The 56,641-nt window shown below is 65.2% G+C and carries 51 protein-coding genes, 1 tRNA gene and 1 other RNA gene (2 of these 53 running past the window's edge); 23 read left to right on the plus strand and 30 right to left on the minus strand.

Annotation, left to right across the window (positions count from 1 at the left end; genetic code table 11):
* Together DM450_RS11205 and DM450_RS11210 are read left to right on the plus strand one after the other, a co-directional pair.
* Positions 1 to 120, plus strand: partial view of a hypothetical protein gene (locus DM450_RS11205; RefSeq protein WP_142634846.1) — the 3' portion only. The gene continues 96 nt to the left of window position 1, outside the view; 120 of the gene's 216 nt are visible here — the last part of the coding sequence; its start codon lies beyond the left edge, outside the window; its stop codon occupies positions 118 to 120.
* Between the two features lie 13 nt (positions 121 to 133).
* The gene (locus tag DM450_RS11210) at positions 134 to 826 is read left to right on the plus strand and encodes an ATP12 family chaperone protein (RefSeq protein ID WP_142634848.1); all 693 of its coding nucleotides are present in this window, start codon (positions 134 to 136) and stop codon (positions 824 to 826) included.
* Between the two features lie 123 nt (positions 827 to 949).
* Here DM450_RS11210 and DM450_RS11215 read toward each other — a convergent pair whose 3' ends face one another.
* The 5 genes from DM450_RS11215 to DM450_RS11235 form a co-directional block, all read right to left on the minus strand.
* Positions 950 to 1,504 (minus strand): outer membrane protein, encoded by a 555-nt coding sequence (locus DM450_RS11215; RefSeq protein ID WP_142634850.1) that lies wholly within the window; start codon positions 1,502 to 1,504, stop codon positions 950 to 952.
* Positions 1,505 to 1,826: 322 nt separating this feature from the next.
* On the minus strand, positions 1,827 to 2,441 hold the full coding sequence (locus DM450_RS11220; RefSeq protein WP_142637784.1) for an ABC-type transport auxiliary lipoprotein family protein: 615 nt from the start codon (positions 2,439 to 2,441) through the stop codon (positions 1,827 to 1,829).
* 41 nt (positions 2,442 to 2,482) lie between these two features.
* Complete coding sequence (locus DM450_RS11225) at positions 2,483 to 3,421, minus strand: MlaD family protein (protein ID WP_142634853.1); 939 nt, start codon at positions 3,419 to 3,421, stop codon at positions 2,483 to 2,485.
* Between the two features lie 9 nt (positions 3,422 to 3,430).
* Complete coding sequence (locus tag DM450_RS11230) at positions 3,431 to 4,309, minus strand: ABC transporter ATP-binding protein (RefSeq protein ID WP_142634855.1); 879 nt, start codon at positions 4,307 to 4,309, stop codon at positions 3,431 to 3,433.
* Positions 4,306 to 5,421 (minus strand): ABC transporter permease, encoded by a 1,116-nt coding sequence (locus DM450_RS11235; protein WP_142634857.1) that lies wholly within the window; start codon positions 5,419 to 5,421, stop codon positions 4,306 to 4,308. Before DM450_RS11235 ends, DM450_RS11230 begins: the two co-directional genes overlap by 4 nt.
* Positions 5,422 to 5,596: 175 nt before the next feature.
* Between DM450_RS11235 and DM450_RS11240 the strand changes: the two genes are divergently transcribed.
* The 3 genes from DM450_RS11240 (at position 5,597) to DM450_RS11250 (ending at position 10,875) form a co-directional block, all read left to right on the plus strand.
* Entirely contained in the window at positions 5,597 to 8,266 is a 2,670-nt protein-coding gene (locus tag DM450_RS11240) for a valine--tRNA ligase (RefSeq protein WP_142634859.1), read from the plus strand.
* Between the two features lie 423 nt (positions 8,267 to 8,689).
* The gene (locus DM450_RS11245) at positions 8,690 to 9,436 is read left to right on the plus strand and encodes a 7-carboxy-7-deazaguanine synthase QueE (RefSeq protein ID WP_142634861.1); all 747 of its coding nucleotides are present in this window, start codon (positions 8,690 to 8,692) and stop codon (positions 9,434 to 9,436) included.
* 8 nt (positions 9,437 to 9,444) lie between these two features.
* Positions 9,445 to 10,875, plus strand: coding sequence for an MATE family efflux transporter (locus tag DM450_RS11250; RefSeq protein ID WP_142634863.1), 1,431 nt, complete (start codon positions 9,445 to 9,447; stop codon positions 10,873 to 10,875).
* Between the two features lie 15 nt (positions 10,876 to 10,890).
* On the opposite strand, the gene DM450_RS11255 is transcribed toward DM450_RS11250, so the two are convergent.
* From DM450_RS11255 to DM450_RS11275, 5 genes are all read right to left on the minus strand, one after another.
* Positions 10,891 to 12,534 (minus strand): ATP-binding protein, encoded by a 1,644-nt coding sequence (locus DM450_RS11255; RefSeq protein WP_142637786.1) that lies wholly within the window; start codon positions 12,532 to 12,534, stop codon positions 10,891 to 10,893.
* A gap of 219 nt (positions 12,535 to 12,753) precedes the next feature.
* Positions 12,754 to 13,518, minus strand: coding sequence for a TIGR02186 family protein (locus tag DM450_RS11260; protein ID WP_142634865.1), 765 nt, complete (start codon positions 13,516 to 13,518; stop codon positions 12,754 to 12,756).
* Positions 13,515 to 14,429: a sulfite exporter TauE/SafE family protein gene (locus DM450_RS11265; protein WP_142634867.1), complete on the minus strand. Its 915-nt coding sequence runs from the start codon at positions 14,427 to 14,429 to the stop codon at positions 13,515 to 13,517. The genes DM450_RS11260 and DM450_RS11265 overlap by 4 nt, the downstream gene beginning before the upstream one ends.
* A gap of 47 nt (positions 14,430 to 14,476) precedes the next feature.
* The gene (locus DM450_RS11270) at positions 14,477 to 15,733 is read right to left on the minus strand and encodes a hypothetical protein (protein ID WP_142634869.1); all 1,257 of its coding nucleotides are present in this window, start codon (positions 15,731 to 15,733) and stop codon (positions 14,477 to 14,479) included.
* A complete protein-coding gene (locus DM450_RS11275; protein WP_312846142.1) occupies positions 15,733 to 17,226 on the minus strand; it encodes a glycosyl transferase family protein in 1,494 nt (497 codons plus the stop codon). The genes DM450_RS11270 and DM450_RS11275 overlap by 1 nt, the downstream gene beginning before the upstream one ends.
* 114 nt (positions 17,227 to 17,340) lie before the next feature.
* On the opposite strand from DM450_RS11275, the gene nhaA reads away from it, so the two are divergent.
* Positions 17,341 to 18,552: a Na+/H+ antiporter NhaA gene (gene nhaA / locus DM450_RS11280; RefSeq protein ID WP_142637790.1), complete on the plus strand. Its 1,212-nt coding sequence runs from the start codon at positions 17,341 to 17,343 to the stop codon at positions 18,550 to 18,552.
* Between the two features lie 25 nt (positions 18,553 to 18,577).
* On the opposite strand, the gene DM450_RS11285 is transcribed toward nhaA, so the two are convergent.
* Together DM450_RS11285 and DM450_RS11290 are read right to left on the minus strand one after the other, a co-directional pair.
* Entirely contained in the window at positions 18,578 to 19,006 is a 429-nt protein-coding gene (locus tag DM450_RS11285) for a VOC family protein (protein ID WP_142634871.1), read from the minus strand.
* A 199-nt stretch (positions 19,007 to 19,205) separates the two neighbouring features.
* Positions 19,206 to 19,970 carry a TorF family putative porin gene (locus DM450_RS11290; RefSeq protein ID WP_142634873.1) on the minus strand — a complete coding sequence of 255 codons (765 nt, stop codon included), beginning with the start codon at positions 19,968 to 19,970 and terminating at the stop codon, positions 19,206 to 19,208.
* A gap of 235 nt (positions 19,971 to 20,205) precedes the next feature.
* Here DM450_RS11290 and DM450_RS11295 point away from each other — a divergent pair, with 235 nt between their 5' ends.
* Entirely contained in the window at positions 20,206 to 21,006 is an 801-nt protein-coding gene (locus DM450_RS11295) for a metallophosphoesterase (RefSeq protein ID WP_142634875.1), read from the plus strand.
* Between the two features lie 33 nt (positions 21,007 to 21,039).
* Here DM450_RS11295 and rnpB read toward each other — a convergent pair.
* From rnpB to DM450_RS11315, 4 genes are all read right to left on the minus strand, one after another.
* An RNA gene (rnpB, locus tag DM450_RS11300) (RNase P RNA component class A) lies at positions 21,040 to 21,481 on the minus strand.
* Positions 21,482 to 21,490: 9 nt separating this feature from the next.
* On the minus strand, positions 21,491 to 22,195 hold the full coding sequence (locus DM450_RS11305) for an N-acetylmuramoyl-L-alanine amidase (RefSeq protein WP_142634877.1): 705 nt from the start codon (positions 22,193 to 22,195) through the stop codon (positions 21,491 to 21,493).
* Positions 22,196 to 22,210: 15 nt separating this feature from the next.
* Positions 22,211 to 22,867, minus strand: coding sequence for a histidine phosphotransferase family protein (locus DM450_RS11310; RefSeq protein ID WP_142634880.1), 657 nt, complete (start codon positions 22,865 to 22,867; stop codon positions 22,211 to 22,213).
* Between the two features lie 49 nt (positions 22,868 to 22,916).
* Positions 22,917 to 23,378 carry a M67 family metallopeptidase gene (locus tag DM450_RS11315; RefSeq protein WP_142634882.1) on the minus strand — a complete coding sequence of 154 codons (462 nt, stop codon included), beginning with the start codon at positions 23,376 to 23,378 and terminating at the stop codon, positions 22,917 to 22,919.
* An 18-nt stretch (positions 23,379 to 23,396) separates the two neighbouring features.
* Here DM450_RS11315 and DM450_RS11320 point away from each other — a divergent pair, with 18 nt between their 5' ends.
* Together DM450_RS11320 and rpoH are read left to right on the plus strand one after the other, a co-directional pair.
* Positions 23,397 to 24,341 carry an RluA family pseudouridine synthase gene (locus tag DM450_RS11320; RefSeq protein WP_142634884.1) on the plus strand — a complete coding sequence of 315 codons (945 nt, stop codon included), beginning with the start codon at positions 23,397 to 23,399 and terminating at the stop codon, positions 24,339 to 24,341.
* Between the two features lie 89 nt (positions 24,342 to 24,430).
* Complete coding sequence (gene rpoH, locus DM450_RS11325; protein ID WP_142634886.1) at positions 24,431 to 25,342, plus strand: RNA polymerase sigma factor RpoH; 912 nt, start codon at positions 24,431 to 24,433, stop codon at positions 25,340 to 25,342.
* A gap of 65 nt (positions 25,343 to 25,407) precedes the next feature.
* On the opposite strand, the gene DM450_RS11330 is transcribed toward rpoH, so the two are convergent.
* Together DM450_RS11330 and DM450_RS11335 are read right to left on the minus strand one after the other, a co-directional pair.
* Positions 25,408 to 26,442 carry a patatin-like phospholipase family protein gene (locus DM450_RS11330; RefSeq protein WP_185928591.1) on the minus strand — a complete coding sequence of 345 codons (1,035 nt, stop codon included), beginning with the start codon at positions 26,440 to 26,442 and terminating at the stop codon, positions 25,408 to 25,410.
* A gap of 97 nt (positions 26,443 to 26,539) precedes the next feature.
* Positions 26,540 to 27,289 (minus strand): SDR family oxidoreductase, encoded by a 750-nt coding sequence (locus tag DM450_RS11335; RefSeq protein WP_142634890.1) that lies wholly within the window; start codon positions 27,287 to 27,289, stop codon positions 26,540 to 26,542.
* 100 nt (positions 27,290 to 27,389) lie between these two features.
* Between DM450_RS11335 and DM450_RS11340 the strand changes: the two genes are divergently transcribed.
* A complete protein-coding gene (locus DM450_RS11340; protein ID WP_142634893.1) occupies positions 27,390 to 27,770 on the plus strand; it encodes a winged helix-turn-helix transcriptional regulator in 381 nt (126 codons plus the stop codon).
* A gap of 80 nt (positions 27,771 to 27,850) precedes the next feature.
* On the plus strand, positions 27,851 to 28,516 hold the full coding sequence (mtgA, locus tag DM450_RS11345) for a monofunctional biosynthetic peptidoglycan transglycosylase (protein ID WP_142637792.1): 666 nt from the start codon (positions 27,851 to 27,853) through the stop codon (positions 28,514 to 28,516).
* 7 nt (positions 28,517 to 28,523) lie between these two features.
* Here mtgA and DM450_RS11350 read toward each other — a convergent pair whose 3' ends face one another.
* Both DM450_RS11350 and DM450_RS11355 read right to left on the minus strand, forming a co-directional pair.
* Positions 28,524 to 29,171, minus strand: a complete 648-nt coding sequence (locus DM450_RS11350) for a YitT family protein (RefSeq protein ID WP_142634894.1) — start codon at positions 29,169 to 29,171, stop codon at positions 28,524 to 28,526.
* A 102-nt stretch (positions 29,172 to 29,273) separates the two neighbouring features.
* Positions 29,274 to 31,913: a TonB-dependent receptor gene (locus DM450_RS11355; RefSeq protein ID WP_142634896.1), complete on the minus strand. Its 2,640-nt coding sequence runs from the start codon at positions 31,911 to 31,913 to the stop codon at positions 29,274 to 29,276.
* 374 nt (positions 31,914 to 32,287) lie between these two features.
* Here DM450_RS11355 and DM450_RS11360 point away from each other — a divergent pair, with 374 nt between their 5' ends.
* Positions 32,288 to 33,277: a cation diffusion facilitator family transporter gene (locus tag DM450_RS11360; RefSeq protein WP_142634898.1), complete on the plus strand. Its 990-nt coding sequence runs from the start codon at positions 32,288 to 32,290 to the stop codon at positions 33,275 to 33,277.
* Positions 33,278 to 33,376: 99 nt separating this feature from the next.
* The gene (locus DM450_RS11365) at positions 33,377 to 33,961 is read left to right on the plus strand and encodes a nuclear transport factor 2 family protein (protein ID WP_185928592.1); all 585 of its coding nucleotides are present in this window, start codon (positions 33,377 to 33,379) and stop codon (positions 33,959 to 33,961) included.
* 165 nt (positions 33,962 to 34,126) lie between these two features.
* On the opposite strand, the gene clpX is transcribed toward DM450_RS11365, so the two are convergent.
* A complete protein-coding gene (gene clpX, locus DM450_RS11370; protein WP_142634902.1) occupies positions 34,127 to 35,389 on the minus strand; it encodes an ATP-dependent Clp protease ATP-binding subunit ClpX in 1,263 nt (420 codons plus the stop codon).
* A gap of 160 nt (positions 35,390 to 35,549) precedes the next feature.
* Positions 35,550 to 36,218: an ATP-dependent Clp endopeptidase proteolytic subunit ClpP gene (gene clpP, locus DM450_RS11375; RefSeq protein WP_142634904.1), complete on the minus strand. Its 669-nt coding sequence runs from the start codon at positions 36,216 to 36,218 to the stop codon at positions 35,550 to 35,552.
* A gap of 267 nt (positions 36,219 to 36,485) precedes the next feature.
* Between clpP and DM450_RS11380 the strand changes: the two genes are divergently transcribed.
* Positions 36,486 to 37,985, plus strand: a complete 1,500-nt coding sequence (locus DM450_RS11380; RefSeq protein WP_142634906.1) for a hypothetical protein — start codon at positions 36,486 to 36,488, stop codon at positions 37,983 to 37,985.
* 63 nt (positions 37,986 to 38,048) lie between these two features.
* Here the strand turns inward: DM450_RS11380 and tig are convergent, their stop codons facing one another.
* Positions 38,049 to 39,602, minus strand: coding sequence for a trigger factor (gene tig / locus DM450_RS11385; RefSeq protein WP_142634908.1), 1,554 nt, complete (start codon positions 39,600 to 39,602; stop codon positions 38,049 to 38,051).
* A gap of 78 nt (positions 39,603 to 39,680) precedes the next feature.
* Positions 39,681 to 39,765: transfer RNA gene (locus tag DM450_RS11390), tRNA-Leu, on the minus strand.
* Between the two features lie 210 nt (positions 39,766 to 39,975).
* Here DM450_RS11390 and DM450_RS25830 point away from each other — a divergent pair.
* A complete protein-coding gene (locus DM450_RS25830) occupies positions 39,976 to 40,137 on the plus strand; it encodes a hypothetical protein (RefSeq protein WP_185928593.1) in 162 nt (53 codons plus the stop codon).
* A 154-nt stretch (positions 40,138 to 40,291) separates the two neighbouring features.
* On the opposite strand, the gene sppA is transcribed toward DM450_RS25830, so the two are convergent.
* Entirely contained in the window at positions 40,292 to 42,187 is a 1,896-nt protein-coding gene (gene sppA, locus DM450_RS11395; RefSeq protein WP_142634910.1) for a signal peptide peptidase SppA, read from the minus strand.
* A 154-nt stretch (positions 42,188 to 42,341) separates the two neighbouring features.
* On the opposite strand from sppA, the gene DM450_RS11400 reads away from it, so the two are divergent.
* Together DM450_RS11400 and DM450_RS11405 are read left to right on the plus strand one after the other, a co-directional pair.
* Entirely contained in the window at positions 42,342 to 43,322 is a 981-nt protein-coding gene (locus DM450_RS11400; protein WP_142634911.1) for an aspartate carbamoyltransferase catalytic subunit, read from the plus strand.
* Positions 43,319 to 44,560 carry a dihydroorotase family protein gene (locus DM450_RS11405; RefSeq protein WP_142634913.1) on the plus strand — a complete coding sequence of 414 codons (1,242 nt, stop codon included), beginning with the start codon at positions 43,319 to 43,321 and terminating at the stop codon, positions 44,558 to 44,560. Before DM450_RS11400 ends, DM450_RS11405 begins: the two co-directional genes overlap by 4 nt.
* A 169-nt stretch (positions 44,561 to 44,729) precedes the next feature.
* On the opposite strand, the gene DM450_RS11410 is transcribed toward DM450_RS11405, so the two are convergent.
* The 4 genes from DM450_RS11410 to DM450_RS11425 form a co-directional block, all read right to left on the minus strand.
* Complete coding sequence (locus tag DM450_RS11410) at positions 44,730 to 45,989, minus strand: SPOR domain-containing protein (protein ID WP_142634915.1); 1,260 nt, start codon at positions 45,987 to 45,989, stop codon at positions 44,730 to 44,732.
* A 25-nt stretch (positions 45,990 to 46,014) separates the two neighbouring features.
* Positions 46,015 to 46,815, minus strand: coding sequence for a hypothetical protein (locus DM450_RS26215; RefSeq protein ID WP_260609802.1), 801 nt, complete (start codon positions 46,813 to 46,815; stop codon positions 46,015 to 46,017).
* Positions 46,812 to 47,537 carry a ParA family protein gene (locus tag DM450_RS11420; RefSeq protein ID WP_142634918.1) on the minus strand — a complete coding sequence of 242 codons (726 nt, stop codon included), beginning with the start codon at positions 47,535 to 47,537 and terminating at the stop codon, positions 46,812 to 46,814. The genes DM450_RS26215 and DM450_RS11420 overlap by 4 nt, the downstream gene beginning before the upstream one ends.
* Positions 47,538 to 47,776: 239 nt before the next feature.
* Entirely contained in the window at positions 47,777 to 48,709 is a 933-nt protein-coding gene (locus DM450_RS11425) for an IS5 family transposase (protein ID WP_142637381.1), read from the minus strand.
* Positions 48,710 to 48,875: 166 nt separating this feature from the next.
* Between DM450_RS11425 and DM450_RS11430 the strand changes: the two genes are divergently transcribed.
* The 5 genes from DM450_RS11430 to DM450_RS11450 all read left to right on the plus strand — a co-directional run bounded on the left by DM450_RS11430 (position 48,876) and on the right by DM450_RS11450 (position 53,404).
* The gene (locus DM450_RS11430; protein WP_142634921.1) at positions 48,876 to 50,012 is read left to right on the plus strand and encodes an SPOR domain-containing protein; all 1,137 of its coding nucleotides are present in this window, start codon (positions 48,876 to 48,878) and stop codon (positions 50,010 to 50,012) included.
* Positions 50,013 to 50,134: 122 nt separating this feature from the next.
* The gene (locus tag DM450_RS11435; protein WP_260609803.1) at positions 50,135 to 51,463 is read left to right on the plus strand and encodes a DUF418 domain-containing protein; all 1,329 of its coding nucleotides are present in this window, start codon (positions 50,135 to 50,137) and stop codon (positions 51,461 to 51,463) included.
* An 85-nt stretch (positions 51,464 to 51,548) separates the two neighbouring features.
* Entirely contained in the window at positions 51,549 to 51,743 is a 195-nt protein-coding gene (locus DM450_RS11440) for a bacterioferritin-associated ferredoxin (protein WP_142634923.1), read from the plus strand.
* A 103-nt stretch (positions 51,744 to 51,846) separates the two neighbouring features.
* A complete protein-coding gene (bfr, locus tag DM450_RS11445) occupies positions 51,847 to 52,326 on the plus strand; it encodes a bacterioferritin (protein WP_142634925.1) in 480 nt (159 codons plus the stop codon).
* Between the two features lie 25 nt (positions 52,327 to 52,351).
* Positions 52,352 to 53,404 carry an NAD(P)H-dependent flavin oxidoreductase gene (locus DM450_RS11450; RefSeq protein WP_142634927.1) on the plus strand — a complete coding sequence of 351 codons (1,053 nt, stop codon included), beginning with the start codon at positions 52,352 to 52,354 and terminating at the stop codon, positions 53,402 to 53,404.
* Here DM450_RS11450 and DM450_RS11455 read toward each other — a convergent pair.
* A complete protein-coding gene (locus DM450_RS11455; RefSeq protein ID WP_260609805.1) occupies positions 53,397 to 55,499 on the minus strand; it encodes a S9 family peptidase in 2,103 nt (700 codons plus the stop codon). The genes DM450_RS11450 and DM450_RS11455 overlap by 8 nt on opposite strands.
* Positions 55,500 to 55,647: 148 nt before the next feature.
* Here DM450_RS11455 and DM450_RS11460 point away from each other — a divergent pair, with 148 nt between their 5' ends.
* Positions 55,648 to 56,641: the 5' portion of an AI-2E family transporter gene (locus DM450_RS11460; protein WP_142634929.1), read on the plus strand. It continues 164 nt past the right edge of the window; the window shows 994 of its 1,158 coding nt (coding positions 1-994); the start codon lies at positions 55,648 to 55,650; the stop codon falls past the right edge of the window.

Consider the following 56,641-nt stretch of genomic DNA (forward strand, 5'->3'; position numbering starts at 1 on the left):
ATCGGCGCGAACACGCTGCACGCGCCGCTCTGGCTCGGCTACGTGCTCATCCTCAATGGCATGATCGACGTCTTTGTCATCCCCCGCCTCTTGGCGCGCAAGTGGCGCAGCCCCAGGTAACCGGAACTCCCCCGTGAAGCGTTTCTACAAGGAAGTCACCCAGGCCCCGCAGGACGGCGGCTGGCGCGTTCTGCTCGACGGACGCGGCATCAAGACCGCCGGCGGCCGCCCGCAAGTCCTGCCCACCATGGCCATGGCGGAGGCGCTCGGCGCCGAATGGGCGGCCCAGGGCGAGGAGATCGACACCGCGACCTTCCCGCTGCGCGACCTTGCCGACTTCGCGCTCGACGCGATGGCCGGCGACCCCGCGCTCGCCCTGCGCGAGATCCTGCCTTACGCCGAAACCGACACGCTGTGCTACCGCGCCGATCCCGAGGATGCGCTCTACCAGCGCCAGCTGGCCGTATGGGAACCGCTGCTGGCCGGGATCGAGGCGCGCCATGGCCTCGCGTTTCCGCGCGTCTCGGGCATTCTCCACAAGCCGGTCCCGCCCGAGACCCTCGCCCGTCTCGAAGCCATTCTTGCCAGGCAGGATGCCTTCGCGCTGGCGGCGCTGCGCATGCTGTCGAGCCTGGCCGCCTCGCTGACGATCGCCCTCGCCGCGGTCGAGCCCGGCGCCGATGCCGAGGCACTGTGGAAGGCCGCGAACCTGGAGGAAGACTGGCAGGTCGAGCTCTGGGGCGAGGACTGGGAGGCCGCCGAACGCCGCGCGGCGCGGTTCGAGGCCTTCAAGCTGGCCATCCGCTTCGCCAACCTGGCGCGCTGACGGAAACGCGGGAGCAGGGGAAAAGTCCCTGCTGCTACGGAAAAAGCCCGCCCCGGCAAATGCCGGGACGGGCCTCCCTGCAACGCACGCGGCCGGGTCGCGAGGCCGCCTGCGCGCGAAAGATCAGAACTTCACGCCGAACCCGGCCAGAGCGTAGTGGCGGCTGAAACCATGCTCGTAGTTCGAGTAGTTGTACTCGACCTTGCCGAACAGGTTGCCGCCGAAGTCGTGCTCGAAGCCCGCGCCGATGCGGTAACCGTCGAGGTTGGTGCCGGCGCTGTCCTTGTTGGTGCCGTCATTGTAGGTCACGCGGATCCGCGCATTGGTGTAGCCGCCCAGCAGGTAGAGCTTGGTGGTCTCGCCGACGTTGGTGCCGATGCGGGCAACCGCTGCAAGGTCACGGCCCGAACGCACGCAGAGCTTGTCGTCCGCGACGGCGACATCGCGCAGGCAGTCCTTGGTGGTGCTGTCCGAAACGCTGGCCTGGATACCGAAGAACAGCGCGTCACGGGCCTGGATGTCGTAGCCTGCGGCCACGCCATAAGTGAGGCCTTCCGACGAACCGCCATCGACCGACACGCTGTCGAGGCCGGTCTGGGCCTGCACGTATGCCTGTGCGTTGGCGGCAGCCGGAACGGCGAACAGCACGGCGGTGGCCGCGATGGCGATCTTCTTCATGGAAACTCCTGCAATCTTGTTCTTGCCCCCGCACCCCTGTGCGAAGAGGTACGGCGGATACAGGCGCAGAAATTTCAGGCAATGTCAGATAGTTGACTTATGAGGCCGCAAGGCGCCAGCGTTGCAGAACCGCCACAGGCGCCATTGGCGGCGCCTGAAAAAAGCCTGCAAACATGGGCCATCCCGCTCGCCGTCACAAACCGGGCAATTGCCTGTCAAGAATATTCGAATTGAATAAATAGAATATCGAAGAGGCTTTCGGAAAATCAAAGTATCATAACAAACACTGTCATTAATTACTTAATTTCCCGCAGGCGCACATTCATTGCGTCTTGACCCAGTCGGCAACCTGCCTCGCCACGTCGTTGGCCGCCTGATTCAGCGCCGGCCCGACCTTGGACGCCTGGGGCTTCACATCCGCCACCCGCGCCTCGAAACGGCGCGTGGTGATCGGTCCGCCGCGCTCCGTGCGGATCGCATCGAACCGCACGACGACCGAACGGGTCGGCGCATCATACCCCATTTCGAGCAGGCGGCCGCCGATCAGCGTCTTGCCGGAGACCTCGTAGCCGATGCCTTCCACCACCAGCTTGCCGGTGCGCGCCCGCAGCGTCTCGGCCAGCAGGGTCCGCATCTGCCGCGTCGGCTTTTCGGTCCAGACCGCGTCCTTGAGATAGGCCAGGCCCGAGGCATCGACCTTGACCGGCACCCGCAGGACATCGAGGCTGCGATCGGCCTCGGGATCGGCGACGACGATGGCATCGGCCAGCTGGCCGCTCACCTGCGCCCCTGCCGGTGCGGTTTCCTCGCTCGTGAGGCGGATCAGCTGCTCGGGCGGCTTGGCCGCCAGGCTGATGCAGCCGGGCAGCGCCAGGCAGGCCGTCAGCAGCAACGCCCCCGTGGCCGCTTTCATCCCCGGCACCGTGTTTCCGATCATCTTGGCGGTTCGCATCTCGAGCCTCTTCATGGCTTGCCCGTTCAAGGCTTGTAGGTGGGCAGCTTCTGCCCCTTGAGCAGCGCGCCGGCGCCCTGTTCGTCGATCTTCTCGGTGACGGCCCGCAGCGCCCGGCTGGTGGCCTGGAGATCGCGGATCGCCGCTTCGGCAGCTGGCAGCGTCTCACCCGAGACCTTGTCGAAGGCGGGCTGCGCGTGCTGCAGGGTCTGGTCGAGCGTGTCCATCGACTTCTGCGCCGAGGCGAGCGTCTTGCGCAGCTGGTCGGCCAGGGAATTGCCCTGATCGCCCAGCAGGTTGTCCGCCTTGCCGGCAACGCCCTCGAATGCGGCCAGCGTCTTGGTCGCCTGGTCGAGCGTTCCCTGAAGCTGGACCAGGGTCTTGCGCACTTCCGGCGAAGCGGCGGAGAGATCCCGGGTCATCTTGTCGGTGTTCTTGAGGATCCCGGTGAGCGACTTGCGGTTCTCGTCCGAGAGCAGCAGGTTGAGGTTCTCGGTCAGCGTGGCCAGACGCTCCAGCAGCAGCGGCGCGTTGGAGAGGATTTCGCCCAGACCGCCCCGCTTGGTCGGAATCACCGGCACGCCTTCCGGCCCCGGCTCGGTCAGCAGCGGCGCGCCCTTGACCGCGCCTTCGAGCTGGATGTCGGACACGCCCGTGAAGCTGCCCTGGATCGTCGCGGTGGTACCCACCGTCACCGGCACTTTCTGATCGACCCGGATGCGCACGCGCACGAAGCTCGGGTCCTGCGGCCAGAGTTCGATTTCCTTGATCTGACCCACGGGAACACCCGCGTAATCGACACCCGACCCCCTCGCCAGACCGTCGACGGACTGCTTGAAGAAGATGTCGTATTCGTTGCGCGCGGTCTCGTTGATGCGGGCAATCCAGATGATGAACGCCGCCAGCGCCGCCAGCAGTATCAGCGTGACCGCCCCGACCCAGACGTGATTGGCCCGTGTTTCCATGCTGCTGCCCTATGCCTCCGGCTCACCCGACGAGGCGCCGGAATTATCGTGTAGCGCGGGGACTCTCGCCTCCGCGGTGCTGTCGTTCGAAATCTGGTCCTTGGCGCCCAGCGCCGCACGGCCGCGCGGGCCGTTGAAATATTCCTGGATCCACGGATGGTCGAGCGCGAGAAGCTCGGGGATGGTGCCCACCGCGATCACCTGCTTGTCCGCCAGCACCGCCACCCGGTCGCAGATGGCGTGCAGGGTATCGAGGTCGTGGGTGATGAGGAACACCGTGAGGCCCAGCGTATCCGCGAGCCCGCGCGTCAGCCGGTCGAAAGCATCGGCACCGATCGGGTCCAGCCCGGCGGTCGGCTCGTCGAGGAACAGCAGTTCGGGATCGAGCGCCAGCGCCCGGGCGAGCCCGGCGCGTTTTTTCATGCCGCCCGAAAGCTCGCTGGGATACTTCGCCGCCGCCTCTTCGGGCAGGCCGGCGAGGCGCACCTTGAAGCGCGCGATGTCCGCGCGCAGCGCATCGGCGATCTCGGGGAAGAACTGCTTGAGCGGCACTTCCACGTTCTCGCCCACGGTCAGCGTCGAGAACAGGGCGCCGCCCTGGAACAGCACCCCCCAGCGCGAGCGCAGGTCGATGCCTTCCTCGTCGGTGGATTCGCCCATACGGTGGCCCAGCACGGTGATCTCGCCCGCTTCCGGCTGCTGCAGCCCGATGATCGAGCGCATGAGCACCGACTTGCCCGTGCCCGAGCCGCCGACGACGCCGAGAATCTCGCCCTTGCGGACCTTCAGCGACAAGTCCTGATGCACCACGAAGCCGTCGAAGGCATTGACCAGCCCTTCGACGACGATCGGATACTCGCCTTCATAATCGCTTGAAAGGTCGGTCATTTCCAGCCGATCTTGGTGAAGAAGATCGCGAAGAAGGCATCGAGCACGATGACGGTGAAGATCGCCGTCACCACCGCCTGGGTGGTGCGCCCGCCCACTTCCTCGGCGTTGGAGGTCACCTGCATGCCCTGATAGCACCCCGCCAGCGCCACGATCAGCGCAAAGACCGGCGCCTTGAGCAGACCGACCCAGATGTCGGTCGTCGGCACCACTTCCTGCGTGCGCTGAAGGAAGGTGAGGAAGGGAATGTCGAGCGCGAAATTGGCGATGAAGGCGCCGCCGATGATCGCCAGGACCGTGGCGTAGAAGCCGAGCAGCGGCATCATCAGCATTGCCGCCAGCACCCGCGGCACCACCAGCGCCTGCATCGGCGAGACGCCGATCGTGCGCATGGCATCCACTTCCTCGGTCAGCTTCATCGTGCCGATCTGCGCCGCGAAGGCCGATCCCGACCGGCCCGCGACCATGATCGCGGTCATCAGGATGCCCAGTTCGCGCATGGCGAGGCGGCCGGTGAGGTTGATCGTGTAGATCTCCGCCCCGAACTGCGCGAGCTGCACCGCGCCCTGCTGGGCGATGACGATGCCGATCAGGAAGCTCATCAGGCCGATGATCCACAGCGAGTTGATGCCCACGTGCTGCATGTGGAACACCAGCGCGGTGCCGCGCAACCGCGAGGGATGGCGGATCACGCCGCCCATGGCGAGGATCAGTTCACCGAGGAATCCGATCGACTTGGTGAAGCCCTTGCCCCAATTGACCACGACGTCGCCGAATTCGGCCACCGTGCGCAGCAGCAGCCCCGGCCCCTTGGGCACCTCGGCCGCTTCCTCCGGCACGCGGCCGACGGCGGCGAACAGCCGGTCCGCCGCCTCGCTCTGGCCGACGATTTCAAGGTGATGCTCGTCCGCGAAGCGCTTGACCAGCCAGGCGCCGGTCGTGTCGATGTCGGTGACGCCGGACATGTCGATCCGCTCGACCGGACCGCCGCAGGCCGCCAGCTTGCCGTCGAGGTTGCCCAGCGAATGGACGCACAGCGGCCCCTTCAGCGCCACCGTGTGGACACCGCCTTGGTCGCTTCCCGACAGAGTGAATTCAGCCCATTCCCGCATGTGCGCTCGTATTGGGGGAAAATGCCTGTACCGGCAAGGGGTTCCCCGGGCGCGGCGGATTGTTGATTTTGCAAGGGACTGCCTGCGAATACTCCGTGGCAATTTGATGGCGGCGGCGCCGGCAATCCCTACGCGCACTTGCGCGCGAGACGCCGCGCTGGCAAAGCCCCGCGCCATGACCGAAACGCCAGCAGCCGGGCCAGAAGCCGCCCTCGACAAGACCTTCGACCCCGCCCAGATCGAGGCGAAGTGGTACCAGCATTGGGAAAGCGAAGGGCTGTTCCGCCCCGAGCGTGCCGACGCGCAGCCGTTCACCATCGTCAACCCGCCGCCGAACGTCACCGGATCGCTGCACATCGGCCACGCGCTGGACAACACGCTGCAGGACATCGTGATCCGTCACGAACGCCTGAAGGGCAAGGACGCGCTCTGGGTGGTCGGCACCGACCATGCCGGCATCGCCACCCAGATGGTGGTCGAACGCCAGATGGAAGCCAGGGGCGACAAGCGCGCCAACTATACGCGCGAGGCGTTCATCGACAAGGTCTGGGAATGGAAGGCCGAATCCGGCGGCACCATCACCGGCCAGCTGCGCCGCCTCGGCTGCTCGATGGACTGGAGCCGCGAGCAGTTCACGATGGATCCGCACTTCACCAAGGCCGTGGTCAAGGTCTTCGTGGACCTGCACAGGCAGGGCCTGATCTACCGCGACAAGCGCCTGGTGAACTGGGACCCCAAGTTCCGCACCGCCATTTCCGACCTCGAGGTCGAGACGCGCGAGACCAACGGCCACTTCTGGCACATCAAGTATCCGCTTTCGGACGGTTCCGGCCACATCCACGTCGCCACCACCCGCCCGGAAACGATGCTGGCCGACATGGCCGTCGCGGTTAATCCCGAGGACGAGCGCTACAAGGGCCTGCTGGCCCGCGGCGCCACCGTCACCCTGCCGCTGACCGGCCGCGAGATTCCCATCGTCGCGGACGAGCACGCCGATCCCGAACTGGGCTCCGGCGCGGTGAAGATCACCCCGGGCCATGACTTCAACGACTTCGAGGTCGGCAAGCGTGCGGGCTTCAAGCCCGCCGACATGCTCAACATGCTCGATGCCGATGCCCATGTCTGCCAGACCCAGGACGGCCTCGTGCCCGCTCAGTTCATCGGCATGGACCGGTTCGAGGCGCGCAAGGCGATCGTCCAGTTCCTCGAAGAGGACGGGCTCCTCGAAAAGGTCGAGGACCGCGTGATCCAGACCCCGTTCGGCGACCGCTCGGGCGTGGTGATCGAACCCTGGCTGACCGACCAGTGGTACGTCGATGCGCAGACGCTGGCCGGCCCGCCGCTGGAAGCCGTCCGTTCGGGCGCGATCGAGATCGTCCCGAAGAGCTGGGAAAAGACCTTTTTCAACTGGATGGAAAACATCCAGCCCTGGTGCGTCTCGCGCCAGCTCTGGTGGGGCCACCGCATCCCGGCGTGGTTCAGCGAGGACGGCGAGATCTTCGTCGCCGAAACCGAGGAAGAAGCACAGGCGCAGGCCGGCAACAAGCAGCTGACCCGCGACGAGGACGTGCTGGACACCTGGTTCTCCTCCGCGCTCTGGCCTTTCGCCACGCTCGGCTGGCCCGATGAAGATGCCCCGCTGCTGAAGAAGCACTATCCGAACGACCTGCTGGTTTCCGGCTTCGACATCCTGTTCTTCTGGGATGCGCGCATGGCGATGCAGGGCATTCACTTCATGAAGGAAGTGCCGTGGAAGCGGCTCTACCTCCATGGTCTGGTGCGTGCTGCCGACGGCCAGAAGATGTCGAAGTCCAAGGGCAACGTGGTCGATCCGCTGGGCCTGATCGACAAGTACGGCGCCGACGCGCTGCGCTTCTTCATGGCCGCCATGGAGAGCCAGGGCCGCGACGTGAAGATGGATGAAAAGCGCGTCGAGGGTTACCGCAACTTCGCCACGAAGCTGTGGAACGCCGCGCGTTTCTGCCAGTCCAACGGCATCGTCGCCAGCACCTCCGTCGCGGCCCCCAAGGCGACCACGGCAGTCAACAAGTGGATCATCGGCGAAGTCGTCGAAACCGTCGCCGCGCTCGACAAGGCCATGGCCGACCTGCGCTTCGACGCGGCTGCCAACGCGATCTACCACTTCGTGTGGAACCAGTTCTGCGACTGGTACATCGAACTCATCAAGCCTGTCCCTGGGGGCAACTTCGACGAGGAATCCAAGGTCGTCGCCGGCTGGGTGCTCGACCAGATCCTCGTCATGCTCCACCCCTTCATGCCCTTCGTCACCGAAGAGCTGTGGAGCAAGATGGGCACGCGCGATCAGGACCTGATCGTTGCCGCATGGCCCGCGCCGGAAGCCTCGGTGGACGCCGAGGCGAAGGCCGAAGTCGAATGGCTGATCGCGCTCATCGGCAACCTGCGCGGCGCCAAGTCCGAACTCGGCATCGCGCCGGGCGCGCGCCTCACCGCCTATGTCGCCGATCCCTCGGACGCGACCCGCGCGGTGATCGGCCGTAGCGCCACCGTGATCGACCGTCTGGCGCGCCTTGACGCAATCCGCTTCGAGGCCGCTCCGGCCGGTGCCGCCATGCAGGTGGGCGCGGGCGACGCGACGCTGGCGATCCCGCTGGAAGGCGTGATCGACATCGCCGCCGAAAAGGCCCGTCTGGAAAAGGCCATGGCCGCCTCGGTCAAGGAACGGGACTCGCTCGACAAGCGTCTGGGCAACCCGGCCTTTGTCGAAAAGGCCAAGCCCGAGGCCATCGACAAGGCCCGCGCCGACCACGCCCACCACTCGGCCGAAGCCGAGCGTCTGGCGGCGGCGCTGGCGCGGCTGGGTTAAGATAGAGCCGAGGGGAGTGGGGCCAAGCCGGAACTTAGCCGAACCGCCCCCCCCCACTCCCCTCGTCACCCCCGCGAAGGCGGGGGCCCCGCTTTTTGGAGTTCACGCAGAGACGCAGAGGAACTGCGCAGCAATCCACCAGCTCTCCGCGCCCCTGCATGCCAAAGAAGAAAGCGGGATCCCCGCCTTCGCGGGGATGACGGTTTTTGGGTGATACGGATTTGGTCCGCCCCCTGCTCGTCGTTTTCGTTTTCCTACTCACCGCGCATCTGACACGTTCGCGCGCGTGACCGCCCTGCTCTCTCCTCACGAAACCAGCCACAAGGTGACACCTCCGACGCAAGGTGACACTTTTTCCTCTGGACCGTGTAAACTGTGTCAACCTCGCCCATCAAAACCGTAACCTTGCATTCGAGACCATCCGTGACGCTTGCCCTTGCCACCACCACTCCCGGCGAACCCGAAGTCTTCGCCTCGCTTCAGGGCGAAGGTGCCAGCATGGGGCGGCCCAGCACTTTCGTGCGGCTGTCGCGTTGCAACCTCGCCTGCCAGTGGTGCGACACGGCCTATACCTGGCGCTTCACCGGCGATAACCGCTTCCACCGCGACGATCTGGCCTTCGAGCGCAAGGCCAATCAGGTCATGGCCGAGGAAGCCGACGTGGCGCGCATGGTGGCGGACCTCCCGCCCGACCGCCTTGTCGTGACCGGCGGCGAGCCGCTGCTGCAAGGCCCGCAGCTGGCCCGGATGCTGGCGGCGCTCGACGAGGCTCGGCCGGGGATGCACGTGGAGATCGAGACCAACGGCTCGGTGGCGCCGCACGCCAGCCTCGATGCACGGGTGCAGCAATACAATGTCAGCCCCAAGCTGTCGCACAGCGGCAATCCGGCGGAACTGGCACTGGTGCCCGAGCGGCTCGAGGCATGGTCCGCCGATCCGCGGGCCTTCTTCAAGTTCGTGATTGCGGAACCCGCCGACGTCGACGAAGTCCGCGCCCTCAAGGCGCGCTACAATATCCCCGCCGAGCGGATATTCCTGATGCCGGAAGGCCGCTCCAGCGATGTCATCCGGCAGAGGTCACCTTGGCTCTCGGACATCTGCACGCAGGAAGGCTATCGCTTCACCGACCGCCTGCACATCCACATCTGGGGCGATACGCGGGGCACGTAAGGGGACATATGAACGAAGCATCGCCGATTCCCGCCGGAGAGACCGAACCCGGCGAACCCGCAGCACCGGCGCGCAAGCAGCACATGACGGGGGACCTCACCCAGGGGCCGATCCTCAAGACGCTGCTGGTGTTCTCGATCCCGATGCTGATCTCGAACGTGCTGCAGACGCTGAACGGCTCGGTGAACGCGATCTGGGTCGGGCGGCTGCTCGGCGAAAGCGCACTGGCGGCAACCGCCAATGCCAATATCATCATGTTCCTGCTGATCTCGCTCGTCTTCGGCTTCGGCATGGCGACCACCGTGCGCGTCGGCCAGCACTTCGGCGCCCGCGACATCGATGCCGCCAGGCTGACCTTCGGCTCGGGCGTCGGCTTCTGCCTGATACTGTCGGTGGTCTGCGGCCTTGCCGGCTGGCTGGGCGCCGATGCCCTGCTGCGGCTGCTCAGTACGCCCGAGCAGAGCCGGATCGAAGCGCTGGCCTATCTGCGCGTGATCTTCGTGACGCTGCCGCTCGGCTCGCTCTCGCTGATGGTCTCGATGGGCATGCGCGGCGCGGGCGATTCCAAGACCCCGCTCCACGCGATGATCCTGACGGTAGCGCTCGACGTGATCCTGAACCCGCTGCTGATCATCGGCCCCGGGCCGGTGCCGTCGCTGGGCATTGCCGGGTCCGCCGCGGCAACCGCCTTCGCGAACTTCGCCGGCCTCGTGTTCCAGCTCTGGACGATCTACCGCAAGGATCTGCCGATGCGGCTGCGCGGCGCCGAACTCGGCTACCTGATCCCGCGCGGCAGCGAATTGAAGTACGTGACCCTGAAGGGCCTGCCGATGGGCGCGCAGATGCTGCTGGTCTCGTCGGCGGGCCTGGCCATGGTCCACCTCGTCAACCTCGAAGGGCTGGATGCCGCCGCCGCCTACGGCGCTTCGCTGCAATTGTGGAACTACCTGCAGATGCCGGCGATGGCGATCGGCTCGGCGGTCAGCGCCATGGTTGCCCAGTCGCTGGGCGCGCACGATCACGGCCGCGTGGGCAAGGTGACCGAGATCGGGCTTGTCACCAACCTCGCCATCTCGCTGCTGATGGCGGCGCTGATCGTGGTGTTCGACCATCCGCTGCTGGCCCTGTTCCTGGGCGGCGACAGCCCGGCAATGCCGATCGCGCGGCACATCCAGTTTGTCTGCACCGCCAGTTTCGTGATCATGTCGGTGACCATGATCCTCACCGGCACCCTGCGTGCCTACGGCGCGGTCGTGGTTCCGCTGGTCATCATGGCCATCGGCCTCATTCCGGGCCGCCTCGGCTTCTACGCCCTCACCTACCCCGCGATCGGAAGCGAAGCGCTGTGGTGGGCCTATCCGGTCGGCTCGACGCTGACGGTGGTCCTGACGCTGGCCTATTATCGCTGGGGCAAGTGGCGCGCGGCCTTCGATCTGTAAGGCCGCGCAGCCCCATCACCTGCCCTGCGCGCGCCACCGCTGGACGATGCGCAGGACCGACTCTTCCTCGCCGCCGGAGCTGTTCCACAGTTCGGTGAACGACGGGTCGGCCGACGCGGGGCGCTTGTACTCTTCGAGGTCGTCAAACGAGACCCGGATCGGGATCGCCACGCCTTCGCCGCAGATGATGCACTCACGGTTGCGCAGGGCCGGGATCGAATCGAGGAACCCGCGTGCACCTTCCGGCATGGCTGCGCGCACGAAGGCCTGGTCACGATCGTTGTTGAGGCGCATCGAGATGATCGTGCCGCACTGCGAAAGGACACCTTCGGCAAGATCGGACGGTCTCTGGGTGATAAGGCCCAACGAGATCCCGTACTTGCGGCCCTCCTTGGCGATACGCGACAGGATACGGCCCACCGAAGAGCCATCGGCGTTCTTCTCGCTCGGAACATAGCGGTGCGCCTCCTCGCAGACGAGCAGGATGGGCCGGGTCTTTTCCTCCCGCCCCCAGATCGCGTAGTCGAACACCATGCGGCTGAGCACGGCGACGACGGTGCTGGTGATGTCCGATGGCACGCCCGAGACGTCGATGATCGAGATCGGCCGCCCGTTCGAGGGCAGACGGAAGATCTTGGAGATGAACTCCGCCATCGTGTCGCCCACCAGCATGCCGGAGAACATGAACTGGTAGCGCGGATCGCCCTTCATCTCGTCGAGCTTGTTCTTGATCCGCATGTAGGGCGCACTGGAATGGCCCTTGTCGAGCTTGCCCATGTGGTTGTTGAGAATATTGGACAAGTCGGAGAGCAGATAAGGGATCGGCGAATCCACCGTGATCTTGCCAAGCTGCTCGGCCAGCCGGTTCTTGGAGCGCGCCTCCAGCAAACACTTGCCCAGGATTTCGCTGTCGAGCTGGCGGTCGTCCCCGCGCGAGGTCAGGAGGATCTCGCAGTGCTCCTCGAAATTCATCAGCCAGTAGGGCATCTGCAGGTTCGAGACGTCGAGGATCACGCCGGTGTTGCGGAACGCGGCTGAATACTCGCCGTGCGGATCGATCATGATGATGTGGCCCTGCGGCGCATGCTCGCAGATGCGGTGCAGGATCAGCGCAGCACTGGTCGACTTGCCGGTTCCGGTCGATCCCAGCAGCGCGAAGTGCTTGCCAAGCAGGGCATCGACATAAAGACCAGCACGGATGTCCTTGGTCGGATAGACGTTGCCGATCTGGATCGCGCTGCGCCCGTCGCTGGCATAGATCTGGCGCAGGTCTTCGGTGGTCGCCGGATAGACCAGCGCCCCCGGCGAGGGATAGAAGGTCACACCGCGGCGGAAGCCATGGATACGGCCAGTCAGGCGTTCCTCACTGCCCTCGCCAAGGAAGTCCGCCTCGGCGACAATGCCGCCGGGAATCTTGCTGTCGCTCTTCTGATTGCGGATGCTGGCGAGCAGCCAACCGTTGCCGACACGGATCTTGACCTGACTGCCGACCTGCCCTGACTGCGCAACCGAAGGGTCGCCATCCTTCATCACTTCGCCCAGCCGGTTGATGTCGAGCGCGATGCGTGTTCCGGCACCGGAGATCTCGAGGATCACCCCGATCGGCTCGCGTCCGGTATCCAGTCGCGGTGCAGGCTGGCGTGGCTGGCCCTGCGTCATATGGGCCTGCGTCGTATGGGCGTGAGCCGGATGCGCCGCGGGCTGCTCGGCCTGCGGCGCACGCGAGGGCGCGAAGCCCTCTGGATGCATCTGGTTCATTATGCCCCCGAAGTAGAACTGACCTCGGCAGAGCTATGACCACGCGGTTAATTTCCGCCTAAAGACAGGCTCATACCAAAGGCCCAGCATTCGATTGAAGCAACTTCGGCAATCGTATCTTCAGCGCATTGCGAAAAGCCGGCCCGCCAGCCACCCCATGCCGACCGATACAAAAACCGCCAGCAAGCCATAGGCAAAGCCATAATCTTCGGCGAAAGTGGCGACGGCGCGTTCCAGGCCGAGCTTGCGCACTTCGACCTGACTGCTGGCCGAGGCGACCACGCGCCCTTTCGATATGGCGAAAGTTTCCGCCGTGTAAGTACCGATGGGAACCCGGGACGGCAGGCCAATCCGGGCCTGGTAGAGCACTTGCTCGCTGACTTTCACCCCGCCCTCTTCCTCGCGGTAAAGGCCGATCCGGCGATTGAGGTCGACGAGCCCGTTGGCGAAGCGTGTCTGTTCCTTGGGATCGATCGCGCCGATCGGCGAGAGTTGCAGCCACTTCAGGCCCAATTCGTAGATCGCCGCCGTCTTGTCGTCGACAATGTCCTTGATCGGCCGGGTCGACGCGATGGCATAATAGGAAGGTGCCGAGCGCAGCTCCGTACTGTCGGCGTTGATCCAGATTCCCGCCACTTTCTGCTTTTCACGCAACACGATCGACTGGGTCGGCCCCTTAAGCACCACGACGATGTCGTAGTCCTGCGCCGCGCGGGAGCCCTCCGGTGTCAGGATTGCGCCAAAAAGCAGCAGTTCGGTTCCGGTAAAGCCCTGTTGCAGCGCCACCTCGTGCTGAGAGACTTCGGGGACGAGGATGGGATCGCGGGCAGCACAGAGCACAACCCAGACAAGAACCGCCAGAACCGAGGTGACGGACGCCCTCACAGCGGCGCCACCGTGTAGATTTCGTCCGGTCGATAGCCGAGCCCCAGTGCCATCCGCGCCGCCACCAGCAGGACGATCAGCGCGAGGATCAGGCGCAGCTTCACGGGGCTAGCCTTCTGCGCAAACTGCGCGCCCAGTTGCGCGCCCGTAACTGACCCGAGCAGGAGCAGCGAAGCCAGCACGATGTCGACCGCATGGGTCGTCATCGAATGCATCATTGTCGTTGCGATCGTGGTGAACAGAATCTGCCAGAGTGACGTGCCCACCACGACATTCGCACTCATGCCGAGAATGTAAAGCATCGCCGGGACGAGGATGAAGCCACCGCCGATGCCCATCAGCATCGTCAAGATGCCGGTAAAGATGCCAAGAAGCAGCGGTGCCAGCGGCGAAATGTAGAGGCCTGAGCGATAGAAGCGCCAACGCATCGGCAAGCTCGCCACCATGGGATGGTGTCGGCGCTTTTTCGCGGCGATGGGAACGCCGCTACGTTCGGCACGGATCGCCTGGATACTCTCCTTGGCCATCAGTCCGCCAATCGATCCCAGCATCACGACGTACAGAATGTTGATGACCGTGTCGATCTGACCGAGCCGGGCCAGCAGGTTGAACAGCAAGGCCCCGAGCCCGGTGCCGACGATGCCGCCGAACACCATGACCGACCCCATAAGATAGTCCACATTGCCGCGCTTGGCATGTGCGAACACGCCGGAAACGCTGGCTCCGGTCACCTGGCTGGCAGCCGATGCAGCGGCCACCGTCGGCGGAATCCCGTAGAATATCATCAACGGGGTCGTCAAAAAACCGCCACCCACGCCAAACATGCCCGACAGGATCCCGGTCAGGGCACCAAGGCCAACGATGATGATGCCGTTGACCGAAAGATTGGCGATGGGAAGATAGACGTCCATGCGAGCACTCTCGCTACCGCAGCGTGAGGGGCGAGAAAAGCGTCGATTCAGAAACCTGCGGAAAGTGTGAGTGCAGGCCCTGACCCAGGCTCTGCATCGCCCGCCAGGCGAAAGCGCCAATCGACACCGACACGGGCGTTGACGCCGCGCCGCAAGGGCAGCGTCACCGTTGCCGACGGGCCTGCATCCAACCGGCTTGCACCCTTCTGGACACCGCCCCAGACTCCGCCGCCGATCCGGCTTTCGACCTGGCCCACCCGCAATATCCCGTGATCAACACGCAGTTGCCCTTCGGCAAAGGGCGTCGCGTACCTGCCGGCGACATAACCGGCCTGGACATATGTCTCGCCCCGCAGCCGCGCAGGCAAGGCGAACGGCGGGATCGTGGTGATCGCCATCGCCGCGGGCTGCACCCTTCGTTGCCCTGCCTGCTCCGTCAATCGTGCCTCCAGCGCCGCAACGACAGGGATGGCAGCCAGCGGCCTTGCCGAAAAGCCGATCGCAGCAGCGGTCTCGCGCTGCACCTGCTCCAGCGTCGCCGTCGTGCGCATGTAGATCTCCGGGCGATGCTGCGCGAGAAGTCCCAGCCGGTAGCGAAGGACGGCACCGGCCTGGCTTGCTCCATATGTCGCCGGCAAGGTCCCGTTCGTCAGTGGCCCCGCCCCCCTGCCGCGCATCAGTGCCCAGGTATCCACCGACCAGCGGCGCGGCTTGCTGACGATTGGAAGTACGCTGCCGCCGGAGCCGATCGACTGCCCTTCCGACGCTGCGAAAGCGGACGCCTCGGACGATGGCATCCCGAATGCCGGAAATCCGGATGGGAAACGCTCATTGTGGAACGCGCCCATCGGGTACTGCGGAAAATCGCGGCCAGGATCTGCGTTGGAATTGCCGTCACGACCGGTCCATGCGGCGACCGGCATTGCCGCGTATTGCGAACCCTGCGCCATTGCCGCCAATCGGCGCCATAATGCCGCATCCGACGGACTGCCCGGCGTGCTGACATAAACGATACGCACCCTGTCCTGTCCGTGGCCCGAGCGCGCCGGCCAACCCTGTGGATAGGCACCCGCCCACTCGCCGCCACGCCACAGACCTTCCTCGCCCAAGCCGCCAACCAGCGTTTGCGGCCCTGCCATCACCACATCGCCAAAACGGTCCGTGCCCGTGACCGCTGCGCGCTCCTGCGCAGGCGCAGCAAGCAAAGGCGCATCCCACGCAGAAAGCCGACCACCGATCCATCCACACAGGATCGCCAGCAAGGCCACCAGAGGTTGGCCGCGAAGCCGCTGCCCGCCCGTCATCACGCAGCCGCCGGAACGCGTGTGCCACGATCTGGCAATGCCGTGCCCCCTTGGCCGGAATAGCCATGCACGGGATAGCCTGCCGCCTTTGTTGCCGGATGCAAGTGATGCGCGGTCTTCTCCCAATGAACTGCCGCACCGCGCAGGGTGCGCAGGTAGTTTGCCAAGGCGCGGTAGCCTGCGACAATGGCCACGAGATTGGCGACCGGAATGCGCATGATCGCTCGCGCCCCCTCGACGACCCCATATTCGCGCGCAGTGAAGAGGAACCGCATGACGCAGCGCCAGACCAGGCTGACGAGGCAAACTCCCAGTATCGCTTGCAATACCGGCGATGCCGTCGGAGGCGTGCCCAGACCTCCCACTCTCATCGTCGCCAACAGCAGTTCAACCAGGACGAGCAGGTAGCTTGATGCAAGAACCATCGCCGCCAGCGGTCCACGCCGGTCGCGCAGCGCCATCCAGGTATCCGCGACCCCGGCGCTTCGAGTGATGCGGCTCCAGCCGAGCCGGTCCCAGGACTGCAAGGCGATCCCGTGAATCCATCGCGTCTTCTGGCGCACGGAATCCTCCAGACGGCCCGGGAAGTAGGCACGTGTCGCCACCAGTTGCCCTGTAGCATCGCGCGCGCGCACGAAGCGGCCTTTCCCTCCCTCGCGCCAGATCAGCACGCCCAGTTCATAGTCCTCGGTAAGACATTCGGCCGCGAAGGGCCCGCCCTCTCCTTCAGCTCGACGCAAGCGTGCGATTCGGGCCAGCATTTCACGCGAAAAGCCGCATCCCACACCGGCAGAGGGTACCGCAGCGCCCAGCGCATCACGAACCGGCAAGGCCTTGCCATGCGCTTCTGCAAATTCGTCGATGTAATGCCCGCCCACCCAGCGAGAGCTCGCCTGCGGTTCCGGCCGCACGGGCAGCTGGATGAAATCGGCTTCGTCCAGCGCACGGTCGATGACCGCCAGCTCCGCGCTGTGCACCATGTCTTCCGAATCGTGAAGGACAACACTGCGAAAACGAATGCCCGAACGCCGTTCATCCTCGCAAACAGCCTTGTAGAGGCGGTTGAGACAGTCCGCCTTGGTCGTTGGCCCAAACTCGGAATGGATGATTACCCGCACGCGGGTGTCCTGACCCGCGCCTGCCATCGCGGCAGCCAAAGTGGCCACATCGTTGGCATAGCACCCTACGTACAGGCAGAGTTCCTTGTGCTTCCACGCGGACAGCGCATGGCTCAGTGTGTGTCCGATCACCTGCTCTTCCTGCCAGGCCGCGACGAGCACCGCCGACCGACCGCTCAGCGATACGTTCGAAAGATCGGCAGGCAACCGGGTGCTCCGCGCCTTTCCCCTCAACAGCAAAGTCAGCCAGCACATGTCCATGACCGCTTCGTCGGCCGCGCTGACCAGGAGCCAGAAAGCCGTGAACAGCAGTAATTCGCGCTCGACATGCTGCAGACAGATCATCGCTTGCTGAAACACTCCCACCGCTTCCACCCAAGTCCCCCGATACTTCGTCTGGCTTCGTTCCGAATTCCCATTACCGATTTTCAGCGCCCCGGGATGGCGGCCCCTCTTGCATCCCGGCCGCACCTCCCTGAAAGAAGGCTTATGAGTACGCATCGAAATTTGGCCAATGAATTGGCGCGCCGTTTCACAAAGTTAATGGGCGGCGAAGCGACTTCGGGGATCCTGCTGATAGTGGTCGCCGTCCTGGCGATGGCGGCTGCGAACTCTCCGTTGGCCGATCTTTACCACGACGTCTTTCATCATCGCCTCGCCGGATCTCCCATAGCCCGGCTCGATTCGCTGCACGCGTGGATCAACGATGCGCTGATGGCGATCTTCTTTTTTGTCGTCGGCCTGGAAATCAAGCGGGAGGTTCTCGACGGCGAGCTTTCCAATCCGGCAAGGCGCCGTCTGCCCGTGCTTGCCGCGGCGGCCGGCATGGCAACGCCGGCCATCGTCTATCTGGCGACGGCGGGACTAGCGGAGCCTGCCCAGCGAGGCTGGGCCATACCCGCCGCCACGGACATCGCTTTTGCCGTCGGCGTTCTCGGCCTGCTCGGGCGCCGCGTACCGGCGTCGCTGCGACTGTTCCTGCTGACCGTTGCCATCGTCGACGACCTCGGCGCAGTGGTCGTGATCGCCCTGTTCTATACGGCCCATATCGAACTGGGCTGGGCCATGGCCGCCGTCGCCATCCTGGGCGCGCTTGTCACCTGTGGCCGCATGAGGGTGTCCCGCTCGTCCGTGTACATCCTGCTGGGATTGGCACTGTGGTTCTGCGTGCTCAATTCCGGCATTCACGCCACCATTGCCGGAGTCCTTCTGGCCTTCACCATTCCCTTGCGCCCGTTGCGGGGGGATTCGATGCTGCTGAGGCTCGAGCATGCGCTGGTGCCGTGGAACAGTTATGTGATCGTCCCCATCTTCGGCTTCGCCAATGCAGGCGTGGCGCTGGCAGGCATCGGTCTTTCCGGACTGTTCCAGCCCGTCCCGCTCGGCATCGCGCTGGGTTTGTTCCTGGGCAAGCAGGCAGGCATCTTTGCCGCCATCGTGGCATCGGACAAGCTTGGTTTCGCACCGCGTCCGGCGGGAGCGAGCTGGATCCAGCTCTGGGGCATGGCAGTGCTATGCGGGATCGGCTTCACGATGAGCCTGTTCATCGGCGCGCTCGCATTCCCGCAGTATCCGCAGTTGGTAGAGGAGGCAAAGCTGGGCGTGCTCGCCGGTTCGCTGCTCTCCTCCCTGCTGGGCTACGCCATCCTGCGCCTGGCCCCCAGCCCCCGCACTGCAGGAAGACCAGCCGCCGCCGTCTGACGGCGGCCAGCCTTCCCAGCCCTGATTACCAGGTGCCGACGTTCGGCATCGAGACCCAGGGTTCTGCGGGTTCGAGATGCCCGTTCTGGAGAAGTTCGATCGAGATACCGTCCGGGGTGCGCACAAACGCCATATGGCCATCGCGCGGCGGACGGTTGATCGTCACACCTGCATCGGCGAGCGTCCGGCAGGTCGCATAGATATCTTCCACCTGGAACGCGATGTGGCCGAAATTGCGTCCGCCGGTGTATTCCTCGAACGAACCGTCTTCGGCCGGCCAGTTGTACGTCAACTCGACCTCGACCTCTTCCCCCGGTGCCGCCAGATAGATCAGCGTGAAACGGCCCTGTTCGCTCGAGAAACGACGGGTCTCCTTGACGCCGAGCAGTTCGAAGAAGGCGATCGTTGCGTCGGGGTCGGTGACGCGGATCATGGTATGGAGAAACTTGGTCACGGGAAGTCCTTTGAAGGGAGATTGGCGCGCCGTTACGGCGTCCGCCCGGAGGGACGATAGACCAGACCCGGCATGACACTCCACCGCGATCTTTCCCGAGGCGCAAGATCCATCACCCGCAAAGGAAAACCCGCCCGGAATAGTCCGAGCGGGTCCTCCTGCGATTGTCTCGCTCGTGTCCCGATTATCGGGATCGCGATCAGAACGATGCGGTCAGCGTGGCGACCACGGTATCATCGGTGTAGCCATCCTGGCTCGGGCCGCTGACGCCGACATAGCTGACCGATGCCGAGAGCGGTCCGAACAGCGTCATCGACGCACCGATCGAATAATCGATGCCGGTCTTGTCGGCATTGCAGTAGTAGCAAGGCGCCAGCGAACCGTCGGCGTAACCGAGATGGCCGGAAACGGTCAGCGGGGTGTTAGGAATTGCCACATCGACGTTGCCGTAGAGGTAGAGGTTATCGTCCTTCTTGCCCGTGTAGAAGTTGGGCAACGCCTTCTGATCCCAGGCGTAGGTAACGCCGAGCTTGAGCTTGGCCGGACCGACCTGGCCGCTGACCGAAGCATAGGGCTCGAAGAATTCGGCATGGCCGACATGGCCGTTCGGATAGGCGTAGTAAAGCAGGCCGGCATCAAGCGTGATGCCCGAGCTGACTTCGCCGGTCCAGCCGCCGAAAAGGTCGACCTCGGTGCTGCCATAAGTCGAGCCAAGGTCGATCGAGGAGCCCCAGGTGCTGACATAGAAGCCGCTGGAATGCGAAATGGTAATGCCGCCCTGGATTGCCGGATCACCGCCCGACTGCGAAACACCGCGGAAACGGTAGTCGGTGGTCAGGGCTGCGCTACCGGTGACGGTGAATTCCTTGGGGGCGTCGGCTTCGTCGGCAAAGGCAGGGGCGGCAGCGAGCGCGGAGCCCGCAAGCAGGGTCGCGGCGATGACGCCGCGGACAGACATGTGCATGTTCATTCCCTCACAAATTCTTTTTGGTGCTTGTTCCCACCTGCGCTTTTGCCGCGTCCTCGTTTCGGGCCAGCGTGCGTCAGCACAATAATGCTGCACCGCACCCAGTATTCAAACAAGGAAAATTTCATAAAGGCAACAATCGGGAAACGAAGTGTGGGTTTTTTGTCACTCGCGATGCACTACGGACCTGCTTGCCGGACGGTAGCCGGCCGGGTATAGGTTCCGCCGGATAATGCTTGCGAAGATCAGAAACCTCGTCGCCCGTCCCGCCAAAAAGCAGAGGACGCCGAAGCTTCCCCCGGGTCAGCGTGTTTACGCGGTCGGCGACATTCATGGTCGCCTCGACTTGTTCGAAAGCCTCATCGAAGCCATCGAACGCGACGATGCCGGCCGAGGGCGTGCGAACAGCGACGTCGTCCTGCTCGGCGACCTCATCGATCGCGGCCCGGACAGTGCCGGCGTGCTGGGTCGTGCCCGTTCCTGGGCGCAGGAACGCCGCGTCGAGTTCATCAAGGGCAATCACGAGGAAATGATGGTGGCGGGCGCCAGCAAGCTCGACACCTTCCGCAGCTTCCTGAAATTCGGCGGCCGTGAAACGCTGATTTCCTACGGCATCGACCCGCAATTCGTGCTGGAAGCCGACGCCGAACAACTGCAGCAGGCCATGCTGGAAGCGGTGCCGCAAGGTGATTTCGATTTTCTGGACGGTTTCGAGAAAATGATTCGCATGGGCGACTATCTGTTTGTCCATGCCGGCATACGCCCGGATACGCCGCTCGACCATCAGTCTGGCCAGGATTGCCGCTGGATCCGCGACCCGTTCCTTTCCCACCCCGGAGATTTCGGCGCGGTGGTGGTGCATGGCCACACGATCACCGAAGAACCGGAAGTGCGCCTCAACCGCATCGGCATCGATACCGGCGCCTATGTCCATGGCACCCTGACTGCGATCGGCCTGGAAGGCGAGGAACGCTGGTTCATCCAGGCGCGCGATGAAGGCCAGGGCGCGATCAACATCCAGATCGCGGCCTGAACGCGGGCTTCCTTTAAGCCTGTCTGATCGAATTGCACCGGGGAGCCTGTAAGCCGGGTTCTGTACCTGGCGTGGTCTCCCAATCCGAGGGACCTTACGCCGCGGTGGCAGCCATTCCTCTAGGCAGCGCATTGCTGCGCCGCTCAAGCGACCAACCCGGGCTGCCTGGGTCCGAAACGAACCCGCCGTTCGAGACGGCGCGCAGCCCCTATTCGGTCTTGCTCCGGGTGGGGTTTGCCTTGCCGCTTGCCGTTACCGGAAGCGCGGTGCGCTCTTACCGCACCCTTTCACCCTTACCTGCCTTTCAGGGCGAACCCTGCACGGCGAGGCGGTTTGCTCTCTGTGGCACTTTCCCTAAGCTTCGCCGGGCCTGAAAACCCGACTCGCCCGGCGGGCGTTACCCGCCACCCTTGTTTCGTGGAGCCCGGACTTTCCTCGCGCATCCGAAGATGCCCGCGGCTGCCCGGCTCCCCGGTGCGGGCGGTCACCTAGCACGACCGGTGTCGCGCTCCAACAGCAGTTCGAAGAGAATTCCGCCGATTTCGCCGTCAATCTCGCCGTCGATGAATTCAGGGCGCCAACGCCGCTGAAATGCACGCACCGCCGCTCGGCCATCGGAGATGTCGTAGCCGAAACGCTCAAGCGCAAGATAGAAAGCACCGGGATTGTCGTAGAACAGGTTCATCTTCGCCGCCGGGATTTCGAGCGCCAGCCCCAGTTCGCCCAGGCGCACCCAGTCGAAATACTCGCCAGGATCCTGCTTTCTGGCCGGCGCGACATCCGAATGACCAACGACATTGGCACGCGGAATGTCGTGCCGGTCCATGATATCGGCCAGCAGCGGCAAGAGCGCATCCATCTGCGGCTCGGGGAACGGCCGGTACCCCCATTCATGCCCGGGATTGACCAGTTCGATACCGATCGATGCCGAGTTCACGTCGGTCACGCCGCGCCAGTAGGAACGCCCCGCGTGCCAGGCGCGCTTGTCCTCGGGCACCAGCGAGGTGACGATACCTTCCTCGTCGATCATGTAATGCGCGGAAACCTCGGCCGCCGGATCGCACATGCGCTCCAGTGCCTCATCGGCGGACTTCATGCCGGTGTAGTGGAGCACCACCATCGACACCGGCAGCTTGCGCTCGTTGCAGTTGGGCGATTCGACGATCCGGTTGACCAGCCAGCGGTTCATCGCCCGAACCCTCCCTCAAACGCCCGGTAGAACCGCGCCGAGCACCAGCGCATCGTCCCCCAGCGCATACTGTAGCCGTCCGCCAAGACTATGCGCCAGTTGCTGGATCATCGCTGCAGGGGCGGTGCGGCTCGACAGGTCCCCTTCGGGCAGCGCCCCTTCAAGCGCGCGGCCGATGTCGCGATCAAAGGCGATACGCGGACCGGCGGCGCGCACGACGATCTCGCTGGTACCGCTGGTAAGCTGATCCGCGCGCAGTTCCGCCGCGATGTCGAGCGTGCCGCCGCGGGGCAGCGCCTCTATCCCGATCAGGGCGAAGTTGAGCAGAGTCTTGATCGCCGGCTTGGGCAGCATGTCGCTGCCGAGCGACCAGTTGACGACAATCCGGGCATTGTTGGCCAGCAGCGCATCGACCAGCGCCCGCGCCTCGCTCACCGGAACCATGTCGCCGAAACCGCCGGCAGCGCCAAAGGCGAGACGGAAGAACTTGAGCTTGTCGGCCGAGATCCGCGCACTCTGGTCGAGAAGTTCGAAGCAGCGCTGGCGCATCTCCGGATCCTTCTCGTCGGACAGCAATTCGAGGCCGTTCGACAGCGCGCCTACCGGGCTCAGCATGTCATGGCACAGGCGCGAACAGAGAAGACTGGCAAGTTCGATCGCACTGGTGCTCATATTCGCGGAAACTTCCATGGTTCAAAGGTGGCCATCAGATAGGTGGCGATCAGATTTCGGCAACCCGCCTGGTCCCGGTGGAAGCCCCGCACGAGTCAGATACCGACTCCGTGCACTCCTCTCCGACGATTTTGCAGGTCATTGGGGAAAAACCATTCCCGCTATCACGCCAGAAAGCAACACGCCCCTCGCCGATGATCGCCCAAATCCGCAAATCGCCGGTGGAATGTTCGCAGTCCGCGGCGGAAGGCACCGGCTGGCTCGCAGGATGCGAATGAAAATAGCCCAGAACCTGCGGACCACCGACCCGCGCCGAGCGGTGCGCAGCCAGCAGCGCGGCCGGGTCGATCTCGAAATGGCGCGTACGCTGCGCGGCGACGTTGGCTGCCGGAACCGCACGGTCGACGCGCCCCCCCTCCCCCAGCAGCAACCCGCAGCACTCTTCCGGATGGCAGCGCGCGGCTTCCTCCATCAAAGCGGTCACAACTGCCCTTGTCACTTCGACATTCATCCCCAAATCGTACAGACAATGGGGGTCATGGAAAACATCATTGAAGGTACGATCGGGGAGGCCGGAGGCCGCCTCGACAAGGCGCTTGCAGAGGCCAGCGGCCTCTCGCGCGAACGAATCAAGGCATTGATGGGCGAAGGCCGCGTCACGCTGGCGGGCAAACCCGCCGCGCAGGCCTCGCTGAAGGTCGAGCCCGGCACGCCTTTCGCCATCGCCGTGCCCGAGGCCATTCCTGCCGAAGCGGCGCCCCAGGACATTCCCCTGAACGTGGTGTTCGAGGACGCATACCTGATCGTCGTCGACAAGCCGGCCGGTCTTGTTGTCCACCCCGCCGCGGGCAATCTGGACGGTACGCTGGTCAACGCCCTGCTTCACCACTGCCGCGGGCAACTGTCGGGAATCGGCGGCGTTGCTCGCCCTGGCATCGTCCACCGCATCGACAAGGACACCTCGGGTCTGCTGGTCGTCGCCAAGACCGACCGCGCCCACGAAGGCCTCGCCGTCCAGTTCGCCGACCACTCGATCGAGCGGGCCTATCGGGCCGTGGTGGCCGGAAAACCGATTCCTGTTGCCGGGACTGTAACCGGATCGATCGGTCGTTCGAATAGCAACCGCAAGAAGATGGCACTGGTCGAAGAAGGCAGGGGCAAACACGCGGTGACTCATTATCGTACGGTCGAGACGCTCAAGGGCGCCACGCTCGTGGAGTGTCGCCTCGAAACGGGAAGAACGCACCAGGTACGCGTTCACATGTCGTCAATCGGGCACTCGCTATTGGGGGATCCAGTATATGGACGTACACCATCAGCGATTCGCCCGGTCGTTCAACGACTCGGATTTCATCGCCAAGCTCTCCACGCAGCGGAACTTGGCTTCGTCCACCCCGTTACTGGGGAGACAGTCCGATTTTCCAGCCCCTTACCCGACGATATGCGGGCCCTGATCGACGAACTGCGTCAGTGAAATCGGATTAACATGCTATCTTACGTAGGTGGCCCCAAGCTAAGATGCCTGCATAGGGTCTTCGACCGCGGGCCGACCGGAAAGGACGGATGACAGTGAGCACCAAGCAACGCAATCTCCCGGCGGTTCCCACGCTGGGCAGCGAGCAGAGCCTCAACCGCTATCTCTCCGAGATTCGCAAGTTCCCTCTGCTTAAGCCCGAGCAGGAATACATGCTCGCCAAGCGTTTCAAGGAACACGAGGATCCCGAAGCAGCCGCACAGCTGGTAACCAGCCATCTTCGCCTCGTCGCGAAGATCGCGATGGGCTACCGTGGCTATGGCCTGCCCGTTTCCGAACTGATTTCCGAAGGCAACATCGGCCTCATGCAGGGGGTCAAGAAGTTCGAGCCCGATCGGGGCTTCCGCCTCGCCACTTATGCTATGTGGTGGATCAAGGCGTCGATTCAAGAGTTCATCCTGCGCTCGTGGTCGCTCGTGAAGATGGGCACCACCGCGGGCCAGAAGAAGCTGTTCTTCAACTTGCGCCGCATGAAGAAGAACCTCGACGCCTACGAGGACACCGACCTGCATCCGGACGATGTCGCCACCATCGCGACCACGCTTGGCGTGTCGCAGCAGGAAGTGGTGAACATGAACCGGCGCATGATGATGGGCGGCGATGCCTCGCTGAACGTCTCGCTGCGTGACGAAGGCGAAGGCCAGTGGATGGACATCCTTGCGGATGACCGCCCGCTGCAGGACGAAACCGTTGCCGACGCGGAAGAAGCCACCGTTCGCCACGACATGCTGGTGGAAGCGATGGACTCGCTGAACGACCGCGAACGCGACATTCTGACCGAACGCCGCCTGACCGACGACCCGAAGACGCTCGAGGAACTTAGCCAGGTCTATAACGTCAGTCGCGAGCGCGTGCGCCAGATCGAGGTCCGTGCTTTCGAAAAGCTCCAGAAGGCGATGGGGCGTATCGCTCTGGACAAGAAGATGGTTCCGGCACTGTAACCTTCGCCAGATCCCTCAAGGATTTGCCGGGTCGCTCGCAAGGGCGGCCCGGTTTTCTTTTGTGTTCAGGCCGGCCCGAAGCGCTTCGCGAAATCGACCGTGCTGCGCTTGCCGAGATGCTCGACATTGGCCGCACACCATTGCCTTGCCGCGGCCTCGCCCGCCTCATGCAGCTTGAGCAGCAGATGGCGCACCGGCAGGAGCTTGCTCTGTGCCGGCATGGCCGCCAGCGTGGCCTCATCGTGGATCTCATGGAAGCGCAGGCGCTCGACTTGCGCGATCAATCCGTCTTTCGCGCCCGGCTTTGCACGGGCATCCCCGATCGCCGACTGGAGCAGTACAAGCCCCTGCAATTCCTTGCGCATCGACTGGTTGAAGCCGATCTCGGTCAACCGGTCGATGATCGCAGCGGCACTACGCGGGGTATCCGTACGGACCTGCGTATTGACGGTGATCAGCAGCAGGTCGTCGTTCGAACTCTCCTGTACCAGCGGAACCAGCGGCGGATTGGCACTATATCCGCCGTCCCAGTAGTCCTTTGCGTCGATCGTGACGGGCGGAAAATAGAGCGGCAGGCAGGCTGAGGCCAGCAGGGCATCGCTCGTCAGATCGCCATTGCGGAACAGGCGCAGAGCGCCGGACCGCGCATTGGTGGCGGAAATGAACAGAGGCGGCGCATTCTCGCTGCGGATCGCGCCGAAATCGACATGGTCATCGATCACCCCGCGCAGGATCTCCTGCATCTCCCGCCCGAGTTCCGGCGAGGCATGGGCCATGCTGACATCGCCGAAGACCGCCGACCACCACGAAGAAATCGCCCGCGAGGTTTGCGGAAAAGCCTCGATCATCGGGATCAAGGGGCCCGCCTCGCGGCCCGAGCGGTTGAGTTCCTTCCAGAAGCTGCGCAATCGCTCCCGCGCACCCTCCCGCCCTTCGGAAACGAACCCGGAAACCAGCACCGCCGCGTTCATGGCCCCCGCGCTGGCACCGCTGAGGGCACCCGGCATCAACCGTTCATCCTGCAGCAGGCCATCGAGCACGCCCCAGGTGAAAGCCCCATGAGCACCGCCGCCCTGCAAGGCAAGATCGAGACGATGCACGTGCTTATCCCTGGAAAACATCACCATACCGCCAGCGCTATCCGATATTGCAGTGCAGCATGCAGGAATAGCACTGGCGGCCTGCCGGTTCCAGCGATCAGGTATGGGGCGCGTTGAGCATCGCGAGTGTTTCCGCGTAGCGCCCCTCCGCCTCGGCATTGCGCAGGAAACCGAGGCGCTGGACGCCGATCAGCTCCGGTGTCGGCTGCTGCGCGAACAGGTCCATGACTTCGTTGATGAATTCATCGAGCGGCATGTAGCCTTCCCGCGTCGACTGCCCCGGGGTCAACTCGGTCTGGACGGCGGGCGGCGCCAGTTCGATCACCTCGACCTTGCCGGCCAGCGCGAGCCGCAACGAATCGGACCACGAATGGATCGCCGCCTTGGTCGCCGAATAGACCGCCGCGCTCGCCAGCGGCACGAAGGCAAGCCCCGAACTGACGTTGACGATCGCCGCATCGGCCTGTGCCGACAAGTGCGCCACCAGTGCGTCCGTCAGCCGGATCGGACCGAGGAAATTGGTCGTCACGCAGGCCTCCGCCCGCGACAGGTCGCGCGGATTGGCGATATCCTCAAGCGGCATGATCCCGGCATTGTTGACCAGCACGTTGAGCGCCGGGAACCTCGCCAGCACCTCTCCCGCAAAAGCCTGGATTGCCGCGGGATCGCCGACATCAAGCGCCATCGGGTGGATGTTCGCTCGCCCTTTCGCCGTTTCCTCGAGGCTGGCCAGCGTGCGACCAGTGACGATCACGACATTGCCGGCGTCATGCCAGCGCTGCGCCAGTTCGCGGCCGATGCCCGAACCGCCGCCGGAAAGAAGGATGGTGTTGCCGCTGGTCTTCATGGGGAACTCCTCTGGGGAAGATTGCGAAGACGGTGTGATCCTTATACTCTCTCCTGGAAAGTAGGCACCTGAAAGTGCTGTAGTCACCAGCAGATAAGAAATGAAAAATACGGCCTCTACAAGCCACTCCGACATTCCCGGCGTGGACGCTCTGGTCAACGAGCTGATCGGCCGGGTGGCCGACAAGTGGACCCTGCTGGTACTCGAAGCGCTGGAGGAGCATGGCGAATCGCGCTTCAGCCAGCTGGCCCGCGCCGTGCCCGGGATCAGCCAGAAGATGCTCACCCAGACCCTGCGCCAGATGGAGCGCGACGGTTTTGTCCACCGCACCGTCCATCCCGTCATCCCGCCGCATGTAGACTACCGGCTCACCCCGCTCGGCCATAGCCTGGGCGAGGCATTTTGCGGCGTCTGGCACTGGGCAGAACAGCACCTAGACGACGTAGAGACGGCCAGAACGGCCTTTGACACCCGCGATTGATCGCGTCCCGCCTTTCGCAGTCCGCCCAACCTCGCTAGTCAGGCGCTATCCACTCGGGAACTCGGGGCTCTCTTCCTTTGCTGCGCATTCTTGCCAAGGCCATCATCTGGTTCGTCGCCATCAGCGTGGGGCTGACGGTGCTCTATCGTTTTGTCCCCCCGCCGGTGACGGTGACGATGCTGGTGGACGGCAACGGCATCACCAAGGACTGGCAGCCGCTCAGCCGGATCGACCGCAACATGGTCGCCGCCGCGATCGCCGCCGAGGATGGCAAGTTCTGCACCCATAACGGCTTCGACACCAACGCCATCGAAAAGGCATTCGAACGCAATGCCGCCGGTGGGCGCATTCGCGGCGGGTCGACGATCAGCCAGCAGACCGCCAAGAACGTGTTCCTCTGGCAGGGGGACGGCTGGACGCGTTACGTGCGCAAGGGCTTCGAGGTCTGGTTCACCTTCCTGATCGAGAACCTGTGGGACAAGCGCCGGATCATGGAAGTCTACCTCAACGTCGCGGAGACCGGCATCGGCACGTACGGCGTGGAGGCGGGGGCGCAGCGCTATTACGGCAAGTCGGCCACCAGGCTGACACCGATCGAGGCGGCCCGCATCGCCGCCGCCCTGCCCAGCCCCAAGACCCGCAGCGTCAAGAACCCCACGGGCTTCACGCGCCGCTACGGCAACACCGTCGCCGCGCGGATCGGCACGGTGAAGACGCAGGGTTTCGACGCCTGCGTCTACGACTGACACTCAATCAGTACCCGTTGTAGCGCCCCGGCCGGTGCCAGACAAAAAGGATGCCGCCGGTCGCCATGACGCCCAGCAGCGACCACAGCACCTGCACCGCGTCCAGCGCGAGCAGCGAAAACAGCAGCACACCGGAATCCAGGATCATCTGCGTGCGCCCGGCATTCCATCCGCGCGTGCGGTAGAGCGACAGCACGATCGCCCCTGACCCGCCGGAGCCCGCCGCGTGGCGGGCCAGCGCCAGTGCGCCCATGCCGATGAAGGTCCCGCCGACGACCGCCGCCACCGGGCGCGCGACATAGCCCAGCACCAGCACCTGCGGCGCCAGCGCGGTCAGCGCAAAGAGGCCCAGCGTCACGATCACTGTCTTGACGAGGAAGGCGCGCCCCATCGGACGCACGGTCATCGCCAGCATCGGCAGCGACAGAACCGCATAGTAGAGCCCGACCGGCACCCCGGTCAGGTAATTGAGCGTCAGCGCGAGACCGGCGACGCCGCCGGTGGCAAGCTGCGCCTTCTGCAGCAGAACGACCCCCATCGACAGCAGGATGGTGCCGACGACCAGCGCATAGCCATCCTCGAACAGGCTATGCGGCGTGCCCTGAGGGACCGCGCCCTCCTCGGGAAATTCAACGGTATCTTCGTGAATGCTCATGGTCCTCGCGGGAAACTAGCTAAAAGTCGGATGCTTACGAAAAAGGGGAGAGAACCGAAGTTCTCTCCCCTTCCCCTGTTCGCGTGACGCGAATTTCTTCGATCAGAAGGCCATGATGAACGTGGCGCTGACCGCACGCGGCGCACCGAAGTTCACGAAGGCCGAGCTCGAGGTCGGGAGCGTGTCGAGGCCGCCCGAGTACGAACCGACGTAGTATTCGTCGAACAGGTTGGTGACGTTCAGCTGGATTTCGCTCTTGTCGAGACCGAGCTTTTCCAGCTTGTAACGCAGGTTCAGGTCCACCGTGGTGAAGCTCTTGAACTTGGCACCCGGGAAGATCGTGGTGGGCGTGGTCGCGCCCGGCAGGGTGACCTGCTCGATCTCGCCGTTGATGTCGTTCAGGAAGCGCGAACCGGTGTACTTGGCCTGGGCGCCGAAGCTGAGATCACCCAGATCGACCTGGGCGCGGCCACCGAACAGCCATTCGGGCGTCGAACGTTCACGCTTGCCCGAAGTGCGCAGGTAATAGGTGGTGCTGCCGTTGTCGGTCACGCTGTAGCACAGACCCGCACGGGCAATGTCGCTGGTCGCCGAGCAGCTGCGCGTGATCGTGTCGTTCTGGATTTCCGACTTGATCCACGAACCGAAGACGTAGAGCGACAGCGGCTGGACCGGACGAACCGAAACGCTGGCATCGATGCCGTACTTCTTGACCGCACCGAGGTTGGTGTCGGTCGGGTTGCCGTCGATGTCGTACGCGGTGACAAGACGGTTCTTGTACTGCGTGTACCAACCGGTCAGCGCGGCCTGCACCATCGAGCTCGAGTAACGCAGCGATGCGTCGAAGCTGTCGGCCGTTTCCGGACGGCGGTAAGCGGCATCGCTGTTCGCCGGGAAGTAGAAGGCGTTGTACAGCGTGTCGGTGCTGGGGACCGAGATGTTCTTCGAATAGCTGCCGGCGATGCTCAGCTCCGGCGTGATCTTGTAGGTCAGGCCGACGTTCGGAAGAATCTTGTCGTAGTTGAGCTTGCGCGACTGCGGAATGGCCGCACCCGTCGCGGTGCCGGACGTTGTGTTGTAAACGTACGGGTTCGACAGGATGTAAGCAGCCTGCTGGTCTTCCGGCACGCAGTTCACGAAAGCACCCGAGCTGCCACCGGTATTGGTGGTGAAGCAGTTCTGGTTGAGGTCGCGCTTGTAGAAGGGTGCCGCAACGCCAAGCAGCACGGTCAGCTTCTGATCGAAGAACTGGCCGCGGTATTCGCCGGCAATCTTGTGCAGCGTGGCGTAGGAATTGCGGTCACGCTTCTGCAGCACGTTGCCAGCCGCATCGGTCAGCGGGTCATTGATCGCGAACACGTCATAGGGCTCGCCATTCTGCTTGAGCAGGCCTGCAGCGCCGGTCTGGCGGTGGTGCGCGCGGTCGAACGAGTACGACAGACGAACGCGGTTGTTGTCGTCGATCTCGTAGGCGAGGTTGGTGATCGCCACGTAACGGTTGGTCTTGGTCTGGCTCGGCTGGAGCAGCGTGACCCGGTCGAGCATATCCCCGTCGCCGTTGAGATCACGGCCGAAATAGAACTGACCGCCGTAGTTGCCGGTGCCGGTGAAGGCCGGCGTCGTGGCCGTTGCAGCCTGCGTGAAGAAGCCTTCGTTTGCCGAAGTGGTGCCGCCGCCGTTGGCCTTGGTGTACTGATAGGCCGCGTCGACCGACAGCGTCAGCTTTTCGGTCAGGTGGAACAGCGAGGCAAGGCGCACGTTGCCGGTGTTCGACGGGTTGTAACGACGCTCGAAGTCGGTGCCGCAAGAATTCGGGGTGTCGACAACGTTCGGACGTGCTGCTGCCACGGTGCAAGGCGCGCCGCCGGCCACGTCATAGAAGCGATCTGTCTTGTCGCCGGTGAAGGCGCTGGCGCGGAACGGCGAACCACCGAAGTTGTTGCGGTTTTCGTTGTAGTGGCCCGAAAGCGCGATGAAGTCACCCTCGCTGCCGATCGGCTGGTAGACCTTGGCGTTGAACTGCTTCTTCTCGACCTTGCCGTAGTTGGCGAAGGCTGCGCCGTTGCGCGCCCACGAACCCGAAACCCAGGCCTTGGTGCCGATCGAGGTGAACTCGCCGGTTTCGATCTTGCCGAACATGCGCTGGTACGAACGGTCCGAGCCGCCCGAACCATCGGCGACGACATCGCCGTACGACATGCTGGTCATCACACCGAACTGATCGTCGGGGACCTTGGTGTTGATGTTGACGGTGCCGCCAACCGCCGAGGCGGTCGGGCTGTCGACGTCGGTCGAACCCAGGTTGACGTTGACGGTCTCGATCAGCTCGGCATCGACCTGCTGGTTCGAGTAGATCGCATAGTTACCCGAATCGTTCAGCGGGATGCCGTCGAAGGTCTGCGAGATGCGGCTCGAATCGAAACCACGGATGCTGAACGAACCACCGCTCGAACCCCAGGGGTCGTTGTTGGTGAAGCTGACGCCCGGAACCAGGTTGATCATGTCGTTCACGGTCTGACCAGCGCGCTGGTTCGCAATGAACTCCTTGCTGATCTCGACCTTGGCCTTGGGCGAATCCGGCGTGCGGACGCCGGCGATGTCAACAGTGCGATTGCCGGTCACGACAATGGCGTTGTCGAACTCGGCCGAACCGGTCGACTGCGCGAATGCCGGCATGGCGAGGAACGCTGCACCGACGGCCAGCGTGCTGGTTGCGGTGGAGAGAACGGTTTGAAATTTCATCTTAGCCCCCTGGAGCCTTCAGAGTGAGTTTTACGCAATGATTGCGGAAGGATTTGCCCCGCCACAGGTTTGCTGCGGCTGCTAAGAGCAGTGCAATATGACAAGTCTCTGACAGGCGGGATTCATTTTTGCCGCAGCCGATGCAATTTTTCCGCTTTACGACGCCCAGATAGCGCCGCATTTCCAATTTTCCTTGAAAATCAGCCGATTTTTGCAATGTTTTCAAGACAGCGGTGCGGCATAAATGTCACGGGAAGGCACTCGCCCGATGCACCCTGACCTATGTGCGGCGCAGCACACAGCGCCATCGCGGCGCGTGACATGTTACGACATAGCTTGCCGCTCGCGGCCCGCTCATGCCAGACACGCCGACCATGAGCGCCGCACATGCACACCATGGCCACGACCACGGCCATCACCACGATCACCACGGCCATGACCATGGCCATGGCCATGGCCATCATCATGGACACCACCACCACTCCCTCCCGGCCAACGTGGGCAGGGCCTTTGCGGTCGCCGTGGCCCTCAACCTCGCATTTGTCATTGCCGAGGCGGCCGCCGGGTATCTGAGCGATTCGATGGCCCTGCTGGCGGACGCCGGGCACAATCTGTCGGACGTGCTCTCGCTGCTGCTGGCCTGGGCCGCCAGCGTCCTGGCCTCGCGCCCGCCAACCGAGCGCTTCACCTACGGCCTCAAGAGCTCCTCGATTCTCGCCGCCATCGCCAATGCCGCCCTGCTGTGGGTGGCGATCGGCGCCATTCTCGTCGAGACGATCCGCCGTTTCGCCGAACCGGCCCCGGTCACCGGCATGACGATGATCGTTGTTGCCGCCATCGGCATCGCGGTGAACGCCCTCTCCGCCCTGCTCTTCGCGAAAGGCAGCAAGGACGACCTCAACTTGCGCGCCGCCTTTGTGCACCTGATGGCGGACGCGGCGGTTTCGGCGGGCGTGGTGATCGCGGGCGTGGTGATCCTGTTCACCGGCTGGACGGTTGTCGATCCGATCGCCTCGCTGGTCATCACCGCGGTGATCGCCTGGTCGAGCTGGAGCCTGCTGCGCGAATCGCTGCGCATGGGCATGATGGCCGTGCCGGAGAGCATCGATATCGCCGCGGTGCGCGCTTTTCTGGAAAGCCGCGCCGGGGTGACGCAAGTGCACGATCTCCACATCTGGCCGATGAGCACGACGGAGACCGCCCTCACCGCGCATCTCGTCATGCCCGGCGGACAGCCCGGGGACGGCTTCCTGCACACACTCGCCCACGACCTCGAACACCGGTTCAAAATCGGCCACCCCACCATCCAGATCGAGACCGAAAGCAACGCGGCATGCCCACTGGAAAGCGCGGCCGTCGTTTAACGCCGCTTCCGCGACAATAAGGTACAATAATCCCGATTGCAGCGCGCCGGGCGGAGGTTAGGAATCGCGTCCATCACTGACTGGATGGACATATCCGCGATGACCCGTCGATACCCCGCCCGCCTGCTGCTTTGCGCCGCGCTCGGCAGCGCCCTGCTGCCCGGCCTCGCCCATGCCGATACCAAGAGCGACCTCGAGGCGCGTTACGCCGCACTCAAGAGCGCCATGGACACGCGCGAGCCGGACGAGATCAAGCCGTTCCTCACCCCCGACTTCAAGCGCACCGACCTCGGCGGCAATTCGATGAGCGCCGACCAGATGATCGACCGGCTGGCCAACATCCCGGTCGATCCCAACCGCAAGTCGACCAACACCATCATCTCCGTCACGCTCGAGGGCCAGACCGCCCAGGTCGAGCAGCGCCAGGACGCTTCCGACAGCCGCGAAGGCCGGGACGGCGAGACGCATCAGTTCGCCATGAGCGAGCTGTCGCACGACACCTGGGTCCAGACGGGCACAGGCTGGCTGCTCAAGTCCACCGAGGCCGAGCAGATGACGATCTCGCGCGACGGCCAGGTCGTGCGCACGATGAAGAAGGGCGATCCGATGCCGCCGCGCGGCGCAGGTGGCCCCGGGGGCGGGCCGGGTGGCCGCATGGGTCCGCGCCCCGACGGCAATAATTGAGCCCCGACTTACCGCTCGGGGCGGCGCCGAACGCGCCTGCACTCAAACGAAAAGGGCCCGCCCGGATGCACCGGACGGGCCCTTTTGATGTCGGCCTTGGCGGCAGCGCTCAGGCTGCGGCTTCAGCCACGCAGCGTTTACGCGGCGGATTCGGCCCTGCAGCGTTTACGCGGCAGCTTCGGCCTTGTCGCCCTTCAGCACGCGGACCGGTTCCTTGCGGCCGTCCACCACGTCCTTGTCGACGACCACTTCGGCGATGTCGCTTTCGGTCGGCAGGTCGAACATGGTGTCGAGCAGCAGCCCTTCCACGATCGAGCGCAACCCGCGCGCGCCGGTCTTGCGGTCGATGGCCTTCTGGGCGATCGCTTCGAGCGCCTCTTCGGTGAAGGTCAGTTCGACGTCTTCCAGCTCGAACAGCCTGGCGTACTGCTTGACCAGCGCGTTCTTCGGCTCGCGCAGGATCTTGACCAGGGCCTCGATGTCGAGGTCGTTGAGGGTCGCGATCACCGGCAGGCGGCCGACGAATTCGGGGATGAGGCCGAACTTGAGCAGATCTTCCGGCTCCGCCTTCTGGAGCAGTTCGCCCACGCGGCGCTTGTCCGGATCGGCGACATGCGCGCCGAAGCCGATCGAACGCTTCTGGAGGCGGTCGGCAATGATCTTCTCAAGACCCGCGAAGGCGCCGCCGCAGATGAACAGGATGTTGGTCGTGTCCACCTGCAGGAATTCCTGCTGCGGGTGCTTGCGGCCGCCCTGCGGCGGAACCGAGGCGGTCGTGCCCTCCATCAGCTTGAGCAGGGCCTGCTGCACGCCTTCGCCCGAAACGTCGCGCGTGATCGACGGGTTCTCGGCCTTGCGGCTGATCTTGTCGATCTCGTCGATGTAGACGATGCCGTGCTGCGCCTTCTCGACGTTGTAGTCGGAAGCCTGGAGCAGCTTGAGGATGATGTTCTCCACGTCCTCGCCCACGTAACCGGCTTCGGTCAGCGTGGTGGCGTCGGCCATGGTGAAGGGCACGTCGAACGTCTTGGCGAGCGTCTGCGCGAGCAGCGTCTTGCCCGAACCGGTGGGACCCACCAGCAGGATGTTCGACTTCGACAGCTCCACATCGCCCTGCTTGCCGCTGTGCTTGAGGCGCTTGTAGTGGTTGTGCACCGCCACCGACAGCACGCGCTTGGCGCGTTCCTGCCCGATCACGTAGTCGTTCAGCGTCTCGCAAATGTCGCGGGGCGACGGCACGCCGCCGTCCTTCTTGCCCGCAATGCCGGCCTTCGTCTCTTCGCGAATGATGTCGTTGCAAAGCTCGACACACTCGTCGCAGATGAAGACCGTGGGGCCCGCGATCAGCTTGCGCACTTCGTGCTGCGACTTGCCGCAGAAGCTGCAGTAGAGGGTGCTTTTCGCGTCAGATCCGCTCAATTTCGTCATTTTCCGTCTTTAGGCCATTTCCAGGCGACTCGTCGAGTCTACCTTGGAGGAGGCCGGTTTTGCAATCCTCGGCCGATATGGGTACCCCGATAACCGTTGCAAAGAACTGAAGGCCGATCCCTGCAGGCACCGGCCTTCGTTCATGCTCAGGCCGCCGTACTCAGGCTTCTGCCGGCTTGTCGGCGTCGGGCCGCGTCTCGAAGACCTTGTCGACGAGGCCGAACGCCAGCGCTTCCTCGGCTTCGAGGAAGGTGTCGCGGTCCATCGCCTTCTCGATCTCGTCGAGCGACTTGCCGGTGTACTTCACGTAGAGCGCATTGAGACGCGTGCGCATGCGCAGGATCTCGCGCGCCTGGATCTCGATGTCCGATGCCATGCCGCGGGCGCCGCCCGAGGGCTGGTGCACCATGATGCGGGCGTTCGGCAGGGCGATGCGCATGCCCGGCTCGCCGGCGGCGAGCAGGAAGCTGCCCATCGAGGCGGCCTGACCGATGCAGACCGTCGACACGCGCGGCTTGATGTACTGCATGGTGTCGTGGATGGCCATGCCGGCCGTCACCACGCCGCCCGGCGAGTTGATGTACATCGAGATGTCCTTCGAGGGATTTTCCGACTCGAGGAACAGGAGCTGCGCGACGATCAGCGAGGCCATGTGGTCCTCGACTTCGCCGGTCACGAAAACGATGCGCTCGCGCAGCAGGCGCGAGTAGATGTCGAAGCTGCGCTCACCGCGGCTGGTCTGCTCGACGACCATCGGCACGAGTGCGCCGGTCACGGGGTCGGTTGTGAACTTTCCTTGGGCGCCCGAGGCGCCAAACAGGTCGAGCATGGGAGTCCTCTTCTGGTTTGGACCGCCTATGTCGCGTGCCCCTGCCCGATGTTCAAGGGCTTTAACCCTTCATTCGGTGCAGGACACACAACTATCGGGGGGCAATTGACCGGAACAGCGCAACTTGTGCCGGCTGCGGGCAATGCGGTGCGTGATTCGTTGCCCTTTGAGCACAATTCAGTCATCCACCGGCAGGATAAGGAAATTAGCGTAGAATTCGGGCCGTTCATCATTTTGGCCATCACCGGCTTCGGGGGGAGCCTGGACATGTCAAGGAAGCTCCATTTCGGCACAATCCTGCTCGCCGCAGCCGCACTGGCCGTGGCCATCGCCTGGGCCTGCCTCCATCGCGGGCCCTGGTACGACGAGTTCTACACCCAGTACGTGACCCGCCCCGGCCCGGGCTGGACCGAGGCGCTGCGCACAAGCTGGCTCGCGGACAATCACCCGCCGCTCTATTACGCCCTGGCGCGGGCGAGCGACGGACTCGGCCGGATCGAGACGCACCGGCTGCTCAACCTTGCCATCGGCGCATGCTGCCTGCTGGCGGGCGCCGCGATCGTGCGCGACGTGCCGCGCCTGCTGCCTGCCGGCGCCGCGCTGCTGCTGCTGCTGGCCGGCAACGAATGGACGGTGCTGAGCGGCAGCGAACTGCGCTCCTACTTCCTGTCCCTGTGCGCCGGCGCCCTGCTGGCGTTTTCACTGGCCGCCCTGGCGCTGACCCGCGAGGGCGGCTCGATCCCCCGCCGGCTGGCTTACGGCGCGGCCGTGCTGATCGGGTTCAACACCCATATCGTCACCACGCTCATCGCGGGCTCGCTGATCCTGCCCTTCCTGCTGATCGCCGCCCTGCAGCGGGACTGGAGCTATTTTCGGGCCCTGCTGCTGCCGCCACTGGCCTCCGGCCTGCTGTTTGTCGCCGTCAGCCTGGTGCAATTGCCGCATTGGCAGGCCAACACGCAGAATTTCTGGATCGAGGGCGGGCTCGCCTCGGCGCGCTGGTCGATCGAATATGCGCTGCTGCGATGCCTGGAGGCCAATCCGCTGGTGCTGGCCGGTGCAATCGCCGGCGTGGCGATCATGGGGCGCGACCTCATGCGCGACCGTGCCGCCTGCGAAGGCATCGCGATCCTGGCGCAGCTGGCCGCGGGCGTCGTTCTTGGCCTGGCGCTGCTGACCGCCATCCATCTCGTCCACCCGCTGCTGATCGAGAAGTATCTGACCGCGATGGTCGGCGCCGTCAGTCTGGGCATGGCGCTGGCCTGCGGGCGGCTGCTGCGGGCACTGGGCCCGGGGGCCGGCGCGATGTTCCTCGGTGCGGCACTGCTGCTGTCGCTATGGAGCCTGTGCGACCACGTCGCGCGGAGCACCGCGCGCAATTCCTGGTACGGCACCGGTCGCTACGTGGCGGACATCCGGGCCACCTGCCCCGACACCCTTGTCCATGTCGACCGGTTCTGGAATGCCGACGTCACGGCGATGTCGCCGGCGGACAATCTGGCGGTCGCGCCTGCGGCCTACCGCACCGTCGCGGCCCATTTCGGCTTCGCGCTGGAACCGGAAACCTCGCGGCGCATGGCAAAGGCGTGCCCCACGCTGTTCTGGGCCGAGCATGACACCCGCCACCGCTTCACCGACGCCGCCATCCTTGCCCATTTGCGCGCCAGCGGCTTTGCGGTGAACGCCATCACCGTGCGGCGCATCGGCGACGGCTGGGTCGCCATGGCCGCAGCCAGGCCGGAGCAGGGGCTCCTGACATCCCCATAACAAAAAGAGCCCGGCGCATCGCTGCACCGGGCTCTTTTGTAGCATCAAGCCAGCTGGAAGAGATCAGTCTTCCTTGGCAGCAGCCTTCTTCTTGGCCGGAGCCTTCTTGGCGGGCTTTTCAGCCTCGCCTTCGGCCTCGTCCTTCTTGGCAGCGGCCTTCTTGGCGGGAGCCTTCTTCGGCTTTTCCGCAGCAGCAGCTTCTTCAGCCGGAGCTTCCGCTTCGTCCTTCTTGGCAGCGGCCTTCTTCGCCGGAGCCTTCTTGGCCGGCTTCTTGGCTTCCACCTTGTCGCCGTCGGTGTCGGCTTCGATCGCGGCCTGCAGTTCGTCGCGGGTCACTTCACGCTCGGTGACTTCGGCCTTCTCGATGAGGAAGTCGACGACCTTGTCCTCATAGAGAGGCGCGCGCAGCTGAGCGGCCATCATCGGGTCCTGGCGGACGTATTCCATGAAGCGCTGGCGGTCTTCCGGACGATACTGCTGCGCGGCCTGCGCAACCAGCATCTGCATTTCCTGCGCGGTCACTTCGACGCCGTTCGACTGGCCGATTTCCGACAGGAGCAGGCCAAGACGCACGCGGCGCTCGGCGATCTTGCGGTAGTCGTCCTTCTCGGCCTCGATCTCGGCGAGAGCGGCGGCCGGGTCTTCCTCGTGGCTGGCTTCGTGGGTCAGCTGCTGCCAGATCTGCGAGAATTCGGCTTCCACCATGGTCGGCGGAACGTCGAAGTCGTGCCCTGCGGCAAGCTGGTCGAGCAGCTGGCGCTTCATGGCGGTGCGGGTCAGGCCGGCAGTTTCCTGCTCCAGCTGGCCCTTCAGGAGGCCCTGAAGCTGCTCGAGGCTCTCGAGGCCGAGTTCCTTGGCGAAGTCGTCGTCAAGCTTGGCTTCGGCGGGAGCCTTCACTTCGTGGACGACGATGTCGAAGGTGGTTTCCTTGCCGGCGAGGTTCGCGGCAGGATAGTCTTCGGGGAAGGTCACGGTGATGGTGCGCTCGTCGCCGGCCTTGGCGCCTTCCAGCTGCTCTTCGAAGCCGGGGATGAAGCGGCCCGCGCCGATCACGAGCGGAGCCTTCTCGGCCTTGCCGCCGTCGAATTCGACGCCGTCGAGCTTGCCGGTGAAGTCGATGATCAGCTGGTCGCCGTCAGCGGCCGCGCCGTCCTTGGTTTCGAAACGCTGCTGCTGCGAGGCGATACGCTCGACCGCTTCGGTCACGGCGTCTTCCGCAACCGGAACCACCAGCTTTTCGAGCTTCAGACCATCGATGGCGGGGGCCGCGATCACCGGGAGAACTTCGAGGCTGACGGTCAGCTCGGCGTCCTTGCCCTGCTCATAGCCTTCACCAAGGGCAACGTCGGGGTTCATCGCGGGGCGCAGGGCGTGGTCGGCGACCAGCTTGTCCATGGCTTCGCGAATCGTCGCGTTCAGCGCGTCCTGGTGGATGGCTTCGCCGTGCATCTTCTTGACGAGATTGGCGGGCACCTTGCCGGCGCGGAAGCCGGGCATCTTCACCTGCGGAGCGATCTTCTTGATTTCGCCTTCGACGCGCGCGGTGATGGTCGTGGCGGGAATGGTCACCGTGTAGGCGCGCTTGAGGCCCTCGTTGGTGGTTTCGACGATCTGCATTTCAAATGCCTTCCTGTGCAATGCAACGGGCCTTACGGCCGATTCCAAGCGGCTCACCCTCCCCCGGGGCGACGAGACTGGTGCGGGCGAAGGGACTCGAACCCCCACATCTTGCGATGGCAGGACCTAAACCTGCTGCGTCTACCAGTTCCGCCACGCCCGCATGGATGAAGCCTGAAACTCAAGGGACGTGCCCTTATAAGGACACGCGGAAAAGGGCAAGTGCGGCGATTCGCCTTGCCCGCAGGACAATCGCGGCGTTCTCGTGCCGACACGTGCCGCCACCGCCGGCCGCACAGCCCCGTCGGGAAGCGACTTGCACTGCGCCCCTGGACCACCCACTTAGAGAGAAGTCAACGAAAAGAGAGGCATCATGGCCACCCAACCCGGAGACGAACCCGGCAATACCCCGCCCGAAACCCCGGTTCCGCCGATGGAACCGGGCGTGCCCGACGGCCCCGAGGAACTGCCCCCCGAAGGGCCGGATTTCGACGAGCCCGACACCGGGCCGCTGGAAATTCCCCCGGCGGATTAAAGTTTCGCCGCAGGAATGCCCGAGCGAGCATTCCTGCGGCGGCACCGGCTCACGCCCCCACCCGACCACCCACTAGGGTGCAGTCGTTGGGTGGTCGGGTGGGGGCGTGGGCCGGTGCCGCCAAAATCCGCCCGCGGCGGATTTTCGAACAAACTCAGTCGAAACCGACCAGTTTGGCCAGCATGCGCAGGGCAGAGGTATTCTCAACCTTGCGCTCCGCCCCCGGCACCACCGGGCATTCGAGGCAATAGGCCTGCGCGCCGCGGCTCGACAGCATGGCGGTGAGCTGCCCTGCCACGCGGGCCGCCTGCTCCTCGCGCCGCCGCGACACCAGGCTGGCAAAATCGTAGGCACCGCCGTCGATGCGCGCGCCCTCTTCCGGTGCGGAGGAACTGAAGCTGCCGAGGAACTTCGTGAGCGCGTCCTCCTCGCTTTCCAGATAGACCGCGTGCCACGTGCCATTGCCGACACCGCCAAGCCGCGCGGCCTCGGTCAGAGCAGCGTTCAGATCACCCATCTTGTCGACCAGCCCGATCTTCTGCGCTTCCGCGCCCGGCCAGACGCGGCCCTGGGCGATGGTATCCATCTTCTCCGGCGCGGACTTGCGCGCCTTGGCGGCGAGCCCCACGAACTTGCGATACGTGCTCTCGACCGAGGCCTGCAGCATGCCCTCCACTTCGGGGGTGAAGCCGCCGAGAATGTCGGGCTGGCCCGACAGCGGCGTGGTCTTCACCCCGTCGCTGGTGACACCGTATTCACCCAGCGTCTTCTCGAAGCTGGTGACGACGGCAAAGACGCCGATCGATCCGGTGATCGTCGCAGGCTCGGCATAGACCGTCTGCCCCGGGGTCGAGACCCAGTAACCGCCGCTCGCGGCCAGATTGCCCATCGAGACCACGACCGGGATCTTCCTCGCCTTGTAGCGTTCGATCGCGCGGCGCATGCGCTCCGCCGCCATGGCGGAGCCGCCCGGCGAATCGACCCGCACGACCAGCGCCTTGAAGCCCTCGTCGATATTGTCGTCGAGCAATTGGGCGATACGGTCGCCGCCCGCCTTGCCGGGACCGGCATCGCCGTCGACGATCTCGCCCGCGATGGTGACGACGCCGATCCTGGCGCCTTCCTTCTTCTCCGGATGGGCCGCCAGCCAGGCCGCGAGGCCAGTGTGCCGGTAGGGAAGATCGTCCGCGCCCGAATCGTCCTTGCCGGCGAGTTCGGCGATACGGGCATCGAACTCGCTCTTGTCGCCGATCCGGTCGACGATCCCGGCAGCTTTCGCGCCTTCGGCAAAATCGCCGCCGCTGGCCTTCGCCCAGGCCAGCGGATCGCCGGTCATCCGGTCAAGCTGCGCCCGGGGCCGCGCCTTGGCGACGTCGGCGCGGTAGCTGCCCCAAAGCGCGCCATAGATGTCCTGATAGGCCTCGCGTGCGGCGGGCGACATGTCGTTGCGGATATAGGGCTCGACATAGCTCTTGTAGGTGCCCGCACGGTAGACGTGGGCATTGACCTTGAAGCGGTCCAGCAGCGCCTTGAAATAGACCTGGTTGCCGCCCGGCCCCGCCACGAAGGCGCCGCCCATCGGGTCCACCCAGACTTCGCTGGCATGGGCGGCAAGTTGCACCCCGTCATCGGCATAGGCATTGGCGAATGCCAGCACCGGCTTGCCGGCCTTGCGCACGCCGTCCAGTTCCTTGCCGATCTCCTCGATATGAACCATGCCGCCCCCCAGGAAGCGCGACATGTCGAGCACGACGACCTTGATCCGCGCGTCGGTCGCGGCCAGCCGGAGCGCACGCTCGATGTCGCGGGCCTGGTACTGGCCTGCGGGCGCCTCGCTGCTCATCAGCATGGCGAGCGGGTCCACCCTGCTCTTTTCCTCGACGATCGAACCGTCGAGCTTGAGCAGCAGCGCCCCGTCCTCGATCTTGCCCGCTGCCGGGCGCGCCATCAGCACGGCATAGAGGGCACCGAAAAACAGCAGGAGAAACACCAGCGCCAGCGCGTCCTTCACGCCGACCAGCAATTTCCAGACCCTCTGCGCGAACTTCATGGATTCACCCGCCTTTCCAGCCTGCTGCATAGCCCCGCCCCGCCCCTGCGGCCAGAGCCGGAAAGAACCTTTCCCAGCTCCGCATAACTCTTGGCTCTAATTACCCGTAAAACGCTTGAGCCGGGGCATCACCATGCCTATGGCCTTTTCTTCGATGACAGCTCCAGAATATACCTATCCGGAAGGCGCACTCGCCTTCCCGCATCGCAGCCTCGTGGGCATCGCGGGCCTTGCCCCGCACGAGATCTGGTTCCTGCTCGATGAGGCGGAACAGTGGGTCGAGCTCAACCGCGGCACCCAGAAGCGCCGGGACCTGCTCTCGGGCCTCACCATCATCAACGCCTTCTTCGAGAACTCGACACGCACGCTGCTGAGCTTCGAGATCGCCGGCAAGCGCCTCGGCGCCGACGTGGTGAACATGGCGGTGGCGACCTCGAGCGTGAAGAAGGGCGAGACGCTGATCGACACGGCGATGACGCTCAACGCCATGCGCGCCGACGCCATCGTCATCCGCCACGCCAGTTCCGGCGCGGTGCACCTCATCTCCGATCTCGTCGACTGTCCCGTGCTCAACGCCGGTGACGGCCAGCACGAGCACCCGACCCAGGCCCTGCTCGACGCGCTCACCATCCGCCAGGCCAAGCGCGCCTTCAACGGCCTGCGCGTGGTCATCTGCGGCGACATCCTGCACAGCCGCGTGGCCCGCTCCAACATCCTCTCGCTCGCCTCGCTGGGCGCCGAAGTGCGCGTCTGCGCGCCGCCCGCGCTGCTGCCCGCCGATATCGAGCGCATGAACGTCAAGGTCTTCCACGACTTCGACGCCGCGCTGAAGGGCGCCGACGTGGTCATGATGCTGCGCCTCCAGCTGGAACGCATGGAAGGCCAGTTCATCCCCTCGCCGCGCGAGTATCGCCACCTTTACGGCCTCACGCTCGACCGCCTCGCCAAGGCCGAGCCTGACGCCCTTGTCATGCATCCGGGACCCATGAACCGCGGTATCGAGATCGATTCCAACGTCGCCGACCTCGTCGGCCGCTCGCAGATCACCACCCAGGTGGAAATGGGCGTCGCCATGCGCATGGCCTGCCTCGAAGTGCTGACCCGAAAAGGCCGCGGCGTGGAGGGCTGGGCATGAGCGTGCACGCCCCCCTCACCGTCACCAACGGCCAGCTGCTGCTGGCAGACGGCACCATCACGAACGGCGCACTGCGCTGCGAAGGCGGCTTCATCACCGCCATCGGCACCGATGTTAGCCCGGCCGAGGGCGATCATGTCCATGACGCCCGGGGCCAGCTGATCGCCCCCGGCCTCGTCGACCTCGGCGTCTTTGCCATCGACAAGCCCGCCTTCCACTTCGGCGGCATCACCCGCGCCGGGCTGATGCCCGACCAGAACCCGCCGCTCGACGTGCCCGCCCGCGTCCGCTTCGCGGCGCAATCGGGCAAGCCGGACCTCTGGGTCCACCCGCTGGCCGCCGCCACGCAGGGGCTCGAAGGCACGGCGCTGGCCGAAATCGCGCTGATGCGCGATGCCGGAGCCCGCGCGGTCGCCACCGGCCGCCGCTGGATCGGCGATTCGGGCACGATGCTGCGCCTGCTGCAATATACCGGCATGCTCGGCATGGTGGTCATCACCCACCCCGAGGACGCAGGGATCGTCGGCAAGGCCGTGGCCACCGCCGGCGAGATGGCCACCCGCCTCGGCCTGCCCTCCGCCCCGGCCGGGGCCGAAGCCCTCGCCATTGCCCGCGACATCGCGCTGGCGGAAATGACCGGCGCGGCCATCCACTTCCGCAAGGTCACCACCGCCAAGGGGCTGGACCTCGTGCGCGGCGCCAAGGATCGCGGCCTGAAAGTGACGGCGGGCGTGACCCCGGCCTACTTCATGCTCTCCGACCTCGCGCTGGCGGGCTTCCGTACCTTTGCGCACCTCTCGCCGCCGCTGCGCAGCGAGGATGACCGCAAGGCGGTGATCGCGGCCATCGGCGACGGCACCATCGACGTGATCGGCTCGGGCCACGACCCGCGCGGCCCCGAGGACAAGCGCCTGCCCTTCGCCGATTCGGCCCCCGGCATGGCCGGTGCCGAGACGCTGCTGCCGCACACCATGAACCTCGTGCGCGACGGTGTGATCTCGCTCGCCCGGGCCTTCGAACTGCTCGCGGCCAACCCCGCGAGGCTGCTCGGCGTCAATGCCGGACGCCTCGAAGTGGGCGCCGAGGCGGACATCGCGGTGATTGCCCCGGATCGTCCGTGGATCGTCGATTCGGGCAAGATGGCAGCGCTCGCGGGCAACACCCCGTTCGACCGCCAGCCCGTCCAGGGCCGCGTGGCAGCGCTGTTCAAGGGCGGCGTGACCCTGCTCGACAAGTAATACCGACCTGCGTTGAGCTTGACCCATCGCAGGTCGGTCAAGCCCGCGCGGCGCCGAACCTTACACCGGCACCTCGGCCCCGGCAGCTGGCCATGCACCAAAAAAGACGGCTCCTGTCCGAGGACAGGAGCCGTTCAGGTTCACATGGAACTGGTAAAAGGCGAGCGCGTCAGCGGCTCGCGAGCATGGCGCCCGGCAGCGGGCGATGCTCGGCATAGGCAAGGCAGGCCGAACCGCCCTTGCGCACGGTCGAGCACAGCGACTGCGCACTCCCGCGATCGAACCCTTCGGCGGCAACGCGGTAATAACGCTGGCCGTTCACTTGCGCCTCGGTGATGCGCAAGCTGTGATCCTTGAGCCTGGGATTGCGCGCCTGGAAGATGGACCAGGCACGCTTGGCGCCTTCCATCGTGCGGAACGAACCGAGCTGGACAAGATGCGTGGTCGGCTGCGTCAGCGCGGTCCTGGCGCGCGGCGCCGCCATTTTGGGTGCCGGGGCGAACTGCCGGGCAGACGCCACGGTGGCGGCCGCGGCGACCATGCGCGGCGCCGGCGCGGCGGCCGCAGCAGCCTCGGGTTCATCGGCCTGGTTGGCACCCCAGAAGGTTTCGCCGGTCTGCACCGCCGGAAGTTCGGCGTCCCCGGAAGCCGGCTGGACCGGCGCGGGCTCGGGAGCTGGAGCGGGCACATCGGCCACCGCCAGTCTTGCGCCTTCGGCCGGCTGGTTCAGCGCCAGCATGGCCGGCTGGCCCTGATCGGCGCGCAGCGGCGCACCGATGAGACCGGCAATGCGTTCACGGCCCTTGCCCGGATTGGCGCTGGCAGCCCATTCGGCAAGACGCGCATCGAGCGCATCGCCCGAAAGGTCCTGCGAGGCGATCAGCCGCGCTTCGCCCCAACGCCCGTCGAGCGCATAGGCATAAGCGAGGTTCTGGCGCGCCTTGGGCGTCGCTTCGCCGCCGCGCACCGCCTCGGTCAGCACCGAGACACCCACCGAGGGTTCACCCGCGAGCGCGACCGCAAGGCCGAAGTCACTGGCGGGCAGCTGCCCCTGGACACGGTCAAGCACGGCCAGCGCCTCGGCATTGCGACCGGCGCCGATATAGGCAAGTGCGGCGCCGAGCGCGGTGTGCGCATCCTCGTCACCCAGCGAGATGGCGTCCTCGAACGTGGTCGCAGCGGAATCGAAGCGCCCGATCGCGAGGTAGGCCTGCGCCAGCGCCGTGCGCGCCGCGGCATCGCGTGGAGACTTGGCCACGCGCTGTTCGGCGCGGGCAAGATCCTTGTCCACCTGCGCACCGGCGGAAACCGGGGCCCCGGTGCTGGCAAGCGGCGTCTGCGCCGCGCAGCTGACGAGCAGCGCGGCCGCCATGGCGGCGCCCAGCGCGAGACCGGCCGTGCGGGCATGGGATGACTTGAGGCGTTCCATCAGAATATTCCCCCCTGGGACGACTTCAGCTTCGCGTTCCGACGGTGAACGCCGGGGACGAGAGGTCAGCGAATTCGGCAAGGTACTTGTCGAGTGCCTCGGTCACGATCACTTGCGCGCTGCGGTTGAGCAGCAGGCCGGCCATCTTGAGGCGGAAATGCCGTTCGGCATCGAGGCGAAGGGTGAAGGCGGCGCGGCGGCCTTCGGTCACGAGGTTGCGGGCCGGGGCCACCGGACGGTTGATGCGCTCGGCCAGATCGTCGATCTGGCGCAGCACGTCGGGCTTGCGCGCCGCAAAAGCGGGTACCTCGGGGGCGAGCGAAGCCATCGGCGCGCTGGTCGAGCCATCCTCGCCGGTATCCTCGTCAAAATGATCGTCCGGCGCGACGTCCACATGAGCGGGCTGGGACCAGACCGAAAGCTCTGCCTCGGGCGCGGGCTCGGCATGGAGCGCAGCCGTACTCACGACATCCTGCCCCGCGACGTCCGCGTGAACGGCCTCATCCTGAACGCCCTCACCCTGAACGCCCTCACCCTGAACAAACGCTTCCGGGACCACGGCCACATGCGGAACCTCGAACGGAGCGTGGTGCGCGACCTGGGTTTCGGTCTGGAGCTCCGTACGGACTTGCGGCGTCTCGCTCAGGCCCCAGTCGTTCCAGCCGAGATCTTCCATCCTGGCGGCATCCATGCGCATGCCGGAAAGACCGAAGGAGGCCGTATCCTGACGGCGCATCGCCGGCCGCGCCGCACCCTTGCGGGCAAGCAGGCTCGGCGAAAGCGAAGCAAACGGCCGGGGTTCGCCAAGCGCGCCCGACACGGTCACGACCCCACGACGCGGCGACCGAAGCCACCGACGGGACGCGGCGCGCCCTGCATGACCGGCTGGCCGGAAATCGGCGGCGCCGAGAACACGGTGCGGCGGAAGTTCTTTTCGAGACGGTCCGAAATGTAGTTCCACAGCGCGGCGACTTCCTGCGCAGAGCGGCCGTTGGGATCCACTTCCATGACCGTGCGGCCATCGATCATCGAGGCGGCAAAGTCGGTACGCTGGTGCAGCGTCACCGGCGCCACGGTGCCGTGCTGCGACAGCGCGACAGCGGCCTCGGCGGTGATTCGCGCCTTGGGCGTGGCGGCGTTGACGACAAACAGCAGAGGCTTGCCCGAACGCTCGCACAAGTCGACGGTCGCGCCCACCGCCCGCAGGTCATGCGGGCTCGGGCGGGTCGGCACGACGATCAGCTCGGAAACCGAGATCACGCTCTGGATCGCCAGGGTGATGGCCGGCGGCGTGTCGATCACGGCCAGCTTGAAGCCCTGCTGGCGCAGGATCTGCAGGTCTGCCGCGAGGCGGGCGACGGTGGTCTGCGCAAAGGCGGGCAGTTCCGCTTCGCGCTCGTTCCACCAGTCGGCCAGCGAACCCTGCGGATCGATGTCGATCAGCACGACCGGGCCTGCGCCCGCGCGCTGGGCCTGGACGGCAAGATGTCCCGAGAGCGTCGTCTTGCCCGAGCCGCCCTTCTGCGATGCCAATGCCAGTACTCGCAAAGCCCTGTCCCCTGAGAATTCCGCTAGGAAAGTGAACCTGTCACGGAGATGGGATCGCAGATCGTTCCTAATTTAGAGTTAATTAGACCCCACCTCGGCGAAACGGGCGGGCAGCGTGGCCCGATGCTGTCCTGCCATGCGGCAGTGAGGGAATTGTTTACCATGGCGGTTAACGTCACTTTTCGGCGGCTTTGTTGCATAACGCGTGACAGGCGTAAAATTATGATTACTTGTAATTATTATGCGACCCGTACGGTGTTGGGCGTTCCGATTTGCGAGAAGCGATTGAGGATTGCAGCACGGACTTTGAGCTCGGTTATCTGACGCTCAAAGGTGCGCGCGGCGACGCGCGGACCGAGCAACTTGAAGCAGTGCATCTTGGTCTCGACCAGGCTGCGTCGATGGTAGCCGCTCCATTTCTTCCAAATTGCCCTGCCCAGGCGTTTCATCGCGCGCAACGTCTCGTTGCGGGCCTCGACGCCGGGGCCGTCCTCGGTCCATGCCTTGCCGTTGCGGCGAACCGGGATGACCGGGTCGGCACCGCGCGCATCGATGGCCGCGTGGCAACCTCTGGTGTCATAGGCACCGTCGCCGCCGACGGTGACAATGGTCTCATCCTCGGGGATCTGCGCCAACAGATCGGGCAGCGTCTGGCCATCGCCGACGGCATTGCTTGTGACCTCGATCGCTCGGATATCGAAGGTTTCCGCGTCGATGCCGATGTGCACCTTGCGCCACTGGCGGCGGTAAGAAACGCCGTGTTTCCTCGCTTTCCATTCCCCCTCACCGATCATCTTGATCCCGGTGCTGTCGACCAGCAGGTGCAGGCCTCCCGCGCTGGCGCGCGCGCCCAGATCAACCGACAAACTCTTCTGGCGCCGGCACAGCGTCGTATAATCCGGTGCCGGCCAGTCCAGACCCGCCATCCTTAGCAGGCTCTCGACCAGACCCGTCACCTGCCGCAGCGGGAGTTGGAACAACCCTTTCAGCGTCAGGCAGAACTCGATCGCCCGGTCCGAAAACCGCAGCGGCCGACCAGGCCGACCATCGGGCGCCGCAAACCAGTCCATCCCTGGGTCGAACCACACATCCAGCGAGCCTCGCCGCCGGAGCGCTGCATTATATTCGGGCCAATTGGTCGTGCGATACTTCGGCGGGGTCGGTCTGGGCATCCGGCCCATCTATGACATCCGATTCCTCAAGGGAATCCATCACCTTGTTATGCAACAAAGCCCTTTTCGGCACAGCAGCGCATATTCCCGCTTCCGACTGGTGCTATCCGTCAATCATCGCCTACTATCGCGCGGGATCAGCGACGGGAATCGGGGCAAGTTCTGCATGAATGGATTACTGCGATTCCTCCTTCTGGGTGGCGGCTGCTGCGCCGTCGCGGCGATGGCGACGCCTTCGCTCGGCGCCGCCGCCGATGCATCCGGCGGCGCGAATACCGTAAAGGCGGGGGTCGAGGCCTGGTCTGCCGGGCAGTATGAAACGGCCGTGCAACTGTGGAAGCCGCTTGCCGACAAGGGCGACGCCGATGCCCAGTTCAATCTCGCACAGGCCTACAAGATGGGACGCGGGGTGCCGCTCGATCTTGCAAGGGCCGAATCACTCTACGGCAAGGCCGCCGCGCATGGCCACGTCCAGGCGGCCGACAACTACGGACTGCTGATGTTCCAGCGCGGCCAGCGCGACGCCGCGATGCCCTATATCGCCGCCGCCTCGGCGCGGAGGGATGCGCGGGCGCAGTACATCCTGGGCGTCGCGCACTTCAACGGCGACCTGGCCGAAAAGGACTGGGTGCGCGCCTATGCCCTCGTCAGCCTGGCCCAGCAGGCCGGGCTGCCGCAGGCGACTCGCGCGCTGACGCAAATGGACGAACACATTCCGATCGAGCAGCGCCAGCAAGGCGTCGCGCTCGCGGTAAAGCTCGCCGCCGACGCCGAGGCCGCCCGCGCGCGGCTCGACACCAGCGCCTCGCTCGGCGCCCCCGCGACTGCGCGCGCAGCGCCCCCGTCCCCGCCTTCGCCTACAGCCTCGCCGACCGGCCCGGCCGCGGCCGGCGCCGACTATGCCCGGCCGCAAGCAACCGCCGCTCCGCAACCGGTTCGCCCCATCTCCAACCCTGCCGTCACCAGACCTTCCGTCACCAGACCTGCGGTCCCGCCGGCCGTCACGAAGCCGGCAGCGACAACAGCACCCAAACCGTTCCCGGCAAAACCCGCCACGCCCTCCCCAGCGCAGGGCCAGTGGCGCCTTCAACTTGGCGCTTTCGGGGTTCCGGGCAATGCGGAGCGGCTCTGGTCCTCGCTCGCCAAGCGCCCGGAACTGGCGGGCAAGCGCCGCGAACTGGTGCCCGGCGGCAGCCTGACCCGCCTCTACGCCGCCGGTTTCGCCACCCGATCCGAAGCCGAAAAGGCCTGCGCCGCCCTCAAGGGCCCAAGCCAGCCCTGCCTCGTCGTTCCCGCCCACTGACACCACGTTAGCGCCCGGGCGTTCCGGCGCTTTCGTAATTCCCGTGGACGAGCGCGAATCGGCGATATACCTTCCATCCCCGGGAGGCTTCCGCAGCGAGGCCCCCGAAGGGGATAGGGGCCATGCCGAAGGCGATGACGGGCGAACACGCCCGCGCAGTCCATCATGCCGTCGTGGGGGATCCGACGGCGGCGACAGCAAACAGCGGCGTCCCGCCCGGCGCGGAAGACCGGCTGGTGACGATCGACCTCATTCGCGGGCTGGCGGTACTCGGCATCCTGGCCATCAACATCTCCGGTTTTGCCGGACCGGCCGTCGGCGCCGCCTCCCCGCGGTTCGCCGGCTTCGCGACCCCTGCCGACGAGGCCGCCTACGCGGTCTCCTTCCTGTTCTTCGAAGGCAAGATGCGCGCGCTGTTCGCCATGCTGTTCGGTGCGGGGATCGCGCTTTACTGCGAACGCATGGATGCCGCCGGACGGGACGGCGACAGCCTGCAACTGCGCCGACTGGGCTGGCTCATGCTGCTCGGGCAATTGCATTACCTGCTGCTGTGGTGGGGCGACATCCTGTTCGTCTACGCCGCCTGCGGCATCGCCGTGCTGTTCGTGCGGCGCCTGCCCTGCCCGCTGCTGCTGGGCCTCGCCGCCGGCATCGCGCTCACCGCCCTGCTTGTCGACCTCTCCTGGTCGCTGCCGCTCGCCCGCGCCGAGGAAGCGGTGCGCCTCGGTACGGCAACCGTGGCGCAGCGCCAGGAGATCGCCGCCCATTACGCGCTCTATGCCGAGGGTGCGCAGGCACAGAGGGCGCTCTATGGATCGGGCTTCTGGGCCATCGCGCTTGCGAAACTGCAACACGACCCGTTCTGGCTCGTCACCATGACCCTGCATGCCTGGAGCGAAGTGCTGCCGCTGATGCTGGTCGGCGTGGTGATCCTGCGCCGCGGCATGGCCGGCGGCACCATGCCGCCACGGCGGATCGCGCGTTTCGGCGCGCTCGCCGTCGCCCTCGGCCTTGCTCTCACCGCCCTGGCACTCGGCTGGGTCTGGCCGCGCCACTTCCCGCCAATCGCCATGTACATGCTGCTCGGCAAGGGCCTGCTCATCCCGCACCTGCTGACCGCGCTCGGCTACGGAGCGCTGCTCATCGCCGCCGCCCCGGCCCTGCTCCCGACCGGCCCGGGGCAGCGACTGGTCGCCTGCGGCCGGGTTGCCTTCAGCAACTACATCGCCACCAGCCTGCTGATGGGCGCGCTGTTCTTCGGCTGGGGCTGCGGTCTTTACGGCAAGGTCGGCGCCGCTGAGCAGTGGCTGTTCGTGGGAATTGGCTGGGCGGCGATGCTCGGCTGGAGCCTGCCGTTCCTGCGCCATTTTCGCCGCGGACCGCTGGAACTCGTGTGGCGATCGCTGGTCGAAAAGCGCCTCCTGCCCAATCGGCGCCTTCTATCTACCTGACATTTCTCGCGGATTTTCGGCGATTCAGAATGCTATTGCGATCCATTTGCAGTTGCATATGATGGGGCTCCAAGAGGATTCGCACATGTACGTTTGCATTTGTAACGCCATCAAGGAAACCGACCTGCGCACCGCCGCCCGTTGCTGCCGCGGCGATGCACATGCCCTCTACGCCGCCCTCGGTCGCAAGCCGCAGTGCGGGCAGTGCATCGAGGAAGCGGAAGACATCATCGCCGACGAAGTCTCCGCGCTCGACGCGCCGCTCAGCGCCGCCGCCTGACGGCACCGGCGCACCAAGTGGTTCCACTCGCGGGATTTCCGCGGGTTGCCTCGGCACTTGCGCGGGCCCATAATGCCGCCTGAAATTTTCAGGAGCATCCCCCATGAAGGGCGACCCGCAGGTCATCGATTTCCTCAACAAGGCTCTTTTCAACGAGCTGACCGCCATCAACCAGTACTGGCTGCATTACCGCATGCTGGACAACTGGGGCATCAAGAAGCTCGCCGAATACGAACGGCACGAATCGATCGACGAGATGAAGCACGCCGACGTGCTGGCCGACCGTATCCTCTATCTCGACGGTCTTCCCAACTTCCAGGCGCTGGGCAAGCTGCGCATCGGCGAAAGCGTCGAGGAAATCCTGAAGGCCGATCTCGCGCTCGAACATGACGCGATCCCGCTGCTGCGCGAAGCCATCGCCCACTGCGAAGCCGTGCGCGACTACGTCAGCCGCGAGATCTTTGCCCGCATCCTCGAAAGCGAGGAAGAGCACGTGGACTACCTCGAGAAGCAGTTCGACATGATCGAGCGCATGGGCATCCAGAACTACTGCCAGCTCCAGAGCAAGCCGGCGGAAGCCTGAACCTGACAAAGGCGCGCGGGCAGGCATGAACTTTCTCGCGCGCCTTGGCCTTGCCGTTCCGCTGATCCAGGCGCCGATGGCGGGCACTTCGACGCCGGCCCTTGCCGCGCAAGTCTGCAACGCCGGTGCGCTCGGTTCACTCGCGCTCGGCGCCATCGGCCCGGATGAGGCCCGCCGCCAGATCGCGGACCTCAAAAGCCGCACCGACCGGCCTTTCAACCTCAACCTCTTCGTGCACGAGACGCCGCAGGCCGATCCGGCAGGCGAACGGGCCTGGCTCGATGCCCTCGCCCCGCTGTTCCGCGAACACGGCGCCGAGCCGCCCGCCACACTCGAGACGATCTACGACAGCTTTGCGGGCAATGCCGCCATGCTGGACGTCGTGCTACAGGCAAACCCCGCCGTCGTCAGCTTCCACTTCGGCCTGCCCGGACCCGAGGCCATCACCGCACTCAAGGCAGCGGGCTGCCTGCTGCTGGGCAGCGTCACCAGTCTGGCCGAGGCGGAAGTGTCGCTGGCGGCAGGGATCGACGTGCTGGTCGCGCAAGGGTGGGAAGCCGGCGGCCATCGCGGCATGTTCGATCCGGACGTGCGGGATGACCGGCTCGGCACCCTCGCGCTGACCCGGCTGCTGGCCGATTGGGACAAGTTGCCGGTGATCGCGGCAGGCGGGATCATGGACGGCGCCGGGATCCGCGCCGCGCTGGACCTTGGCGCCGTGGCTGCGCAGCTTGGCACCGCCTTCATCGCCTGCAGCGAATCCAGCGCCGACGCCGCTTATCGCGCCCTGCTCGCCAGTGACGCGGCACGGCATACGACAATGACACGCGCCATATCGGGCCGCCCTGCCCGCTGCCTTGCCAACCGCTTTACCGCGTTCGGCGAAAGCCCCGGCATCCCGCCGGTCCCCGCCTATCCGCGCACCTATCTGGCCGGGAAGGCGCTCAATACCGCGGCCAAGGCCAGGGGGGAGCCGCTTTACGGCGCGCAATGGGCGGGACAGGGTGCGCCGCTGTCCCGGCCGATGCCGGCGGCGGAACTGGTCGCCCAGCTCGCCGCCGAACTTTCACTTACTTAGGGTCCGCAGCCGGAGCCACCGTGTCGGTCCGGTACTTGTCGAACCACGCCAGGATCGCCGAAGCCTTGGCGGCGGACTGCGAAGGCCGTGCGGCAATGCCGCCATGGCTTGCCCCCGGAACCTTCACCAGCGCCGTCGGCACACCGCGGATCTGCAACGCGGCGTAATACTGCTCCGCCTCGCTGACCGGGGTGCGGTAGTCTTCCGATCCCACCACGACCATGGTCGGCGTCTTGACGTTGCCGACCAGGCTCAGCGGCGAGCGGCGCCAGTATTCCATCGGATCTTCCCAGGGCTTCTTGTCGAACCAGTAGCGCGAGGTGAAGACGGTCGCGTCCATCGTCAGTGCCTCGCTGATCCAGTTGATCACCGGCTTCTGGGTGACCGCCGCCTTGAAACGATCGGTCTTGCCGACGATCCACGCGGTCAGCACCCCGCCGCCCGAACCGCCAGTGACGAAGAGGTTGTCGGGATCGGCCACGCCATCGGCAATCGCCGCGTCGACGGCGGCCATGAGGTCGTCATAGTCGGTGCCGGGATAGGCGCGGTCGATCAGGTTGGCGAACTCCTCGCCATAGGAGGTGCTTCCGCGCGGATTGGTATAGAGCACCGCATAACCGTGCGCCGCGTAGAGCTGGTAATCGGTGGCGAAGCCCGGCGCATAAGCCGTGTTCGGCCCGCCATGGATCTCGAGGATCAGCGGTGCGCGCTGGCCCGGTGCAAGGCCCGGCGGCGTCACCAGCCATGCATCGATCGCGCGGTCATCGGGCGCGGTGACGGCCAGCTTGCGCACCGGCGCCATCGCCTTGTCCTGCATCCAGGTGCCGTTGAGGTCGGTCAGCTTGCGGCCCGCGCCGCCGGTATTGACCCAGAGGTCCGCCGGACGGCTGGTAGTGCCCGAAGTATAGGCGATGCGCCCGTTGGCGGAGACCGAGAACTCGCCGCCGGTGTAGGGGCGGTCATAGCCCCGGCCCGGGCTCAGGCCCTCCACCGCATTGCGGATCGCACCGTCGAGGCCGATGCGCGCGACGTAGGTCTTCGCGTGATCGTCATACTGGGCGAGAATGGTCGCGTTGCCCGACCACGCGATCGAATCGATCGAATGGTCGAAGCTGCCGGTCAGTGCCTTCACGCCCGAACCGTCGATGTTCATCACGTAAAGCTCGGTGTTCTCGTAGGAGCGGTTCACGTCGTCGAAGCCGAGATAGGCCACGTGCTTGCCGTCGGGCGAGACTTGCGGCGCGCTGTCCGGCCCCTTGCGCGTGGTGAGCGCCTTGACCGCACCACTCGCGAGATCGAGCGTATAGACCTCGGAATTGTTGATGTCGCGCTGCCAGTCGGCATTGCGATTACCCGAGAACAGGATGCGCTTGCCGTCGGGCGTCCACGAGAGCGGGCCCTGATCGTCGAAACTGCCGAACGTCAGCTGGCGCGGGGCGCCGCCATCGGCGGAGACGAGGAAAATGTGATCGTAGCCGGGCTGCGCGTAGCCGCCGCCATCGGCGCGGTAGGTCACCCGGTCGATCACTTCGAGCGGCTCGGCCCATTTGGCGCCTTCAGGGCGGTTTGCGGGCGGCGAACCCAGCTTCAGCCCCTCGCCCGGCACCCGCATGGTATAGGCGATCTGGCGCCCGTCGGGCGACCACGAGACACTGCCTGGGCTGTCCGGCAGGTCGGTCACCCGCACTTTGGCGCCGCTATCCAGCCACAGCACGTAGAGCTGCGGCGCCCCGGTGCCGTCGCTCGACACAAAGGCCAGCCGCTTGCCGTCGGGAGACCAGACCGGCGAGAAATGGGCGCCCGCCCCCGTCACCAATGGGCGCTGGACACCGCTCGCCACCTCGACCAGCCAGATCGAGGGAACCGCCTTGTCGACCATCACGTCGGCGCTGGAGCGCACATAGGCGATGCGGCTGCCATCGGGCGAGATCTGCGGGTCGGTGACGCCGGAAAGCTTGAACAGGTCGTCAGGCGTGAAGGCGCGCTCGGGCCCCGGCGCCTCGGCCTCGACGGGTGCAAGCGGAATGACACTGCAGCCAAGGGCCAGCGTTGCCAGGCGAAGAGCAAAAGGGATGCGGGCAAATGGGATGCGCACGGCGGACAGACTCCGGATTATCTTTTGGGAACAGGCGAAAGCCCGTTTGCCCCGCCCGCTGACGGCCTGTGTCGCCCAGCAATCCGAAAAAATCCACCCTGCATCCGATGACCACTGGCGCAATCTGAAATCGTGCTAAGACAGCAGCATGGAAAGTCCTCGCCCGCAGCCCCCCTACCGCCTCGAAGACTACGGCTTCGCTTTTCTTGTCGTCATCGTCTCGGCCGCCTTCGCCTGGTTACTGACGCCTTACTTCGGCGCCGTGCTCTGGGGAGTTGTCGCCGCGATCCTGTTCGAGCCGCTGACCTTCAGGCTCTCCCGGAAGATGGGCGGCAAGCCCAGTACCGCCGCCGGACTGGTGCTGCTGGGACTGCTGGCGGTGTTCATCATCCCGGCCATCCTGCTTGGCGTCAGCCTCGTCCAGGAAGTGACGATGATCTACGACAAGGTGTCGACCGGACAGCTCGATATCGGCCACATGGTCGCCAAGCTGCGCGGCTCGATCCCCGATTCGGTCGAGGGCCTGGTCGAACGCTACGGCCTCGCCGATTTCGAATCGCTGCGCCGCCAGTTCGGCTCGGGCATCGCCAGCGGCCTGCAGGGCCTCGCCACCCGCCTCGTCTCTGCCGGACAGGGTGCGCTGAGTTTCCTCGCGGCGCTGGGCGTGATGCTGTACCTCACCTTCTTCCTGCTGCGCGACGGGCGCCATTACGGCGAGATGATCCGCGACGCCCTGCCGCTGCGTCCGCACTTGCGCGACCGGCTGATCCTGAACTTCCTCGTGGTCGTGCGCGCAACGATGAAGGGCACGGTGGTGGTCGCCGTGCTGCAGGGACTGGTCGGCGGGATCATCTTCTCGCTGCTCGGCATCCCCGGCTCGCTGCTCTGGGGCGTGATGATGGGCTTCTTCTCGCTGCTGCCGGCCGTGGGCACCGGGCTCGTGTGGGTTCCGATGGCGATCTATCTGCTGGCGACCGGGCAAGTCTGGCAGGGCTCGATCCTCGCGTTCTGCGGCATGTTCGTGATCGGCATGATCGACAACCTGCTGCGCCCGGTACTGGTCGGCCGCGACACCCGCCTGCCCGACTTCGTGGTCCTGATCGCCACCCTTGCCGGCCTGCAACTGTTCGGCCTCAACGGCT

Source organism: Sphingomonas sp. IC081 (assembly GCF_006874585.1).
GTDB lineage: Bacteria > Pseudomonadota > Alphaproteobacteria > Sphingomonadales > Sphingomonadaceae > Novosphingobium.

Excerpts from the sequence above, each read along its gene's own strand:
- DM450_RS11380 (WP_142634906.1), top strand. The coding sequence starts at position 36,486 with ATGTCAAGGAAGCTCCATTTCGGCACAATCCTGCTCGCCGCAGCCGCA.
- DM450_RS25830 (WP_185928593.1), top strand. The coding sequence starts at position 39,976 with ATGGCCACCCAACCCGGAGACGAACCCGGCAATACCCCGCCCGAAACC.
- nhaA (WP_142637790.1), top strand. The coding sequence starts at position 17,341 with ATGAGTACGCATCGAAATTTGGCCAATGAATTGGCGCGCCGTTTCACA.
- bfr (WP_142634925.1), top strand. The coding sequence starts at position 51,847 with ATGAAGGGCGACCCGCAGGTCATCGATTTCCTCAACAAGGCTCTTTTC.
- DM450_RS11320 (WP_142634884.1), top strand. The coding sequence starts at position 23,397 with ATGGGGGTCATGGAAAACATCATTGAAGGTACGATCGGGGAGGCCGGA.
- DM450_RS11230 (WP_142634855.1), bottom strand. The coding sequence starts at position 4,309 with ATGACCGACCTTTCAAGCGATTATGAAGGCGAGTATCCGATCGTCGTC.
- tig (WP_142634908.1), bottom strand. The coding sequence starts at position 39,602 with ATGCAGATCGTCGAAACCACCAACGAGGGCCTCAAGCGCGCCTACACG.
- DM450_RS11410 (WP_142634915.1), bottom strand. The coding sequence starts at position 45,989 with ATGGAACGCCTCAAGTCATCCCATGCCCGCACGGCCGGTCTCGCGCTG.
- DM450_RS11335 (WP_142634890.1), bottom strand. The coding sequence starts at position 27,289 with ATGAAGACCAGCGGCAACACCATCCTTCTTTCCGGCGGCGGTTCGGGC.
- DM450_RS11220 (WP_142637784.1), bottom strand. The coding sequence starts at position 2,441 with ATGATCGGAAACACGGTGCCGGGGATGAAAGCGGCCACGGGGGCGTTG.
- DM450_RS11310 (WP_142634880.1), bottom strand. The coding sequence starts at position 22,867 with ATGAGCACCAGTGCGATCGAACTTGCCAGTCTTCTCTGTTCGCGCCTG.
- DM450_RS11235 (WP_142634857.1), bottom strand. The coding sequence starts at position 5,421 with ATGCGGGAATGGGCTGAATTCACTCTGTCGGGAAGCGACCAAGGCGGT.
- DM450_RS11295 (WP_142634875.1), top strand. The coding sequence starts at position 20,206 with ATGCTTGCGAAGATCAGAAACCTCGTCGCCCGTCCCGCCAAAAAGCAG.
- DM450_RS11435 (WP_260609803.1), top strand. The coding sequence starts at position 50,135 with ATGCCGAAGGCGATGACGGGCGAACACGCCCGCGCAGTCCATCATGCC.
- DM450_RS11365 (WP_185928592.1), top strand. The coding sequence starts at position 33,377 with ATGACCCGTCGATACCCCGCCCGCCTGCTGCTTTGCGCCGCGCTCGGC.
- DM450_RS11440 (WP_142634923.1), top strand. The coding sequence starts at position 51,549 with ATGTACGTTTGCATTTGTAACGCCATCAAGGAAACCGACCTGCGCACC.
- DM450_RS11290 (WP_142634873.1), bottom strand. The coding sequence starts at position 19,970 with ATGCACATGTCTGTCCGCGGCGTCATCGCCGCGACCCTGCTTGCGGGC.
- DM450_RS11250 (WP_142634863.1), top strand. The coding sequence starts at position 9,445 with ATGAACGAAGCATCGCCGATTCCCGCCGGAGAGACCGAACCCGGCGAA.
- DM450_RS11240 (WP_142634859.1), top strand. The coding sequence starts at position 5,597 with ATGACCGAAACGCCAGCAGCCGGGCCAGAAGCCGCCCTCGACAAGACC.
- DM450_RS11340 (WP_142634893.1), top strand. The coding sequence starts at position 27,390 with ATGAAAAATACGGCCTCTACAAGCCACTCCGACATTCCCGGCGTGGAC.
- DM450_RS11350 (WP_142634894.1), bottom strand. The coding sequence starts at position 29,171 with ATGAGCATTCACGAAGATACCGTTGAATTTCCCGAGGAGGGCGCGGTC.
- DM450_RS11430 (WP_142634921.1), top strand. The coding sequence starts at position 48,876 with ATGAATGGATTACTGCGATTCCTCCTTCTGGGTGGCGGCTGCTGCGCC.
- DM450_RS11315 (WP_142634882.1), bottom strand. The coding sequence starts at position 23,378 with ATGAATGTCGAAGTGACAAGGGCAGTTGTGACCGCTTTGATGGAGGAA.
- DM450_RS11305 (WP_142634877.1), bottom strand. The coding sequence starts at position 22,195 with ATGAACCGCTGGCTGGTCAACCGGATCGTCGAATCGCCCAACTGCAAC.
- DM450_RS11215 (WP_142634850.1), bottom strand. The coding sequence starts at position 1,504 with ATGAAGAAGATCGCCATCGCGGCCACCGCCGTGCTGTTCGCCGTTCCG.
- DM450_RS11270 (WP_142634869.1), bottom strand. The coding sequence starts at position 15,733 with ATGACGGGCGGGCAGCGGCTTCGCGGCCAACCTCTGGTGGCCTTGCTG.
- DM450_RS11450 (WP_142634927.1), top strand. The coding sequence starts at position 52,352 with ATGAACTTTCTCGCGCGCCTTGGCCTTGCCGTTCCGCTGATCCAGGCG.
- rpoH (WP_142634886.1), top strand. The coding sequence starts at position 24,431 with ATGACAGTGAGCACCAAGCAACGCAATCTCCCGGCGGTTCCCACGCTG.
- DM450_RS11360 (WP_142634898.1), top strand. The coding sequence starts at position 32,288 with ATGAGCGCCGCACATGCACACCATGGCCACGACCACGGCCATCACCAC.
- DM450_RS11355 (WP_142634896.1), bottom strand. The coding sequence starts at position 31,913 with ATGAAATTTCAAACCGTTCTCTCCACCGCAACCAGCACGCTGGCCGTC.
- sppA (WP_142634910.1), bottom strand. The coding sequence starts at position 42,187 with ATGAAGTTCGCGCAGAGGGTCTGGAAATTGCTGGTCGGCGTGAAGGAC.
- DM450_RS11400 (WP_142634911.1), top strand. The coding sequence starts at position 42,342 with ATGACAGCTCCAGAATATACCTATCCGGAAGGCGCACTCGCCTTCCCG.
- DM450_RS11225 (WP_142634853.1), bottom strand. The coding sequence starts at position 3,421 with ATGGAAACACGGGCCAATCACGTCTGGGTCGGGGCGGTCACGCTGATA.
- DM450_RS11425 (WP_142637381.1), bottom strand. The coding sequence starts at position 48,709 with ATGCCCAGACCGACCCCGCCGAAGTATCGCACGACCAATTGGCCCGAA.
- DM450_RS11265 (WP_142634867.1), bottom strand. The coding sequence starts at position 14,429 with ATGGACGTCTATCTTCCCATCGCCAATCTTTCGGTCAACGGCATCATC.
- DM450_RS11405 (WP_142634913.1), top strand. The coding sequence starts at position 43,319 with ATGAGCGTGCACGCCCCCCTCACCGTCACCAACGGCCAGCTGCTGCTG.
- DM450_RS11255 (WP_142637786.1), bottom strand. The coding sequence starts at position 12,534 with ATGACGCAGGGCCAGCCACGCCAGCCTGCACCGCGACTGGATACCGGA.
- clpP (WP_142634904.1), bottom strand. The coding sequence starts at position 36,218 with ATGCTCGACCTGTTTGGCGCCTCGGGCGCCCAAGGAAAGTTCACAACC.
- clpX (WP_142634902.1), bottom strand. The coding sequence starts at position 35,389 with ATGACGAAATTGAGCGGATCTGACGCGAAAAGCACCCTCTACTGCAGC.